The 56012-nt window shown below is 72.0% G+C and carries 52 protein-coding genes and 1 riboswitch (1 of these 53 cut by a window edge); of the genes, 17 read left to right on the top strand and 35 right to left on the bottom strand.

What is annotated here, in order from left to right; translation table 11 throughout:
- The 5 genes from ACFVGS_RS26955 to ACFVGS_RS26935 form a co-directional block, all read right to left on the bottom strand.
- Positions 1-974, bottom strand: partial view of a 2-hydroxyacid dehydrogenase gene (locus ACFVGS_RS26955; protein ID WP_385694053.1) — the 5' portion only. The gene continues 22 nt to the left of window position 1, outside the view; only the first 974 of its 996 coding nucleotides appear in the window; the start codon lies at positions 972-974; the stop codon falls past the left edge of the window.
- Between the two features lie 84 nt (positions 975-1058).
- Complete coding sequence (locus ACFVGS_RS26950; protein ID WP_384420784.1) at positions 1059-2048, bottom strand: ATP-dependent 6-phosphofructokinase; 990 nt, start codon at positions 2046-2048, stop codon at positions 1059-1061.
- 111 nt (positions 2049-2159) lie between these two features.
- Positions 2160-2807 (bottom strand): response regulator, encoded by a 648-nt coding sequence (locus ACFVGS_RS26945; protein ID WP_384420837.1) that lies wholly within the window; start codon positions 2805-2807, stop codon positions 2160-2162.
- 38 nt (positions 2808-2845) lie between these two features.
- On the bottom strand, positions 2846-4078 hold the full coding sequence (gene macS / locus ACFVGS_RS26940; protein WP_384420786.1) for a MacS family sensor histidine kinase: 1233 nt from the start codon (positions 4076-4078) through the stop codon (positions 2846-2848).
- Between the two features lie 32 nt (positions 4079-4110).
- Entirely contained in the window at positions 4111-4842 is a 732-nt protein-coding gene (locus ACFVGS_RS26935) for a lysophospholipid acyltransferase family protein (protein WP_384420839.1), read from the bottom strand.
- 236 nt (positions 4843-5078) lie between these two features.
- Between ACFVGS_RS26935 and ACFVGS_RS26930 the strand changes: the two genes are divergently transcribed.
- Both ACFVGS_RS26930 and ACFVGS_RS26925 read left to right on the top strand, forming a co-directional pair.
- Positions 5079-5870 (top strand): alpha/beta hydrolase, encoded by a 792-nt coding sequence (locus tag ACFVGS_RS26930; protein ID WP_384420787.1) that lies wholly within the window; start codon positions 5079-5081, stop codon positions 5868-5870.
- Positions 5863-6714 (top strand): hypothetical protein, encoded by an 852-nt coding sequence (locus ACFVGS_RS26925; RefSeq protein WP_384420789.1) that lies wholly within the window; start codon positions 5863-5865, stop codon positions 6712-6714. The genes ACFVGS_RS26930 and ACFVGS_RS26925 overlap by 8 nt, the downstream gene beginning before the upstream one ends.
- 12 nt (positions 6715-6726) lie before the next feature.
- On the opposite strand, the gene ACFVGS_RS26920 is transcribed toward ACFVGS_RS26925, so the two are convergent.
- The 6 genes from ACFVGS_RS26920 to ACFVGS_RS26895 all read right to left on the bottom strand — a co-directional run bounded on the left by ACFVGS_RS26920 (position 6727) and on the right by ACFVGS_RS26895 (position 11650).
- Positions 6727-7482 (bottom strand): endonuclease/exonuclease/phosphatase family protein, encoded by a 756-nt coding sequence (locus ACFVGS_RS26920; protein WP_384420790.1) that lies wholly within the window; start codon positions 7480-7482, stop codon positions 6727-6729.
- An 81-nt stretch (positions 7483-7563) separates the two neighbouring features.
- On the bottom strand, positions 7564-8505 hold the full coding sequence (locus ACFVGS_RS26915) for an ROK family glucokinase (RefSeq protein ID WP_384420792.1): 942 nt from the start codon (positions 8503-8505) through the stop codon (positions 7564-7566).
- 77 nt (positions 8506-8582) lie between these two features.
- Complete coding sequence (locus ACFVGS_RS26910) at positions 8583-9095, bottom strand: DUF5304 domain-containing protein (protein ID WP_385694047.1); 513 nt, start codon at positions 9093-9095, stop codon at positions 8583-8585.
- A 50-nt stretch (positions 9096-9145) separates the two neighbouring features.
- Complete coding sequence (locus ACFVGS_RS26905) at positions 9146-10279, bottom strand: ArsA family ATPase (protein WP_384420797.1); 1134 nt, start codon at positions 10277-10279, stop codon at positions 9146-9148.
- Positions 10280-10369: 90 nt separating this feature from the next.
- Positions 10370-10813, bottom strand: coding sequence for an SRPBCC family protein (locus ACFVGS_RS26900; RefSeq protein ID WP_385694044.1), 444 nt, complete (start codon positions 10811-10813; stop codon positions 10370-10372).
- An 81-nt stretch (positions 10814-10894) separates the two neighbouring features.
- Entirely contained in the window at positions 10895-11650 is a 756-nt protein-coding gene (locus tag ACFVGS_RS26895) for a metallophosphoesterase (RefSeq protein ID WP_385694073.1), read from the bottom strand.
- A 271-nt stretch (positions 11651-11921) separates the two neighbouring features.
- On the opposite strand from ACFVGS_RS26895, the gene ACFVGS_RS26890 reads away from it, so the two are divergent.
- Both ACFVGS_RS26890 and ACFVGS_RS26885 read left to right on the top strand, forming a co-directional pair.
- On the top strand, positions 11922-13718 hold the full coding sequence (locus ACFVGS_RS26890; RefSeq protein WP_384420801.1) for an AMP-dependent synthetase/ligase: 1797 nt from the start codon (positions 11922-11924) through the stop codon (positions 13716-13718).
- A gap of 110 nt (positions 13719-13828) precedes the next feature.
- On the top strand, positions 13829-14350 hold the full coding sequence (locus tag ACFVGS_RS26885; RefSeq protein ID WP_384420803.1) for a hypothetical protein: 522 nt from the start codon (positions 13829-13831) through the stop codon (positions 14348-14350).
- A gap of 93 nt (positions 14351-14443) precedes the next feature.
- Here ACFVGS_RS26885 and ACFVGS_RS26880 read toward each other — a convergent pair whose 3' ends face one another.
- Positions 14444-15586 (bottom strand): glycosyltransferase family 4 protein, encoded by a 1143-nt coding sequence (locus ACFVGS_RS26880; protein WP_384420805.1) that lies wholly within the window; start codon positions 15584-15586, stop codon positions 14444-14446.
- An 87-nt stretch (positions 15587-15673) separates the two neighbouring features.
- Here ACFVGS_RS26880 and ACFVGS_RS26875 point away from each other — a divergent pair, with 87 nt between their 5' ends.
- The gene (locus ACFVGS_RS26875) at positions 15674-16999 is read left to right on the top strand and encodes a glycosyltransferase 87 family protein (RefSeq protein WP_384420807.1); all 1326 of its coding nucleotides are present in this window, start codon (positions 15674-15676) and stop codon (positions 16997-16999) included.
- Here ACFVGS_RS26875 and ACFVGS_RS26870 read toward each other — a convergent pair.
- Positions 16951-18360 carry an MATE family efflux transporter gene (locus ACFVGS_RS26870; RefSeq protein WP_385694040.1) on the bottom strand — a complete coding sequence of 470 codons (1410 nt, stop codon included), beginning with the start codon at positions 18358-18360 and terminating at the stop codon, positions 16951-16953. The two genes, ACFVGS_RS26875 and ACFVGS_RS26870, sit on opposite strands and share 49 nt — an antisense overlap.
- Before the next feature lie 98 nt (positions 18361-18458).
- Here ACFVGS_RS26870 and ACFVGS_RS26865 point away from each other — a divergent pair, with 98 nt between their 5' ends.
- Positions 18459-19034: a PadR family transcriptional regulator gene (locus ACFVGS_RS26865; RefSeq protein ID WP_385694037.1), complete on the top strand. Its 576-nt coding sequence runs from the start codon at positions 18459-18461 to the stop codon at positions 19032-19034.
- Positions 19035-19075: 41 nt separating this feature from the next.
- On the opposite strand, the gene ACFVGS_RS26860 is transcribed toward ACFVGS_RS26865, so the two are convergent.
- The 5 genes from ACFVGS_RS26860 to ACFVGS_RS26840 all read right to left on the bottom strand — a co-directional run bounded on the left by ACFVGS_RS26860 (position 19076) and on the right by ACFVGS_RS26840 (position 24586).
- Positions 19076-20326 carry a hypothetical protein gene (locus tag ACFVGS_RS26860; RefSeq protein WP_384420813.1) on the bottom strand — a complete coding sequence of 417 codons (1251 nt, stop codon included), beginning with the start codon at positions 20324-20326 and terminating at the stop codon, positions 19076-19078.
- Between the two features lie 106 nt (positions 20327-20432).
- Positions 20433-21446: an NlpC/P60 family protein gene (locus tag ACFVGS_RS26855; protein ID WP_384420815.1), complete on the bottom strand. Its 1014-nt coding sequence runs from the start codon at positions 21444-21446 to the stop codon at positions 20433-20435.
- A gap of 206 nt (positions 21447-21652) precedes the next feature.
- On the bottom strand, positions 21653-22681 hold the full coding sequence (locus tag ACFVGS_RS26850; RefSeq protein ID WP_384420817.1) for an NlpC/P60 family protein: 1029 nt from the start codon (positions 22679-22681) through the stop codon (positions 21653-21655).
- Positions 22682-22936: 255 nt separating this feature from the next.
- Positions 22937-24301: an NYN domain-containing protein gene (locus tag ACFVGS_RS26845; RefSeq protein WP_385694033.1), complete on the bottom strand. Its 1365-nt coding sequence runs from the start codon at positions 24299-24301 to the stop codon at positions 22937-22939.
- Between the two features lie 42 nt (positions 24302-24343).
- Positions 24344-24586 carry a hypothetical protein gene (locus tag ACFVGS_RS26840; RefSeq protein WP_128976779.1) on the bottom strand — a complete coding sequence of 81 codons (243 nt, stop codon included), beginning with the start codon at positions 24584-24586 and terminating at the stop codon, positions 24344-24346.
- 151 nt (positions 24587-24737) lie between these two features.
- Between ACFVGS_RS26840 and ACFVGS_RS26835 the strand changes: the two genes are divergently transcribed.
- Complete coding sequence (locus ACFVGS_RS26835; protein ID WP_384420820.1) at positions 24738-25481, top strand: rhomboid family intramembrane serine protease; 744 nt, start codon at positions 24738-24740, stop codon at positions 25479-25481.
- Entirely contained in the window at positions 25478-25759 is a 282-nt protein-coding gene (locus tag ACFVGS_RS26830; protein WP_128976777.1) for an Lrp/AsnC family transcriptional regulator, read from the top strand. Before ACFVGS_RS26835 ends, ACFVGS_RS26830 begins: the two co-directional genes overlap by 4 nt.
- 94 nt (positions 25760-25853) lie before the next feature.
- Here ACFVGS_RS26830 and ACFVGS_RS26825 read toward each other — a convergent pair whose 3' ends face one another.
- From ACFVGS_RS26825 to ACFVGS_RS26800, 6 genes are all read right to left on the bottom strand, one after another.
- Complete coding sequence (locus ACFVGS_RS26825) at positions 25854-27254, bottom strand: aminotransferase class V-fold PLP-dependent enzyme (RefSeq protein ID WP_385694029.1); 1401 nt, start codon at positions 27252-27254, stop codon at positions 25854-25856.
- 181 nt (positions 27255-27435) lie between these two features.
- Positions 27436-27552, bottom strand: a riboswitch (SAM riboswitch).
- A gap of 87 nt (positions 27553-27639) precedes the next feature.
- Complete coding sequence (gene trpD / locus ACFVGS_RS26820) at positions 27640-28704, bottom strand: anthranilate phosphoribosyltransferase (protein ID WP_384420824.1); 1065 nt, start codon at positions 28702-28704, stop codon at positions 27640-27642.
- Between the two features lie 127 nt (positions 28705-28831).
- Complete coding sequence (locus tag ACFVGS_RS26815; RefSeq protein ID WP_384420826.1) at positions 28832-30457, bottom strand: cytochrome bc complex cytochrome b subunit; 1626 nt, start codon at positions 30455-30457, stop codon at positions 28832-28834.
- Entirely contained in the window at positions 30454-31506 is a 1053-nt protein-coding gene (locus ACFVGS_RS26810; RefSeq protein ID WP_385694026.1) for a Rieske 2Fe-2S domain-containing protein, read from the bottom strand. The genes ACFVGS_RS26815 and ACFVGS_RS26810 overlap by 4 nt, the downstream gene beginning before the upstream one ends.
- Positions 31503-32312 carry a c-type cytochrome gene (locus ACFVGS_RS26805; RefSeq protein ID WP_384420829.1) on the bottom strand — a complete coding sequence of 270 codons (810 nt, stop codon included), beginning with the start codon at positions 32310-32312 and terminating at the stop codon, positions 31503-31505. Before ACFVGS_RS26805 ends, ACFVGS_RS26810 begins: the two co-directional genes overlap by 4 nt.
- 74 nt (positions 32313-32386) lie before the next feature.
- The gene (locus ACFVGS_RS26800; protein ID WP_384420831.1) at positions 32387-33007 is read right to left on the bottom strand and encodes a heme-copper oxidase subunit III; all 621 of its coding nucleotides are present in this window, start codon (positions 33005-33007) and stop codon (positions 32387-32389) included.
- 187 nt (positions 33008-33194) lie between these two features.
- Here ACFVGS_RS26800 and ACFVGS_RS26795 point away from each other — a divergent pair, with 187 nt between their 5' ends.
- The gene (locus tag ACFVGS_RS26795; protein WP_384420833.1) at positions 33195-33596 is read left to right on the top strand and encodes a hypothetical protein; all 402 of its coding nucleotides are present in this window, start codon (positions 33195-33197) and stop codon (positions 33594-33596) included.
- Between the two features lie 15 nt (positions 33597-33611).
- On the opposite strand, the gene ACFVGS_RS26790 is transcribed toward ACFVGS_RS26795, so the two are convergent.
- The 4 genes from ACFVGS_RS26790 to coxB all read right to left on the bottom strand — a co-directional run bounded on the left by ACFVGS_RS26790 (position 33612) and on the right by coxB (position 38076).
- The gene (locus tag ACFVGS_RS26790; RefSeq protein ID WP_384420835.1) at positions 33612-34868 is read right to left on the bottom strand and encodes an Ig-like domain-containing protein; all 1257 of its coding nucleotides are present in this window, start codon (positions 34866-34868) and stop codon (positions 33612-33614) included.
- 114 nt (positions 34869-34982) lie between these two features.
- Positions 34983-35381 (bottom strand): cytochrome c oxidase subunit 4, encoded by a 399-nt coding sequence (locus ACFVGS_RS26785; RefSeq protein WP_384421554.1) that lies wholly within the window; start codon positions 35379-35381, stop codon positions 34983-34985.
- The gene (gene ctaD / locus ACFVGS_RS26780) at positions 35378-37114 is read right to left on the bottom strand and encodes a cytochrome c oxidase subunit I (RefSeq protein WP_384421552.1); all 1737 of its coding nucleotides are present in this window, start codon (positions 37112-37114) and stop codon (positions 35378-35380) included. The genes ACFVGS_RS26785 and ctaD overlap by 4 nt, the downstream gene beginning before the upstream one ends.
- A complete protein-coding gene (gene coxB / locus ACFVGS_RS26775) occupies positions 37111-38076 on the bottom strand; it encodes a cytochrome c oxidase subunit II (RefSeq protein ID WP_384421550.1) in 966 nt (321 codons plus the stop codon). The genes ctaD and coxB overlap by 4 nt, the downstream gene beginning before the upstream one ends.
- Before the next feature lie 325 nt (positions 38077-38401).
- On the opposite strand from coxB, the gene ACFVGS_RS26770 reads away from it, so the two are divergent.
- A complete protein-coding gene (locus tag ACFVGS_RS26770; protein ID WP_384421549.1) occupies positions 38402-39787 on the top strand; it encodes a cysteine desulfurase/sulfurtransferase TusA family protein in 1386 nt (461 codons plus the stop codon).
- Positions 39788-39839: 52 nt separating this feature from the next.
- Here ACFVGS_RS26770 and ACFVGS_RS26765 read toward each other — a convergent pair whose 3' ends face one another.
- Entirely contained in the window at positions 39840-40814 is a 975-nt protein-coding gene (locus ACFVGS_RS26765; protein ID WP_384421547.1) for a carbohydrate kinase family protein, read from the bottom strand.
- A 131-nt stretch (positions 40815-40945) separates the two neighbouring features.
- On the opposite strand from ACFVGS_RS26765, the gene ACFVGS_RS26760 reads away from it, so the two are divergent.
- Together ACFVGS_RS26760 and ACFVGS_RS26755 are read left to right on the top strand one after the other, a co-directional pair.
- Entirely contained in the window at positions 40946-41152 is a 207-nt protein-coding gene (locus tag ACFVGS_RS26760; protein WP_384421545.1) for a hypothetical protein, read from the top strand.
- A gap of 103 nt (positions 41153-41255) precedes the next feature.
- Entirely contained in the window at positions 41256-42776 is a 1521-nt protein-coding gene (locus tag ACFVGS_RS26755; protein WP_385694021.1) for a hypothetical protein, read from the top strand.
- A gap of 95 nt (positions 42777-42871) precedes the next feature.
- On the opposite strand, the gene ACFVGS_RS26750 is transcribed toward ACFVGS_RS26755, so the two are convergent.
- Positions 42872-43228, bottom strand: a complete 357-nt coding sequence (locus ACFVGS_RS26750; protein ID WP_019885637.1) for an iron-sulfur cluster assembly accessory protein — start codon at positions 43226-43228, stop codon at positions 42872-42874.
- 269 nt (positions 43229-43497) lie between these two features.
- Between ACFVGS_RS26750 and nadA the strand changes: the two genes are divergently transcribed.
- Positions 43498-44685, top strand: a complete 1188-nt coding sequence (gene nadA / locus ACFVGS_RS26745) for a quinolinate synthase NadA (RefSeq protein ID WP_384421541.1) — start codon at positions 43498-43500, stop codon at positions 44683-44685.
- A 75-nt stretch (positions 44686-44760) separates the two neighbouring features.
- On the opposite strand, the gene ACFVGS_RS26740 is transcribed toward nadA, so the two are convergent.
- From ACFVGS_RS26740 to ACFVGS_RS26720, 5 genes are all read right to left on the bottom strand, one after another.
- Positions 44761-47880: an efflux RND transporter permease subunit gene (locus ACFVGS_RS26740; RefSeq protein WP_385694017.1), complete on the bottom strand. Its 3120-nt coding sequence runs from the start codon at positions 47878-47880 to the stop codon at positions 44761-44763.
- Positions 47881-48040: 160 nt separating this feature from the next.
- Positions 48041-48745, bottom strand: coding sequence for a response regulator (locus ACFVGS_RS26735; protein WP_384421537.1), 705 nt, complete (start codon positions 48743-48745; stop codon positions 48041-48043).
- Positions 48742-49983, bottom strand: a complete 1242-nt coding sequence (locus tag ACFVGS_RS26730) for a sensor histidine kinase (RefSeq protein ID WP_384421536.1) — start codon at positions 49981-49983, stop codon at positions 48742-48744. The genes ACFVGS_RS26735 and ACFVGS_RS26730 overlap by 4 nt, the downstream gene beginning before the upstream one ends.
- A 79-nt stretch (positions 49984-50062) precedes the next feature.
- Positions 50063-50341: a hypothetical protein gene (locus ACFVGS_RS26725; protein WP_384421535.1), complete on the bottom strand. Its 279-nt coding sequence runs from the start codon at positions 50339-50341 to the stop codon at positions 50063-50065.
- 26 nt (positions 50342-50367) lie between these two features.
- Entirely contained in the window at positions 50368-51162 is a 795-nt protein-coding gene (locus tag ACFVGS_RS26720) for a PspA/IM30 family protein (protein ID WP_385694013.1), read from the bottom strand.
- Between the two features lie 259 nt (positions 51163-51421).
- Between ACFVGS_RS26720 and ACFVGS_RS26715 the strand changes: the two genes are divergently transcribed.
- The 4 genes from ACFVGS_RS26715 to ACFVGS_RS26700 all read left to right on the top strand — a co-directional run bounded on the left by ACFVGS_RS26715 (position 51422) and on the right by ACFVGS_RS26700 (position 55869).
- Positions 51422-52024, top strand: coding sequence for a DUF3043 domain-containing protein (locus ACFVGS_RS26715; RefSeq protein WP_384421531.1), 603 nt, complete (start codon positions 51422-51424; stop codon positions 52022-52024).
- 26 nt (positions 52025-52050) lie between these two features.
- Positions 52051-52827, top strand: coding sequence for a class I SAM-dependent methyltransferase (locus ACFVGS_RS26710; RefSeq protein ID WP_385694010.1), 777 nt, complete (start codon positions 52051-52053; stop codon positions 52825-52827).
- A gap of 73 nt (positions 52828-52900) precedes the next feature.
- Entirely contained in the window at positions 52901-54718 is a 1818-nt protein-coding gene (locus tag ACFVGS_RS26705) for an ABC transporter ATP-binding protein (protein ID WP_385694070.1), read from the top strand.
- A gap of 104 nt (positions 54719-54822) precedes the next feature.
- On the top strand, positions 54823-55869 hold the full coding sequence (locus tag ACFVGS_RS26700) for a S1C family serine protease (RefSeq protein WP_385694007.1): 1047 nt from the start codon (positions 54823-54825) through the stop codon (positions 55867-55869).
- The last annotated feature ends 143 nt before the right edge of the window (positions 55870-56012 follow it).

Raw genomic sequence — 56012 nt, 5'->3', positions numbered from 1 at the left:
TTCGCGTCGCGCCTGTCCGCGAGGTGGTTGCGGACGTTCTGGACCGTGGTGTCGATGATCTGGCCGACCGCGTCGGCCGTGTAGTACGCCTGGTGGGAGGTGACCACGACGTTCGGGAAGGTCACCAGGCGGGCGAGGGTGTCGTCCTCGATGCCGGCCAGGGACTTGTCGAGGAAGAAGAGACCGGCCTCGGCCTCGTACACGTCGAGGCCGACGCCGGTGAAGCGGCCGGCGCGCAGTTCGCGCACCAGGGCGTCGGTGTCGACGAGGCCGCCGCGGCTGGAGTTGACCAGGATCGCGTCGTCCTTCATGGCGGCCAGGGCGGCCGCGTCGATGAGGTGGTGGGTGGCCGGGAGCAGCGGCACGTGGAGGCTGATCAGGTCGGCCTCGGCGAGGAGCGTCTCCTTGTCGACGTACTTCATGCCGAGTTCGAGGCAGGCGGGGTTCTGGGCGACGTCCCAGCCGAGCAGGTTCATGCCGAAGCCGTGGGCGATCCGGGTGAAGGCCTCGCCGATCCTGCCGGTGCCGAGGACGCCGACGGTACGGCCGCGCAGGTCGCGGCCCATGAGCCCGTCGAGCCGGAAGTCGAAGTCGCGGGTCCGGTTGGAGGCACGGACGATCCGCCGGTTGACGGCCATGGCGAGGGTCCACGCGAACTCGGCGACGGAGTACGGCGAGTAGGACGAGACGCGGGCGACAGTGAGGCCGAGCCGCTCGGCCACGTCGAGGTCGATGTTGTTGAAGCCGGTGGAGCGCTGGGCGATCATCCGGGTCCCGCCGGCCGCCAGGCTCTGCAGCACCCGGTGGTCGAGGCTGCAGTTGACGCTCGTGGAGACGACCTCGTGGCCGGCGGCGATGGGCGCCGTGTCCTCGGTGAGGAAGACGTCCAGGCACCGGACGTCGTGGTGTTCCTCGAAGGCCTTCTCGATCAGCGGCTTCTCGTCCCTCTGTACGCCGAACGCCAGGATCTCCACGGGCCCCTCCGAAGACGTGCCGGAATTTTGCGGGTACGGGGCGAATATACGGTCTCGGGCCGGGCCCGGCCCGGGCAGGGCGGCTCAGCCGAAGAAGACGCCCGCCTCCGCGTACAGCGCCGGGTCGACCGTCTTCAGCCGGGCCATGGCGGCGGACAGCGGGACGCGGACCACCTCGGTGCCGCGCAGCGCGACCATCGTGCCGTGCTCTCCGTCCCGTACGGCGTCCACGGCGTGCAGTCCGAAGCGGGTGGCGAGCCAGCGGTCGAAGGCGCTGGGGCTGCCGCCGCGCTGGACGTGGCCGAGGACGGTGGTGCGGGCCTCCTTGCCGGTGCGCCGCTCGATCTCGGCGGCCAGCCACTCCCCCACCGGTCCGGTGACGGGTCCGCCCGCGCGGGGCCTGGCGCCCTCGGCGACGACGAGGATCGGGGCGTAGGTGGCCTGGAAGCGGGAGGCGACCCAGGCGAGGACCTGGTCGAGGTCGAAGCGCTGCTCGGGCACGAGGATGACGTTGGCGCCGCCCGCGAGTCCGGCGTGCAGGGCGATCCAGCCGGTGTGCCGGCCCATGACCTCGACGACGAGGACCCGGCGGTGCGAGTCGGCGGTGGTGTGCAGCCGGTCGATGGCCTCGGTGGCGATGCCGACGGCGGTGTCGAAGCCGAAGGTCCAGTCGGTGGCCGAGAGGTCGTTGTCGATGGTCTTGGGGACGCCCACGACGGGCAGCCCGTGCTCGGCGTGCAGCCGGGCGGCGATGCCGAGGGTGCCGCGGCCGCCGATGGCGACCAGCGCGTCGGTGCGGTGCTTGGCCAGGTTCTCCCGGACCCGCCGGACGCCGTCGGGGACGGCGAACGGGTCGGTGCGGGAGGAGCCGAGCACGGTGCCGCCGCGCGGCAGGATGCCGCGGACGGCCCGTACGTCGAGGGTCTCGGTGTCACCCTCGACGACCCCGCGCCAGCCGTCGCGGAAACCGGTGAAGCTCCAGTCGTACTCCTGGACGCCCTTGCGGACCACCGCGCGGATCACCGCGTTGAGTCCGGGACAGTCGCCTCCGCCGGTCAGCACACCGACGCGCATGGGCCGCACTCCTTCGCCGTACGTGGGGGATGCGGCCCACGCTAGTGGTGACGCGGGTCACACCGACACGGCGAAGAGGGTGAACCTTGCGGGCGGACCGGTCGCCCCGGATCAGGCGTCGTCGAGGCCGCGCTCGATGGCGTAGCGGACGAGCTCGACCCGGTTGTGCAGCTGGAGCTTGCCGAGGGTGTTCTGGACGTGGTTCTGCACCGTGCGGTGCGAGATGACCAGGCGTTCGGCGATCTGCTTGTAGCTCAGGCCCTTGGCGACCAGGCGCAGCACCTCGGTCTCGCGGTCGGTGAGCTGCGGGGCCTTCGGTTCGTCGGCGCCGGGCGCCGGGCCGGGCTCGGAGGCGAGCCGCCGGTACTCGCCGAGGACCAGGCCGGCCAGGCCTGGGGTGAAGACGGGGTCGCCGACGGCGGTGCGGCGCACCGCGTCGATGAGCTCCTCGGTGCTGGCCGACTTCAGCAGATAGCCGGTGGCGCCGGACTTGACGGCCTCCAGGACGTCGGCGTGCTCGCCGCTCGCGGAGAGCACCAGGACCCGCAGCCGCGGGTTGGCGCCGACCAGCTCCTTGCAGACCTGGACGCCGGGCTTGAGCGGCAGGTTCAGGTCGAGGACCAGGACGTCCGGGTCCGCCGCGGCGGCGCGGCGCACCGCCTGCTCGCCGTCGCCGGCGGTGGCGACGACGTCGAGGCCCGCCTCGCCGAGGTCGCGGGCGACCGCGTCCCGCCACATGGGGTGGTCGTCGACCACCATGACCCTGATCGGCCGCTGCGGCTGCTCGTTCTGCTCGCTCACTTCGCTCCTGCCTTCCCCCGCCGTTCCCGCGGCGCGCGCGGGACCTTCAGTTCCACTTCGGTGCCCTGTCCGGGGACCGAGATCAGCTCGGCGGTGCCGCCGAGGTCACGCAGTCTGCCCCGGATGGACAGGGCGACGCCCATCCGGCCCTCCCCCTCGGCCTGCGCGAGCCGGCCGTCGGGGATGCCGGGCCCGTCGTCCCGGACGGTCACTATCACCTCGTCGCCCCAGTCCTCGACGAGGATCCAGGCGCGCGCGCCGTCTCCCGCGTGCACCCGCACGTTGTCGAGGGCGGCGCCGACGGCGGCGGCCAGTTCGCGTGCGGCCGGGGCGGGCAGGACGACGGGCGCGCCCGGGTCGGCGAGGGTGACCCGGGCCCCGGCGCGCGGCGCGAGCAGGGTCCGCAGGTCGATCTCGGCGCCGGGTTCGTCCTCGGCGTCCGGGACCTCCACGATCCGGACGACGGCGCCCTCGGACTCGTCCTCGGAGACGTGCGAGGTACGGGTGAGACCGCCGGCGACCAGGGTGCGCAGGGCGACCTCCTGTTCGCCGGCCATCCTGCCGAGTTCGGCCGCCTCGCCGCCGAGGGCGGTGCCGCGCCGCTGCACCATGGCGAGGACCTGGAGCACGCTGTCGTGGATGTCGCGGGCGAGCCGCTCGCGTTCGCGGGTGGCGGCCTCGATCTCCAGGGCCCGGGCGAGGGTGCGTTCGGAGGCGCGGGCGACCTCGACGACGTAGCCGATGGCGATGGAGGCGACCCAGACGAGGAGCACGTTGTGGAAGGTGTCCCGGCCGGGGTGGCCGCGCTCGATGATGTTGGCCACGGCGATGAGGGTGGAGGCGAGGCCGGCCCAGCGCCAGCCACCCCTGAGGGCCCAGGTCAGGGCGGTGCCGGCGGTCCAGATCGTCGGCAGGGTGGGGTGGTCGGTCGACTGGGCGTGGGTGTCCGCGAGCGGGGTGAGGAGGATGCCGGTGAGCGCGACCGTCAGGTCGGCGACCAGGAAGCGCTTGGTGCAGCCGACGGCGTTCGCCACCTTGGGGAGGGTGGCGAGGGTCCACACGCACAGGACGGCGAGGAAGGCGACGGCGATCCAGGGCCGTTCGTACCGCTCGCGTCCGAAGACGAAGACCAGCACCGCGTAGACCATGGTGCCCACGCGGTAGCCGGTGACCGCACGCCACAGCGGCTGCTCGACCGACATGCGCACGACACGTTCACGTCTGGCCATGTTCCCCACCCCCACCGCGCCCCGCCCAGGGGTCAGGCGCCGGACTCTTCCCGTGCCGCGATCTCGGCCTTGACGGCCTCCTTGGCGGCCTTCTCGGCCTCCGCGATCTGCCGCTTGGCGGCCGTCGCGTAGATGTCCACGTACTCCTGACCGGACAGCTTCATGATCTCGTACATGACCTCGTCGGTCACCGAGCGCAGGATGAAGCGGTCGCCCTCCATGCCGCGGTAGCGGCTGAAGTCGAGCGGCTTGCCGATCCGGATGCCCGGGCGCATCAGCTTGGGCACGACCTTGCCGGGCGGCTGGATCTTCTCGGTGTCGATCATCGCGACGGGGATCACCGGCGCGCCGGTGGCGAGCGCCACGCGCGCCAGACCGCCGGGCTTGCCGCGGTAGAGCCGGCCGTCGGGCGAGCGGGTGCCCTCGGGGTAGATCCCGAACAGGCCGCCCTTCTCGATGACCTCGATGCCGGCCTTGATCGCCGCCTCGCCGGCGCCGCGCGCGCCGGAGCGGTCGACCGGGAGCTGGCCGACGCCCTTGAAGAAGGCGGCGGTCAGCCGGCCCTTCACGCCGGGCGTGGTGAAGTACTCGGCCTTGGCGATGAAGGTCACCTTGCGGTCGAGGACGGCCGGCAGGAAGAAGGAGTCCGAGAAGGAGAGGTGGTTGCTCGCGAGGATCGCCGGTCCCTCGGCGGGAACGTTCTCGAGGCCCTCCACCCAGGGCCTGAAGGCGAGCTTCAGGGACCCTCCGAGGGAGAACTTCATTGCGCCGTAGATCAACTCGCCATGCCTTCCGTGTGCCGTCACGACGACCTTATCCCGTACCGGCCCGGCCTGATCGCCGCAGGCACCGCGGCTCGGGCCGGTACGCCGCTTCCCGGGGTGCGAACGGCCCTGGTCGGTGTCGGTCCGGTCGCGTACGGTGAAAGCCTTCCCCTTACCGAAGCCGCTTCGGCCGCCCGCGAGAGCGGGGCCCGGAGTCGAACCCGACAGGAGACCCCGTGCCGGTCCTTCCTGGAGCCGAGCCGTACCGCCACGAGGGCGGAGAGGTCGGCGTCCTTCTCTGTCACGGATTCACCGGTTCCCCGCAGTCGATGCGCCCCTGGGCCGAGTACCTGGCCGGGCGCGGACTGACGGTGTCGCTGCCGCTGCTGCCCGGGCACGGCACCCGCTGGCAGGACATGCAGCTCACCACCTGGCACGACTGGTACGCGGAGGTGGACCGCGAGCTGCGGGAGCTGACCGCGCGCTGCGAGCGGGTCTTCGTCATGGGCCTGTCGATGGGCGGCGCCCTCACGCTGCGGCTCGCGGCGCGGCACGGCGACGCGATCAGCGGCATCGTGCTCGTCAACCCGGGCAACAAGGTGCACGGCCTGGCGGCGTACGCGCTGCCGGTCATCCGCCACTTCGTGCCGTCCACCAAGGGCATCGCCAGCGACATCGCGAAGGCCGGCGTGGACGAGGTCGGCTACGACCGGGTGCCGCTGCACGCGGCGCACTCGCTGCGGCGCTTCTTCCGGGTCGTGGACGGTGAGCTGCCGCAGGTCACGCAGCCGATGGTGCTGCTGCACAGCCCGCAGGACCACGTGGTGCCGCCGGCCGACTCGGCGCGGATCCTCGGCCGGGTCTCGTCGACGGACGTCAGGGAGGTCCTGCTGGAACAGAGCTACCACGTGGCGACGTTGGACCACGACATGGAGCGGATCTTCGAGGAGAGCTGGGCGTTCGTCACCCGGCTCGCCCCGGAGCTGGTCGGGGAGAACGCCGAGAAGGGAAGCGCGAGCGGTGGCTGAGCAGCAGGACGGGGAGCGCGAGCCGCAGCCCATCGACGAGGAGGCGGCCTGGGCCGCGATCGTCGCGGGGTACGGCGAGGAGCCCGCCGATCCTCCGGGCGCGCGCCCGTTCCGCCCGGTCGAGGACCTGGCGCTGCCGGAGCCTCCGGAGGAGGACGGCGGGGAGGGCGAGGAGACGGCTCCCGCGGCCGGCTCCGGACCTTCGGGCGCGGCCGGGACCCCCGGTGCGGCCGGGGCTTCCGGTGCCGACGGGACCCCCGGTGCGGCCGGGACCTCCGGTGCCGACAGGACCTCTGGTGCGGCCGGGGCTTCTGGTGCCGACGGGACCTCCGGTGCCACCGGCACGTCCGGCGGCTCCGCGGGCCTGGAGAAGCCGGACAAGTTCCGCAAGCCGGAGGCGCCCGGGGCGGCCGAGGGACACGACGGGGCCGCCGGGACTGACGGGGCCGGGAAGCCGGACGAGCCGGGGAAGCCCGCGCTGGGCTCTTCCGTGGTCTTCGCCCCGGGCGTGGGCCTGGGCGGCGGGCCGCGCGACTACTCGCTCGCCGAGCCGGACGATTCCGACGGGGCGGCCGGGGCCTCGGACGAGGGCCACTTCGTGCCGCCGGAGCCGCCACCGCTGCCGGAGGCAGACACCACGACCAAGTTCGCCTGGCTCGCGGTGGTCGGCGGCCCCGTCCTGATGCTCCTGGCCGTGCTGTTCCAGTGGGACATGACCTGGTGGCTCACCACCGTGTGCGTGGGCGGCTTCCTGGGCGGCTTCGTGACGCTGGTGGCCCGGATGAAGCACGACGACGAGGACGACGACGGCTTCGACGACCCGGGCCGCGGCGCCGTGGTGTAACCGCGGTACCCCCTAGGCAGCGGGGACGGCAGCAGGGACACGGACCACCGCCAGCACCGGCAGGTGGTCCGTCGCCGTTCGCAGGTCCCGGTGATCGAGGTCCGTCGGGACGCCGCAGGCCAGGAAGTCGATGCCCGGGGTGGCGAGGATCGCGTCGATGCGACGGTCGGGGGCCGTGACCGGCCAGGTGTGTTCCGCGCCCCAGGGAGCGATGTCCCAGCCGTCCTGGAGTTCCTTCGCCAGGCGGGTCCGGCTCCGGCCGCCGGGGCGCTCGTTGAGGTCGCCGGCGACGACGGTGTACGGCGTGCCGAGCCCGGCCACCCGGTCGAGGACCAGGCCCGCCTGCGCGTAGCGCTCGTCCTCGCGCAGGCTCAGGTGGCAGCTGATCAGGCCGAGCCGCGCACCGCCGACGCGGACCACGGCGGTGGCGAGACCACGCCGGTGCAGCCCGGGGGTGAGCGGCAGCAGGATGTCCTCGGTGCGTTCCACGGTGGCCCGCAGCGAGCACAGCAGCAGCGGTCCGGCGGCCGTGGCGCCGCCGCTCAGCATGACGAGTTCGCTCTTGGCGGCCAGCCGCGCCGCGTGCTTGCGCCAGCGGAAGAAGCGCGGGGCCTCCTGGACGAGGACGAGGTCGGGGGCGCAGGCCCGGATCACCCGGGCGAGCGCGTCCTCGTCGTCGCGCATCGAGCGCACGTTGTAGGAGAGGATCCGTACCACGGCGGAACCATCGGGCTCGGTACGGGAGTTGGGCAGCTCGCTCATCGCCATGGAGCCACCATAAGCACGGTGCCCGCCGCGCCCCAGAGGGCACGACGGGCACCGGAGGGTGAACGGCCCGAGGGACCGTTCTCAGCCCTGGCGGGCGAGGTCGGCCGCGCCGACCAGACCGGCCTTGTTGCCGAGCTGCGCGGCGAGCACCTGGGCGTGGGGACGCCACTGGCCGCCGATCAGCCAGCGCCGGAACGACTTCCGGATCGGGTCGAGGACCAGCTCGCCCTCGTCGGAGACGCCGCCGCCGACGATGAAGGCCGACGGGTCGAACAGCGACGCCAGGTCCGCGAGTCCGGCGCCCGCCCAGCGGGCGAGCTCGCGGAAGGAGTCGACGGCCACCTTGTCGCCCGCGCGGGCCGCCTGGCTGACGTGCTTGCCCTCGATGCCGGCGGGGGTGCCGTCGCCGAGGCCGAGGAGGATCTCCGCGTTCTCGGGCGTGGCGGCGGCGCGCTGCCTGGCGTACCGGACGAGGGCGCGCCCGGAGGCGTACTGCTCCCAGCAGCCCTGGCTGCCGCAGCCGCACAGCAGTCCGTCGGGGACGACGCGGATGTGGCCGAACTCCGCCGCCACGCCGAAGCGGCCGCGGCGCAGCTTGTTGCCGATGATGATGCCGCCGCCGAGACCGGTGCCCAGCGTGATGCAGATGACGTCCTCGTGGCCCTGGCCGGCGCCGAAGCGGTACTCGCCCCAGGCGGCGGCGTTGGCGTCGTTCTCCACGACGACGGGGAGGCCGACGCGCTGTTCGACCTTGTCCTTCAGCGGCTCGTGGCGCCAGTCGATGTTGGGTGCGAAGAGGACGGTGGCGCGCTTGTCGTCGACGTAGCCCGCGGCTCCGATGCCGACGGCCTCGATCTGGTACCCCTTGCCCGCCTCGGAGACCGCGGCGCAGATGGCGTCGACGATGCCCTCGGGGGTCGGCGGGGTGGGCACGGTGTGCGTGTCGAGGATGTTGCCGTCCTCGTCCACCACGCCGGCCGCGATCTTCGTGCCGCCGATGTCGACGCCGATGGTGAGTCCCATGTGTCCCTCAGTTTTCGGTCGAGCCCCGCTACGGCCCACCGTACCCGAGGAGGACGGTCCTCCTGATCAGTCCGGGATCAGTCGAGGTCGATGTGCTGCCCGGTGGCGGGCCCCTCGTCGGGACCGTCGGGGCCGTCGCCCCGACGCCCGTCCCCCGGTTCGTTCCGGGGTTCGTCCCGGCCGTCGTTCCGGCGTTCGTCCTGCTCGGCCGCGCCCGTGGCCTGGCGGGTGTCGCCGCGGGTCCAGCGGGCCTCCTGGCCCTGGACGGCGGAGCGGTAGGCGGCGAGGAGCTCGTTCCCGGCGGCGGCGAGATGGTCGAAGACCTGCGGGTTGCGCTCGATGACGGGCTCGACGAGGGCCTTCGCCTGGTTGACGACCTGCTGGACGGTGGCCGCGGCCTGGCCGCCGGCGAGGGAGCCGCCGAGCGGGCCGCCCAGGGTGCCGGAGAGCTTGTCGGCGACGGCCTCGAAGAGCTTGCGGAACTCCTCGGCCGGGGAGCCCGGCTGCTCACCGGCCCGCGCGCGGCGGCGGGCCTTCTCTGCCTCCAGGTCCTCGGCGCAGGCCTCGGCCCAGGCGTCCGAATCGCTCATGGCGTACTCCTCAGGTCTTCTACGGTCGACGGTACACGCCCCGCGCCGGGTCAGGGAGCGGTCCTCGGCCACAGGCCGGGGTCGGGCGTGAACCGGATCCGCAGGTCGCCCTCGACGAGCCCGGCGCCGGTGACGGTGCAGCGGCGCAGTACCGCGGGCAACGGGACGGCGCGGCGGAACGCCCCCGCGCCGAGCAGGAGTTCGTCACCGCGGCGGACGAGCGAGAGGCCGTCCTTGACGGCTCCGGGCAGCGGGATGTGCCAGACGAGGATGCCGTCCTCGTCGCGCCGGTCCTCGACGGTCCACGCGGGCGGGGCGGCGGGCACGGCCGGCCCGCTCACCGCGAGCAGGGCGAGGTCCTCGGGGCCGCGCACCGCGCGCCCGAGGTGCGGCAGCTCGTGCAGGCCGGGGTGGATCTCGCGGAGGGCGGCGAGGTGGCGGTGCTGTTCGGCGGCGAGGCCGGCGAACCAGGGGTCGGGCGAGTCGGCGGGCAGCACCCGGTTGGCGACGACGCCTTCCAGGGCCAGGCCCTGGAGGGCGAGGCCGAGCCGGGCGGTGGTCAGCGTGTCCTCGGCGCCGGGCCCCGGCTCGACGACGAGCCGTACGGCGGTGCCGGGCGCGTCGAGGACGTCCTGGACGGCCGCCAGCTCGGCCTCCCAGCGGGAGGTCGTCTCGTACAGCCACTGCGCGGGCAGCGGTACGCCGGCGAGCTGGGCGAGCATGGGGCGCAGCGCGCGGGCGGCCTGGCGCTCGGGCGGCAGGAGGCGGCGCAGGTAGCGCCGCAGCTGGGCGGGCAGGGCGAGCAGGGCGAGGGCCTCGGTCACCGGCGGCAGGTCGACGACGACCAGGTCCGAGTCCCCGGCGGCGGCGTCCCGCAGGGCCCTGAGCAGGGCGAAGTCGCGGCTTCCGGGAAGGGCGGTCAGCTCGGCGTCCTCGAAGGGCGCGGCGCCGAGCAGGTCGAGGGCGGCGCTCGAGCGGGCCTGGAAGGCCAGGAACTCGCGGCGGAAGTCCGCGGCCGGATCGGGCACGTGCAGGCGCAGGGCCTCGCCGGCCACGGCCGCGGGGTCGGCGTCGGCCGACACCAGCAGCACGCGGCGCCCGGCCCGGGCGTCGGCGAGCGCGGTACCGACGGCCACGGAGGTCCGCCCGGCGCCGCCGTTCCCGGTGACAAGAATGATCCGCATGCGCCGACCGTACCGGCGCCCGCGCCGGACGACGGCGGTGAGGGTCCGGGCCCGCCCGGGCCGTGGGTCCCGGACGGCCGCGCGTGGTGGTTACTTCGGGGACTCGACCCGGGCCTTCAGGCCCGCCAGGGCGCGGTCGATGATGACCTTCTCGGCCTTGCGCTTGATCATGCCGAGCATCGGGATCTTGACGTCGACGGTCAGCTGGTACGTCACCTCGGTGCGCTTGCCGTCCGCGGTCGGGGCGAGGCGGTAGGAGCCGTCGAGGGCGCGGAGCATCTGAGACCTGACCAGCGTCCAGCTGACCTCGTGGTCGCCGGTCCAGGTGTAGGCGAGGGTGTGGTCGTCCCGGATCGCGCCGGCGTCGAGGAGCAGCCGGACCTTCTCGGCGCGGCCGGCCGCGTCCGTCTCCAGGACCTCGGCCTCCTTCACCTCGCCCGTCCACTCGGGGTAGCGGGCGAAGTCGGCGATCACGTTCATGACCTCGGCCGGGGCCGCCTCGATGGTGATGCTCGAGCTGGTGTGTTCCGCCATCGCGGGGGCTCCTCGTATGGACGCGATTCGTCAGTCTGTGTGCAGGCTATCGCGGCCCCGTCACGCCTCCGTACGCGACCGTCACCACTCCAGGCTCCACGGCCGGCCGGTCGCCGCGAAGTGCCCGACGTTGACGCACTCGGTCGCACCGACCCGCATGCGGCGGGCCAGCGGCTGGTGGACGTGGCCGAAAAGGGCGTACCGCGGGCGGACCCGGTGGATGGCGTCGAGGAGGGCTCGGCTGCCGCGCTCGAAGCGGCGGGCGACGGTGTCGTAGGTGAGCTCGGGCACGTCCGGCGGGATGTGGGAGCAGAGCACGTCGACCTCGCCGAGCGCCTCGACCTTCGCCGCGTACTCCTCGTCGGAGATCTCGTACGGCGTGCGCATCGGGGTGCGCAGGCCGCCGCCGACGAAGCCGAAGACCAGGCCGTCGAGCTCGACGCGGTCGCCGTCGAGCACGGTGGTGCCGGGGCGCGCGTACTCGGGCCACAGGCCGGGGATGTCGACGTTGCCGTAGGTGGCGTACGTGGGTGTGGGGAAGGCGGCGAACATCTCGGCGTACTGGCGGCGGACGGCCGACTCGATGGCCGTCGCCCGGTCGATGCCGAGTTCGGCCCAGAGCCGGCGGCCGAGGTCGCGGGCCTCGTCGAAGCGGCGGGCGGTGCGCAGCTCGACGATGAGGTCGGCGTTCTCGGCGCCGAACAGATCGGGGAAGATGCCGCGGCTGTGGTCGGCGTAGTCGAGGAAGAGCACCAGGTCGCCGAGGCATATCAGGGCGTCGGCCCCCTCTCCCGCCTTGGCGAGGGCTCCGGTGTTGCCGTGCACGTCGCTCACCACGTTGATCCTCATGACGTCAGCCTAGGGGGTGCGACCTGCGGTTACTTGGGAGTCGGGAAAGCGGTGGACTACTGTGCGGCGAGGAACGCCATTCATGTGTGACGCACGGAACATCTGGCCTGAACCCTCTATCCGGAACCGTGTACTGATGGGTAACGTCCGGGCAGTCCACAGTCGTGCTCACCCCCACGAAGAGCACCTGCCCGATCATGGACCGCACCGGTGCATCACACAGAGCCGTGGCGCCGGCGCCCGATGAGGAGCAGCAGTCTTGCGCGAGTTCAGCCTTCCGGCCCTGTACGAGGTCCCCACGGACGGCAACCTGACGGATCTCATCCGCCGCAACGCCTCCCAGCACCCAGATGTCGCCGTGATGGGCCGCAAGGTCGCGGGGGTCTGGACCGACGTCACCGCGAAGCAGTTCCTCGCCGAGGTCAGGGGTGCGGCGAAGGGCCTGGTCGCGGCGGGTGTCGAGCCCGGCGACCGGGTGGCGCTGCTGTCCCGCACCCGTTACGAGTGGGTGCTCCTGGACTTCGCGATCTGGAGCGCGGGCGCGGTGACCGTCCCGGTGTACGAGACCAGCTCGCCGGAGCAGATCCAGTGGATCCTCGGCGACTCGGGCGCGTCCCTCGCGCTCGTCGAGACCGCGGCGCACGAGGCCTCGGTGGAGTCGGTGCGGGCGAACCTGCCGGCCCTGAAGAGCGTGCGGCAGATCGAGGCGGACGCGATCGCCCGTCTGACCGCCGAGGGCGCGGACGTCTCCGACGAGGAGCTCGACCGCCGGATGTCGACCGCGCACGCGGACGACCCGGCGACGATCGTCTACACCTCGGGCACCACCGGCCGCCCCAAGGGCTGCGTGCTGACCCACCGCGCCTTCTTCGCCGAGTGCGGCAACGTGGTCGAGCGGCTGAAGCCGCTGTTCCGTACGGGCGAGTGCTCGGTCCTGCTGTTCCTGCCGGCGGCGCACGTCTTCGGGCGCCTGGTCGAGGTCGCCTCCGTGATGGCGCCGATCAAGCTCGGCTGCGTGCCCGACATCAAGAACCTCACCGACGAGCTCGCGGCCTTCCGGCCGACGCTGATCCTCGGTGTGCCGCGGGTCTTCGAGAAGGTCTACAACTCGGCCCGGGCGAAGGCGCAGGCCGACGGCAAGGGCAGGATCTTCGACAAGGCCGCGCACACGGCGATCGCCTACAGCCGCGCGCTGAGCACCCCGCAGGGCCCGTCGTTCGGTCTGCGGCTGAAGCACAAGATCTTCGACAAGCTGGTGTTCAGCAAGCTGCGGGCGGTGCTCGGCGGGCGCGGCGAGTACGCGATCTCGGGCGGCGCGCCGCTGGGCGAGCGGCTCGGCCACTTCTTCCGCGGCATCGGCTTCACGGTCCTGGAGGGCTACGGCCTGACGGAGTCGTGCGCGGCGACCGCGTTCAACCCGTGGGACCGGCAGAAGATCGGCACGGTCGGCCAGCCGCTGCCCGGCTCGGTGGTGCGGATCGCCGACGACGGCGAGGTGCTGCTGCACGGCGAGCACGTCTTCTCCGGCTACTGGAACAACGAGGCCGCGACGGCGGAGGCGCTGGCGGACGGCTGGTTCCACACCGGGGACATCGGCACGCTCGACGAGGACGGCTATCTCGCGATCACCGGCCGCAAGAAGGAGATCCTGGTGACGGCGGGCGGCAAGAACGTCGCCCCGGCGGTCATCGAGGACCGGATCAGGGCGCACGCCCTGGTCGCCGAGTGCATGGTCGTGGGCGACGGGCGGCCGTTCGTGGGCGCGCTGGTGACCATCGACGAGGAGTTCCTCGGCCGTTGGGCGGCCGAGCACGGCAAGCCGGCCGGCGCGACGGCGGCCTCGCTGCGCGAGGACGCGGACCTGCTCGCGGAGGTCCAGCGCGCGGTGGACGACGGCAACGCGGCGGTCTCGAAGGCGGAGTCGGTACGGAAGTTCCGTATCCTGTCGACGCAGTTCACGGAGGAGGCGGGGCACATCACCCCGTCGCTGAAGCTGAAGCGCAACGTGGTGGCGAAGGACTTCGCCGACGAGATCGAGGCGATCTACCGAGCCTGACGGTTCCTCGGAACGCCCTCGGCGGGCCCGTGTCACGGGCCGGCCGGGGGCGTTCGCGCGCGTCAGGACCGGAATGGTCAATTCCGTACACACGAGAGGAAATCGCCGTCATGCGGCTCCAGCGAACCACCGCCGCCCTGGGCGCGGCCCTCACCGCCCTCGTCGCCCTCACCGGGTGCAGCAGCTCCTGGGGCGAGGACGCCGGTCTCCCGGCGGCCGGCGACATGGCGGCGATCGAGAAGCTCGTCGGGGCCCGCACGATGTGCAGCGACCTGCGCACGGGCACGGCCGGCGGCACCATGAGCGAGGAGTCGCGGGACCCGGCCTGGGCGGTCAGGGAGCGCGGGGTGTGCGGTGACGACGCCCGTGACACGCTCACCCTGCTGTCCGTCTCGGACATGGAGAAGTTCCAGGAGTCCGCGAAGAAGGCCGCCGCCGCGGGCCACGCCACCCGCTTCCTGCTCGGCCAGGACTTCGCGGTGGTGACGGCGGACCCGAAGGCGGCGAAGGCCCTGATGGGCTCCGACGTCCTGCTCTTCACCTGCGAGCAGGGCTTCAAGGTGCCGGACGGCTACCGCAGCGAGAAGCTGCTCGTCGACGGCTGCGCCCTGACGGACTACCTCCCGGCGTAGCACGGACAGGCCCTGGCCTCCGGCAGGCCCCGTGAAGGGGCCCCGGAAGGAAGCCCGGCACGGGCCCCGGCAAGGGCCCGCCCCGGCCGCTCGCTACAGCAGTTCCCTCAGGCGGTCCGCCAGGAGGTCCCAGCGCCAGCGGTCCTCGACCCACCGGCGGCCCCGCTCGCCCATGCGGGTGCGCAGCTCGGGGTCGAGGAGGAGCGTGGCGATGCGGTCGGCGGACTCCTCGGGGACGCCGCCGCGGACGACCCAGCCGGTCTCACCGTCGAGGACGGCGTCCGGTGCGCCGCCGGAGTCGCCGGCGACCACCGGGAGGCCGGTCGCGGAGGCCTCCAGGTAGACGATGCCGAGGCCCTCGACGTCCAGGCCGCCGCGGCGGGTGCGGCAGGGCATGGCGAAGACGTCGCCCGCGCCGTAGTGGGCGGGGAGCTCCGACCACGGGACGGCGCCGGTGAAGCGGACCGAGGCGGCGACGCCGGTCCGGACGGCGAGCTTCCGCAGATCCTGCTCGTACGGTCCGCCGCCGACGATCAGGAGCACCGCGTCCGGCACCCGCCGAAGGATCTCCGGCATGGCGAGGATCAGCGTGTCCTGGCCCTTGCGCGGCACGAGCCGCGACACGCACACGACCACGGGCCGGTCGCTCAGGCCGAGCCGCTCGCGCACCTCGGCGCCGCCCGAGTCGGGGTGGAAGGTCTTCTCGTCGACGCCCGGCGGCAGCTGGACCATGCGCCCGGCGGCGGCCGGGCCGAGCGCGGTCGCGATCCGGGAGCGGGTGTACTCACCGAGATACGTGAGGGTGTCCGTGCCCTCGCCGATCCGCCGCAGCAGCTGCCGCGCCGCGGGCAGCTGCGCCCACCCGGCCTCGTGCCCGTGCGTCGTGGCGACGAGGCGGCGCGCGCCGGCCCGGCGCAGCGCCGGGGCCATCAGGCCGAGCGGGGCCGCCGCACCGAACCACACCGACTCGCAGCCGTGCTCCCGCAGCAGCGCGGTCGCGCGCGCGGTGACCCGAGGAGTCGGCAGCAGCATGGTGGTGCGATCGCGGACGACCGTGAAAGGCTGTTCGGCGTCGAACGCGGCGGTCGCCTCGATCCCCTCGCGGCTGCGCTTCCACGTGGAGGCGTAGACCACGATCCGCTCGGGATCCAGACGCAGCGCCATGTTGTGCAGGAACGCCTGGATTCCGCCCGGACGTGGCGGAAAGTCGTTGGTTACGATCAGGGTCTTGTGCATCGTGGCCGACAGTACCGCGATCGCGCCCCGAGCCCGGCACCACCACCCTCCGCCCCGGCGGACCGACAGGACAGGAACAGGACAGGTATGACGGGCGCAGTGGGCACGGCGGTACGTGACGGACTGGCGCGCGCCCGCGACGCGGTCGACACGCGCGACGGGCGACTGGCGCGACCGCTGGGCCTGTGGGCCTTCAGCCGCGGACTGATCCTGCTGTGCGTCTTCAAGATCGTGGTGATCCCCGGCCCCGACGTGACCAGTGACGTCGAGGAGATCTACCAGGGCTGGTACGAGGTCCTGCGGACCGGCACGTACCCCATGGACGACGTCACCTGGCAGTACCCGCCGGCCGCCGCGCTCGCGATCCTCTCCCCCGCCCTGCTGCCGTTCCTCGGCTACTCCTCCGCCTTCTTCGTGCTGGCGCTGCTCTGCGACGCCTTCGTCTTCGGCCTCCTGACGTACGCGGGGCGGCGCCCGGGCCGGTCGATGCGCGGCGCCTGGCTGTGGCTGGCCGGGGTGCCGCTGCTCGGCCCGACCGCGTACTGCCGCTACGACCTGATGGTGACGGCGGTGGCCGTGGCGGGCCTGCTCGCGGCGCTGCGCAGCCCGGTCGTGCTGGGCGCGCTCGCCGGCTTCGGGGCCACCCTGAAGGTGTGGCCGGTGCTGCTGCTCGCGGGCGCGGCGCGCGGCCGGGCCGCGTTCCGCTCGACGGCAGCGGCGGCGGGCACGGCGGCCGGCGTGCTGCTGGCCTGCGGGCTCGCGGCGCCGGGCGCGCTGGCCTTCCTGGGCTTCCAGCGGGACCGGGGCACGGAGATCGAGTCGCTGGGCGCGATGGTCTTCCACGTGGCCCGGCATTTCGGCTGGCCGGGCGAGGCGCGGATGAACTACGGCTCGATCGAGTTCCTCGGCCCGGGCGTGAAGGCGGTGTCGACGGCGGCGATGCTGCTGTCGGTGGCCGCGTTCGGCTGGCTCCTGGTGTGGTGGTGGCGGTCCCGCCGCCGGACCTCGGGCACCACGGCGGACGCGGCCTTCGTGGCGGTGCTGCTGTTCACCACGACGAGCCGGGTGATCAGCCCGCAGTACATGATCTGGCTGGTGGGTCTGGCCGCGGTGTGCCTGGTCTACCGGGCGAGCCGGATGCGCCGGCCCGCGTATCTGGTGCTGTGGGCGACGGCGGTCACGCAGTTCGAGTTCCCGGTGTGGTTCTCGCACGTGGGCGACAGCGATCCGCTGGGCGTCGGACTGCTCCTGATCCGCAACGGGCTCCTCGTGGCCGCCACGTTCTCCGCGTGCCGGATCCTGTGGCGGCAGACGGTCACGGAGCCGCGCCTGGAGGCGGCGGCGGGCCCGGTGCGCCTGCCCGTTCAGACCGACCGCGAGCGGACGCCCGTCGCGGTCTCGTCGCCCTCCTGAGGTCCGGCCCCGCCCTCCACGGCAGAGACCCGACGGCGGTGCAGCACGCCGAGAGCCGCGCACTGGGCGGCCGTCGCGAGCGCCATGGCGAGGCAGACACCACCGAGGCCGAGTGCGCCGGCGAGCACGTACGCAGCCGGTAGCTGGAGCAGGACGCCGCAGACGGTGATCCTGGCGAGCAGCGAGGAGTCGCCGGCGCCCTCGAAGACCCCGGCGAGGGCGATGAAGACGGCCATGAGCACCAGGTACGGTCCGAGGCAGCGCAGGAACAGCGCGCCGGCGGCGGCGACGGCGGGCTCGGCACCGAAGCCGCGCATGACCGGCCCGGCGGCCACGGACAGCAGCACCGCGGCCCCCGCACCGAGCAGCCCGCCGAGGACGAGGGCCTGCCGGCCGACGGCCCGGCGCTCCTCGCTCCCCCGCGTTGCCCGTCCCGGCCGCCCCGGGAACACCGCCAGGGCGCCCAGCCGGTGCGCGGTGTGGATGGCCGCGGCCTGCTTGACGGCGTAGAAGGCCATGGTGGCGACGTACATGGCCTTGGTCGCGATGCCGTAGGCGGCGATCTCGGTGACGCCGATCCGGGCGACGACGGAGACCAGGGCGAGCGCCCCGGCCATGCGGACGGCGAAGTCGACGGACATCGGCAGGCCGAGGGCGGCGGTACGGCGCACGGCGGCGGCCAGGCCCTCGGCCGGCCGTGCGGCGCGGGCGGCCCGCAGAGGGGCGTTGCGGCGCAGCGCGAGGAGTCCCGCGGCGAGCGCCGTGGTGCGTCCGACGACGGTGGAGACGGCGGCTCCCTCGACTCCGTACGCGGGGACGAACAGGGGGTCGAGGACCAGGATCAGCCCGTTGGCGAGGAAGGCGAGCCGCATGGGGGTGCGGGTGTCGCCGGTGCCCTTGAGGACGCCGTCGAGGACGGTGGTGGCGAAGAAGACGGCCGTGCCGGGCAGCGAGATCGCGAAGTAGGCGACGGCGAGGCCCTGTGCGGGGTGGCCGGCCCCGCCGAGCAGAAGGGCGGCGAGCGGCTCCCGCAGCAGGTAGCCGCCGATCGCGACGGGCGGGACGAGCAGGGCGCCGAGGGCGGCTCCGCCGCGTGCGGCGGAGCGCAGGGCCCTCGGGTCGTCGGCGCCTCTGGCCCGGGCGACGAGCACGGTGGTGCCGGAGGCGGCCATGAGGACGACGCCGAGGAGCAGGTTCTCGACATTGGTGGCGACGGCGACGGCGGCGACGGCGTCCCCGCCGAGGCGGGCGACCCAGACCATGTTGATGATCCCGGCGGCGACTCCGGCGAGGAGCTCCAGATAGACGGGCCCGGCGAGCCGGACGAGCGTGCGGCGGTGTTCCTTCGCGGAGTCCCCCATGGACCGATACCCCCTCGATTCGAGATACCTCGAATCGAGGCATCTCGAAAAGAGATAGCATGACGCCGCGTACGCGACAAGCGCGAAGGAGTCCGCCGGTGCTGGAGCTGACGATCCTGGGCTTCCTGGACGACCGGCCGTTGCACGGCTACGAGCTGAAGGAACGCATCCAGGGCCTGAGCGGCCACGTCCGCCCGGTCAGCGACGGCGCGCTCTACCCGGCGATCACCCGCCTGGTGAAGAACGGCCTCGTCGACAGCCGCACGGAGCCGGGCGCGGGCGCCGCCCCGCGCCGGGTGCTCTCGCTGACGCCCGAGGGCCGGGCGGAGCTGTTCGACCGGCTGCGCTCCCCCAAGGACGTCGAGATCACCGACGGCCAGCGCTGGTTCACCCTGCTCGCCTTCCTCGGCCGGCTCCCCGACCCGGCCGGACAGGCCGCCGTCCTGCGCCGCCGCCAGGCCTTCCTCGACACCCCCGCCAGCTTCTTCTACGAGGCGGGCGCCCCGGTCCGCGCGGAACAGGAACCGGACCTCTTCCGCCGGGGCATGCTCCGCATCGCCCGGGCCACGGGCACGGCGGAGAAGGCCTGGCTGACCGAGGCCCTGGCCGAGCTGGACCGGAAGACGGCGGGGAACCAGGACCCGTCCGACCGGTCAGGGCGGGACGCGCCCTAGGCCGTTTCTTTCGGACCCGGCCAAGATCCGGAAGAGACGGCCTAGGGCCTGTCCGGCCCTGATCCGCCGGACAGGCCCTGCCCCAGCCGCTCGCGCAGCTCGCCCCGCCACTGCGCGGTGAACTCCTCCGGCGTCGTGTCCAGGACGTCCTTCAGCGCCTTCTCCAGCGCGCCCTCGCGCTGCGGGTGGGCTCCGACGGCGCGGTAGAAGGCGGTGAGGCGCTCCTCGCCCCACCGTTCGGCGATCAGCAGGCAGGCCAGCCAGCCGCTCTCGTACGCCCGGGCCATCGCCTCGCCCTCGCCGCCGAAGGCGAACTCCTTGTCGTCCGGCAGCGCGTCGGGCGTCCGGCCGGCCCGTACCGCTCGGGCGAGTTCGGGCGCGGCCTGGGCGGGGGTGCGGCCGGTACCGCGGTAGGCGACCCAGTCGGCGAAGCCCTCGGAGAGCCAGAGCGGGGTGGCGGCGGTGGTCTGGACGCGGGTGGCGACATGGGTGGTCTCGTGGGTGAGCACGAAGCGGCGCCCGAAGTCGCCGAGCACGCCGTACGCCTCCGGGTTGACGATCACCCGGTCCGCGGGCGCCGTCGGGCCGCCGCCGATCTGGCCGGTGGTGACCGCCGCGATGCCCCGGTACGAGGCGGCGGGCGCGCCGAGCAGCCTGCCCATCGCGTCCACGGAGGCCGGGACCAGGACCACGATCCGGCCAGCCCAGGGCGAGGGCCAGGCGTCGCCGACGGCGGGCACCGCCCGGTCCGCCGCGTCCGCGATCTCCCGCAGGCGCTCCCGGCTCTGCCCCACTCCGAGGACGAGGCTGCGGCGGCCGGTCACGGTCGTGACCTCGCCCTGCTGCCACAGCTGCTGCGGGGCGCCGTCGGCCACGCGGTCGCCGGTGACGTACCAGCGGCCGTCCCGCTCGGCGAGGTCGAGGATCCGCTCGCTGGTGGCGGGCCCGGAGTCGTAGCCCTTGATGCGGTAGCCGAGTTCGGCGCGCGCGGTGGCCCGCCCCTCGCCGGCCGGGTCGACGTCGGTCACCCGGTAGGCGACGCCGCCGAGCGGGATCGGCGCGAGCCGGTCGAACTCGGTGCGCGCGGCGGGCGCGAACGCGGGGTCGAGGCCGGCGAGATAGCCGGCCTCGTCGCGGGCGAGCAGTGCGGCGGCGTGCCGGTCGAGCAGGCTCTGGACCTCGGCGCGCGCCGGGCCGTCCGGCTCCGTGGCCGTGCAGCCGGTGAGGGCGAGCAGCCCGGCCAGCAGGCACACGCCCGCGCCGCGCGCCGCTCCGCTCCCCTGACCTGCCACGCTCCGATCGTACGGGGGAACGGCGGAAGCGACCCCGGACGGTTTCCCGGGCCCGCCCGGGCCCGACCCGGCGCCGCCCGGGTCCCGCCACCGCCTCCCGGCCGGCTCAGACCCGGGTCACCGTCACGTGGGACATCATGTTCACCGGGTCGTAGCGGACCCGGGCGCCGGGGTAGGGCGCGTGGATGACCTGGCCGTTGCCCGCGTAGATGGCCACGTGACTGGCGTCGCCGCGATAGGTGACGAGGTCGCCGGGCTGGGCCTGCGAGAGCGGGACGCGGCGGCCCGCGTTGCGCTGGGCCTGGGAGGTGCGGGGCAGGGCGATGCCCGCCTGGCGGTACGACCAGACCATCAGGCCCGAGCAGTCGAAGGCGGAAGGGCCGGTGGCGCCCCACACGTACGGCCGGCCGATGGCGCTGCGCGCGGCGATCACCGCGGCGGCGGCGCGCGAGGGCCCGAGGTCGGCGAGCGGCGGGAGTTCCTCGTCGAGGGCGGCGCGGCCGGAGCGGGAGGCCCGCTCGAAGCCGGCCCGTTCGTCGGCGGAGAGGGAGGCGAGCACCCGGCGGGCCTCGGCGAGCTTGCGCTCGACGGTGCGCTTGTGCCGGGCCACCTCGCTGCGGCTGCGCTCCAGTTCGGCGAGGGTCTTGCCGGCCTCGGCCCGCTGCTGCGCCAGTCTGCGCAGCTCGTGCTTGAGTTCGTCGAGGGCGGCGCCCTGGCGGGCGGTGACCCGGTCGAGGACGGAGGCCCGTTCGAGATAGCTGTCCGGGTCGGAGGAGAGCAGCAGGGCGAGGGCGGGGTCGATGCCGCCGGAGCGGTACTGGGCGCCGGCGACCGAACCGAGCGCGCCGCGCATGCGGTTGATGCGCTCCTGGGCGCGGGCGAGGCCGTCCTGGGCCTGGGAGACCGTCCTGCGCAGCCGGTCGGCCTTCTCGTCGGCGCGGTTGAAGCCCTCGGTGGCGCGCTCGGCCTCCTCGAAGAGCCGGTCGACGGTGGCGCGGGTGGTCTCGGCAGTGGCGCCGCCCGGGTCGGCGTGCGCGGGGACGGCGCCGAGTGCCGTGGCCGCGGTGGCCGCGGCTGCGGTGAGGACGGTGACCCTGGCGGGTCGTCGGTGAGACGCCACGGATCGCGCTCCGTTCGGTTCGACGGACTGGCGCGGCAGACAGTAGCCGGTGATCCACCCGTGTCCAACGAACCCTGCGGGCACACAAAATGACGCCCCGCCCGAGACCACAAGGTCACCGGCGGGGCGTCGCGTCAGTCCTGGATCCGGCGAACCACCCGTTCGGAGGGCGGGTCGCGCGGGTCGGGCGCCGTCGCGCGTCCGCGTCAGATGCGGACGCCGAACTGGAAGGTGCCCATGTAGTCCATCGACTCGTAGCGGACCACGGCGCCCGGCTTGGGGGCGTGCAGGATGGTGTTGTTGCCCGCGTAGAGGCCCACGTGCGAGAGGCTGTTGAAGAAGACGAGGTCGCCCGGCTTGAGCTGGCTGCGGCCGATCTTCACGCCGTCGTTCTGCTGGGTGTAGGTGGTGCGGCTGATGGTGACGCCGGCCTGGCGGTAGGCCCACTGCGTCAGACCCGAGCAGTCGTAGGAGTTGGGGCCCTCGGCGCCGGAGACGTACGGCTTGCCGAGCTGGGTGGCGGCGGCGTTGAGGGCGGCCTTGCCGCGCTCGGAGGCGGGCACCTCGTTGCCGAGGTCGACGCGGTCGCCGGCGGCGCGGCTGGCGCGCTGCTCCTCTTCCTGCATCTTGGCGCGCTCGGCGGCGGTCAGGGTGTTGAGCAGCTTCTGCGCCTCGGCGAGCTTGCCCTGGAACTTCTTCTTCTTCTCGCCGAGGGTCCTGCGGACGTCCTCGAGGTCGGCGAGCTTCGTCGTCGCCTCGGCGCGCTGCTGGGCGAGGGTGCGCTGCTTGGTCTGGATGGACTGCAGCACGTCGGCCTGCTTGGCGCCGAGCTGGTCGATCGCGGACGCCTTGTCGAGGTAGGTGTCCGGGTCGGAGGAGAGGAAGAGCTGGAGCGCCGGGTCGATGCCGCCGGAGCGGTACTGGGCGGTGGCGACCGAACCGATCTGCCCGCGCAGGGTGTTGAGCTCCTGCTGGCCGCGGGCGACCTTGTCCTGAAGGGCGCTGATCTCCTTCTGCAGCTTCTCGCGGCGCTCCTCGGCGAGGTTGTACTGCTCCGTGGCCTCCTCGGCCTCGTGGTGCAGCTTGTCGACCTTCGACTTGACCTCGTCGATCTTCGGCTTGGGGGCTGCCACGGCGCCCGACTGGGCGGAGAGCGCGACGGCCGCGGCGGCGGTCGCGGTGAGCACGGTCACACGGGCGCGGCTCGGCTGCTTGGGACGACGGTGGGACGCCACGAAGGCGATCTCCTTCTTCCTCGAGCCGCCAACCGGGCAGCGGCAGGCGGGACCAACGCTGTCATCCCCGATGGATGATCAACCGCGCGAAGGTTCGAGGCCCGACCCTAGTGACCATCTTGTGATCAGTTCAAATCCCAACGGGCAAAATCTGGCCCGCTCAACACATTATTTACGCGCACCCCACGGGCAGTAGTGGCCACTTGACCCTCTGCGGATCAGGAAACGGGCATTACGGGTGGACGTGACGAGAGGTCACGAGAGGCGCGAAAGGCGCTTCAGCAACAAGGCGGACGCGACCGGCCGCGCACCGGACTTGGCGACGCCGTCGGCCACCTCGCGGTCGGTGGACACCACCACGACCGGCCGGCCGGGCGGCTCCGCGCGCACCAGCTGACGGATCAACTCGTCCGCCGTCACACCGGGCTTGGAGAACAGCACCCGGACCCCGCGCGGCGGGGCGAGCAGCACGGGAGCCGCCAGCTCGGCCCCGTCGAAGACACAGGTGACCTCGGCGCCCGAGCGGGCCGCCAGCGCGGACAGGCCGCCGAGCAGCCGCAGCCGCTGCTTCTCCAGCGGCATCGTCGGATAGCCGGTCTTCGTCACGTTGTAGCCGTCCACCACCAGGTGCGCCTGGGGCAGTTCGAGCAGCTGGTCGAGGAGCGCGGGATCCGTCTCGGACAGAGCGCGGGCCGCGATGTCCTTCGGCGACATCCGACCCGGCTCCACCGCGTCCACGGTGTCCGCCGGGTGCATCGACACGGGCGGCAGGGCGAGTTCGCGACGCAGCCCCTGGGCGGCGTCGAGCACCGTGTCCAGGAGCAGCCGCAGCCGCATGTCCTCCACCGAGCGGCCCTCGCGGGCGGCCCGCCGGCTGGCCTCCAGGGCCGCCTCGACCTCGCCGAGCCGCGCCTTGAGGCGCCGGCTCTCGCTCTCTGCGGCCGACACCTGTGCGGCGGCCTCGGTGCGCGCCGTGTCGATCTCGGCCTGGACGCGGCGCAGCGCGGCCTCGCCGCGCTTGACGTCGCTCTGGGCGCTGCGCAGCTTGCGGTGAAGCGATTCCGCTTCCTTGCGGGCGGCCTCCAGGTCCCGCCGCAGCTGCTCGGTCTCGGCCCTGGCGCGGTCCCTCGCCGCCGCGACCTCCTCGCGCAGCCGCTCCAGCTCGCGCCGGCCGGCCTCGTCGGCGCGCTCGGCGTCGGCCCGTTCGGCCTCCTCGCCCGCGGCGGCCACGAGCTTGCCCCAGCCGGGCGGGCGCAGCACGTACGCCGCCGCGGCCACGTCGACCGGGTCGGCAGCGGCCGGCGGGGCGCCGGACTCGACGGCCCCGGCCAGTTCGGGCTGGGACTCCTTGAACCGCTCCCCGATCCGCTGCCGGAACAGCGGATCGCCCTCCAGGGCGGCGGCCATCGCGTTCCCGGCGAACTTGGCCCGCCGGGAGGCGGTGAAGCGGGCGTACTGGCGCAGCGGGGCCGGCAGCTCGGCGACGGTCAGCCCGCCGAAGGCGTCGGCGACGAGCGCGACGACCTTACGGCGTACGGCCTCGGGCAGCGGTCGGTCGAGCGCCTCCGCAGCGCCGTCTGCCGAGCCTTCCGGCCCGGCACCCTGCGCGGGCTGCTCCACGATCCGTCACCCACTCCCTGTCTCGCCTCGCCGGGCCGCTCCTCAGGAAGCGGCGCCCGGCCTGTCCACCAGTTCGATCTGGTCCACCGCGTTGCACCAGCGGCAGCGGACCGACTCGATGGTCTCACTGACCACCTCGCGCTCCTCGACCTTGGGCTCTCCGGCGAGGTCCAGATGGACGTACTCGACGACCTTGGACGAGCGGGTCACGTCGAAGCGGGTCAGGTTGCCGCAGAGAGTGCAGCGCCAGCGGGTCTCGGCGGTCGGCAGGGGAACCGTCGTCATCGTGCCGTCCTCTTTCCGTACGAGGCTTTACGGGCCCGCGGTGCACCGTCGAACTGCGGGAGTACTGCCCGTAACCCTACGGCCTCGCGGGTACCCCGTGTCACGGCGAGGCACTCTGTCCAGGTGGGCCCCGGTACGCCATGATCTGTCCATGATCGACTGGCGGAGCGCGGCCCTCGGCGCCTGGCGCGGCGCCCGTGGCGGGCCCACCGTGACCTACGGACTCATCGCGTGCTGCGTGCTGCTGTTCGCCGTCAGCCCGGTGTCGGGACTCGGTCCGGCGTACGGCACGGGCGACGAGCTGCTCGCGGCGCAGAGCACGTACTTCCAGCGCTGGGGCGTCATCCCCGCCGAGCTGACACAGGGCGAGCCGCGCGCCCTGCTCACCCCGCTGACCGCGCTCTTCGTCCACGGCAGCTGGCTGCACCTGCTCGGGAACATGCTGTTCCTGTACGTCTTCGGCGCCATGGCCGAGGAGCGCATGGGCGCGACCGGCTTCGGCCTGTTCTACCTGGGCGTCGGATATCTGGCGCTGGCCGGCTACGCGGCGGTGCACGGCGACCAGGCGGACGGCGGGCAGACGCTGGTCGGGGCCTCGGGGGCGATCTCGGGCGTGCTGGGCGCCTTCCTCTATCTCTTCCCGCGCTCCCGGGTCACCAGCCTCTTCCCCTTCCTCTTCTTCCTGCCGCTGCGCTTCCCGGCCTGGATCGTGCTGGCGTTCTGGTTCGCGCTCCAGTGGCTGGCGGCCCGCTCGGCCGGGGCGGGGCCGGGGGTCGCGTACCTGGCGCACGTGATCGGCTTCGCGCTGGGCTTCGTCTACGCGTGGGCGCGCTACGGGCGTGGGGATAAGGTGAAACCACCAGCCGCGGCCACCGAGGGAGAAAGCCAGCCGTGATCACCGCGATCGTGCTCATCAAGACCAGCGTGGACCGCATCCCCGAGATCGCCGAGGCGATCGCCGCGATCGACTCCGTCAGCGAGGTCTTCTCGGTCACCGGCACCTACGACCTGATCGCCATGGTCCGGGTCGGGCGCCACGACGACCTGGCCGACATCATCCCGGGCCAGATCTCCAAGATCCCCGGCGTCGAGGCCACCGACACGCACGTCGCCTTCCGCGCCTACTCGCAGCACGAGCTGGACGCGGCCTTCGCCATCGGCCTGGAGTCGTAGGGCGGCCGGACACAGCGGTGAAGCCGGCCTCTCCCCACGGGAGGCCGGCTTCACTCGTACGGGGGAACCCCGTCAGCCGCGGTACGGGCCGGGTTCAGCCGCGGTCCGGGACGCAGCGGCCGTCCTCGGTGCGGTACTTCCAGCGGGCGCCGTCGCGCACCAGCTCCTTCACCGCGCCGACGAACCGCTCCACGTGCTCGTCGGGCGTGCCCGCGCCGAAGCTCACCCGGATCGCGTTGAGGGACCGCTCGCCAGGGGCCGCCTCCGGGGCGCCGCACTCGCCGGGGTCCCGCGGGTCGCTGCCGAGCAGCGTGCGCACGAGCGGGTGGGCGCAGAACAGGCCGTCGCGGACGCCGATGCCGTACTCGGCGGACAGCGCGGCGGCGAAGTGCGAGCTGTTCCAGCCCTCCACGACGAAGGAGATGACGCCGACGCGCGGCGAGTCGTCGCCGAAGAGGGAGAGGACGCGGACCTCGGGCACCTCCGCCAGGCCCTCGCGGACCCTGGCGATCAGGTGCCGCTCGCGGGCGACGAGGGAGTCGAAGCCGGCCTCGGTGAGGGCCTTGCAGGCGGAGGCGATGGAGTAGACGCCGATGACGTTCGGCGAACCGGCCTCATGCCGGGCCGCGGTGGTGTGCCACTCCACGTCCACACCACCGTCGGCCCGGCGGGCCACCTTGCGGGAGGCGCCGCCGCCCGCGAGGTAGGGCTCGGATTCCTGCAGCCAGTCGGCGCGCCCGGCGAGGACGCCGGAGCCGAACGGGGCGTACAGCTTGTGCCCGGAGAAGGCGACCCAGTCGACGTCCAACTCCCGTACGGAGACGGGGTGGTGGGGCGCCAGCTGGGCGGCGTCCAGGACGATCCGCGCGCCGTGCGCGTGCGCGGCCGCGGCGAGTTCGCGCACCGGCCACAGCTCGCCGGTGACGTTGGAGGCACCGGTCACGCAGACCAGGGCGGGCCCGTAGGGGTCCCGGTCGGCGAGGGCCCGCTCAAGGGTGGCGACGGCCTGCTCCGGGGTGCGCGGCGCGTTGAGGTAGGTGACCCGGGCGTCCCTCCAGGGCAGCAGCGAGGCGTGGTGCTCGGTCTCGAAGACGAAGACCTGGCAGCCGGCGGGGATCACCTGGGCGAGCAGGTTGAGCGAGTCGGTGGTGGAGCGGGTGAAGACGACCTGGTCGCCGGGGCGGCAGTCGAGGAACTCGGCGACGGTGGCGCGGCTGCTCTCGAAGAGGTCGGTGGAGAGCTGGGAGAGGTAGCCGGCGCCGCGGTGGACGCTGCCGTAGTACGGGGCGTAGGCGGCCACGTCGTCCCACACGCGCTGGAGGGCCGGGGCGCTGGCGGCGTAGTCGAGCGCCGCGTAGGTGACCTCGCCGCCGGTGACGAGCGGGACGGTGACGTCACGGCCGAGGACCGGCAGCGGGGCGTCGCAGCAGGGGTCGGTGTCGGCCGGAGCAGCGGCGGCGGAAGCGGTGGCGGAGGCGTTCGGGCGTGCGGACATGACGGTGTCTCCCGGCATAAAAGGGGCGCGAAAGGGCGTGAGGGGCCCGCGGGGCGGCAGCGCGAAAGGGGGTGCCGCGTACGGGTGTTGAGGTGGAGAAAGGGGCCGGAGGCCCTAGCGCATTCGCTTGCTCACGAGACACCGCTCCCTAGAGGACCAAGGACCCCAGGGTGTGCGCAGGGGTCCGCGCTTGCCGCAGGCTTCTGCTCGTGCGGCCTGGTCTTCACCCGGGGCACCCCGCCACGGACGGAGGGTTGCCGGACAGCCAGCCGGGGCTTTGTCGCTGTCACTCATGACCTGTTCCAGAACCTATGCCAGACGATCACGACGACGCAACCCCGTCCCGGCATCCGGGACGGGGTCGCAATCCGCCGTTCACACGCGCTCAGGCGTTGCTGGCCGCGATCCACCGCTCCAGGGCGCGGCGGGCGGAGCCCGAGTCGACCGACTCGGCGGCCCGGTCCATGCCGGCCCGCAGCTGCTCCGCGAGGGTGCCCTCGCCCGGCTCCAGGGCGACCAGCGCGGCCGCCGAGTTGAGCAGCACCGCGTCCCGCACCGGGCCGGTCTCGCCGGCGAGCAGGCGCCGGGCGACGTCGGCGTTGTACGAGGGGTCGCCGCCGCGCAGGGCGTCCAGGGTCACCGGCTCGATGCCGACGTCCCGCGGGTCGAAGCGCTCCTCGCGGACGGCGCCGTCCCGGACCACCCACACCCGGGAGGTGCCGGTGGTGGTCAGCTCGTCCAGGCCGTCGTCGCCGCGGAAGACCAGGGCGGAGTTGCCGCGGTCGGCGAGCACGCCGGCCACGATCGGCGCCATGCGCGGGTCGGCGACGCCGACGGCCTGGGCCCGCACCTTGGCCGGGTTGGTGAGCGGGCCGAGCACGTTGAAGGTGGTGCGGATGCCGAGCTGGCCGCGGGCGGCGGCGACGTACCGCAGCGAGGGGTGGAACTTCACCGCGAAGCAGATGGTGATGCCCGCCTCCTCGGCGACCTCGGCGACCCGCTTCGGGGTGAGGTTCAGGTTGATGCCGAGCTTCTCCAGGACGTCGGAGGAGCCGGAGGCGGAGGAGGCGGCGCGGTTGCCGTGCTTGACGACCCTGACGCCGGTGCCGGCGACCACGATCGACGACATCGTGGAGATGTTCACCGTCCTGGCCCCGTCGCCGCCGGTGCCGACGATGTCGACGGCCGGCCCGGGCACCTCGATGACGTTGGCGTGCTCGTACATGGTCCGTACGAGACCGGAGATCTCCGCCACCGTCTCGCCCTTGGCCCGCAGGGCCACCATGAACCCGGCGATCTGCGCGTCGGTCGCCTCGCCGCGCATGATCAGGTCCATCGCCCAGGCGGTGTCGTCGGCGGACAGGTCACGGCCTTCGAGGAGTCCGTTCAGCAGGGCGGGCCAGGAGCGGCCCGCCGCGGTGTCGCCTCCAGCGGGGTGCACAGCGCTCATGGTCGCTCCTGTGTGTACGTACGGGACTGCGAGGTCGTCTCCCACCCTATCGATCTCCGGGCACGGCAAAGAGCCCCGTCCATCGAATGGACGGGGCTCTCGCCGTGGCGACTACCAGGTCAGGTGATCAGTGGTGGCCGTGGCCGCTCTCGATCTCCCTGAACTCCTCGACCGTCGGCTTGGCGATCTGGTTGTCCGCGCCGTAGTAACCCCGGTTGAGCTTGACCCGGAGCTTCTCCATGCGGCCGATCTTGCGCTCCACACCGTTCTCGTCGACGGCCGGCGGCAGCTCGGCCGGCTCGTACTGCTCGTGGGCGGTGAGCTTGTAGCGCTCGCCCTGGCTGAGCGGCTGGTGGACCTCGACGAACTCACCGTGCGGCAGGCGCTTGATGATGCCGGACTCGCGACCGTGCAGCACCTTGTCCTTGTCCCGGCGCTGGAGGCCGAGGCAGATCCGCTTGGTGACGATGAACGCGATGACCGGGCCGACGAAGAAGAAGATCCGGACGAACCAGGTGATGGCGTTCAGCGACAGGTGGAAGTGCGTGGCCCACAGGTCGTTTCCACCACCGACGAGCATGACCATGTACGCGGTGATCCAGGCGACACCGAAGGCGGTGCGCGTCGGAGCGTTGCGCGGGCGCTGCGCGATGTGGTGCTCGCGCTTGTCGCCCGTGATCCAGGACTCGATGAAGGGGTAGACCGCGATCGCGGCGAGGACCGCCGGGAAGATCGCCAGCGGGATCATCACGCCGAGGACCAGCGTGTGGCCCCACAGGTTGATCTCCCAGCCCGGCATGACACGGATCAGACCCTCGGCGAAGCCCATGTACCAGTCGGGCTGGGCGCCGGTGGACACCTGGTCCGGGCGGTACGGGCCGAGGGCCCAGATCGGGTTGATCGAGGCGATCGCCGAGATGACCGCGATGACGCCGAAGACCAGGAAGAAGAAGCCTCCGGCCTTGGCCATGTACACCGGCAGCAGCGGCATGCCGACGACGTTCTTGTTGGTGCGGCCGGGGCCCTCGAAGTGCGTGTGCTTGTGGACGAACACCAGGATGAGGTGCGCGACCACCAGGCCGAGCATGATGCCCGGGAGCAGCAGCACGTGCGCCGAGTAGAACCGGGCGACGAAGTCGCCGCCGGGGAACTCGCCGCCGAACAGGAACATCGACAGGTACGTGCCGACGATCGGCACGGACAGGATCGCGCCCTGCATGAAGCGGACACCGGTGCCGGACAGCAGGTCGTCCGGGAGCGAGTAACCGGTGAAGCCGGTGAACATGCCCAGGAAGAACAGCAGGAAGCCGAACAGCCAGTTGATCTCACGCGGCTTGCGGAACGCGCCGGTGAAGAAGACGCGCATCATGTGCACGAACATGCCGGCGAGGAAGATCAGCGCCGCCCAGTGGTGGATCTGCCGGATGAGCAGACCACCGCGCACCTCGAACGAGATGTGCATGGTCGAGTTGAACGCCTCGGACATCAGCTGTCCCTGGAGCGGGACGTACGGTCCGACGTACTCCACCTCGTTCATCGACGGGTGGAAGAACATCGTCAGGTAGACGCCCGTCAGGATGATGATGAGGAAGCTGTAGAGGCAGACCTCGCCCAGCATGAAGGACCAGTGGTCCGGGAAGATCTTCCGCATGTTGGCCTTGGCCAGCGTGTAGATCCCCAGGCGTCCGTCGGCCCAGTCGGCGATCCGCTCTCCGGCGGGCGCCTTCTTCTGCGTGTTGGTCACAGTGCTCATCCGCGCTCCCAGAAAGCAGGACCGACGGGCTCTTCGAAGTCGCCGTGCGCCTCGAGGAAGCCCTTGTCGTTCACGCCGATCCGCAGCTGCGGGAGGGCGTGGCCGGCCGGGCCGAAGATGACGCGGGCGCCGTCGGACAGGTCGAAGGTGGACTGGTGGCACGGGCAGAGCACGTGGTGCGTCTGCTGCTCGTACAGGGAGATCGGGCAACCGACGTGGGTGCAGATCTTCGAGAAGGCCACGATGCCCTCGTGGGACCACTCGAGCTCGCGCTTGTCCTTGATGTCCTCCGGCTGGATCCGGACGATCATCAGGGCGGCCTTGGCGATCTCGGTCTGGAAGTGGTGGTCGTGCTCCTCCAGGCCCTCGGGCTTGGCGAACGTCAGCGAACCGACGGCGACGTCCTCGGGACGCAGCGGCTCGTTGGTGTTCATGTTGATGAGGAGCTTGCCCTTCGCCCACATGGTGGAGCGGAGCTTCTTCTCGGGCAGCGGACCCATGTCACGCAGCAGCACGACGCCGGAGAGCGGCACCAGGGCCAGCGCGCCGAACAGCGTGTTGCGGACCAGCTTGCGGCGGCCGAAGCCGGACTCGGCGGCACCGGCCGCGAAGTCCGCCATGACCTTGGCCTTGACCTCGGGCGACGCCTCCATCGGGTGACGCTCGTCGGCCACCTCGACGTCGGACATCAGGGTGCGGGCCCAGTGGACCGCGCCCGCGCCGATGAAGAACAGGGCCAGGCCGAGCGTCCAGCCCAGGGCGAAGTTGAGCGCGGACACCCGGCCGAACGGCCAGATGTACACGATCTTGTCGACCGGGAAGATCACGTACGAGGCGATGAAGCCGATCGTGGCCAGCATCGACAGCGTGAACATGAAGGCGATCGCGCGCTCGGACCGCTTGGCGGCCCGCTCGTCGATGTCCTGGATGCGCGGCTTGTGGGGCGGGAGGCCCGGGTCGGCGAACGGGTCTTCGGCGACCTTCACCGCGCCGTGCGCGGTGTCCTGCACGGTCGGCAGGTTCTCTTCTGAATTCTCTTGGGTACTCATGACTTCTTGGCCTTAGCGGTGTGGGCCGCGACCCAGATGGCAACTGCGATCAGCGCGCCCAGACCGAAGATCCACGCGAACAGACCCTCGCTGACGGGGCCGAGGCCACCCAGCTTGAGACCACCCGGGTTGTCGGCCTTGTCGCTGTTCACGGCCTGGACGTAGGCGATGATGTCCTTCTTCTGCTTCTCCGGCATCGTGGTGTCGGGGAAGGAGGGCATGTTCTGCGGGCCGGTCTGCATGGCCTCGTAGAGGTGCTTCGGGTCCACGCCCTCGAGGCTCGGGGCGTACTTGCCGTAGGTCAGGGCACCGCCCTCACCGGTGAAGTTGTGGCACTGGGCGCAGTTGGAGCGGAACAGCTCGCCACCCTTGGCGACGTCGGCGCCCTCAGGGCTGTACTGGTTGGCCTTCGGCACGGTCGGGCCGGCGCCGAGGGAGGCGACGTACGCCGCGAGCTGATCGATCTCAGCCTGCGTGTAGATGACCTTCTTCCTCGGGACCTGCGCGCCCGGCTGCTGCGCGGGCATGCGGCCGGTGCCGACCTGGAAGTCCACGGCCGCCGAGCCCACGCCGACCAGGGACGGGCCGTCAGAGGTGCCCTGACCGCCGGTTCCGTGGCAGCTGGCACAGCCGACGGAGTAGAGCTTCTTGCCCTCCTCGATGGCCAGGGACTGGGCGGTTTCATCGGCCTTCGCCGTGCCCGCGGGCGCGAACGCGGCGTAGAGCCCCCCAGTTGCCGCCAGCGCGAGAAGTAGGACGACGACCGCCGCCAGCGGATGGCGTCGTCGTGCGGAGAGCTTTTTCACGGATTACCCCGGTGTCAGGATCTTCTGCGTCGATGCTTGCTGGATGTGTCGGTCCGCCCGGAGGCGGAGCCCGATTACTTGATCAAGTAGATCGTGGCGAAGAGGCCGATCCAGACGACATCGACGAAGTGCCAGTAGTAGGACACGACGATGGCGGCGGTTGCCTGCTCGTGAGTGAACCTCTTGGCGGCGTACGTCCGGCCGAGGACCAGCAGGAAGGCGATGAGACCGCCCGTCACGTGCAGGCCGTGGAAGCCGGTGGTCAGGTAGAACACCGTGCCGTACGGGTCGGAGGACAGCGAGAGGCCGTCCTTCTTCACCAGCTCGGTGTACTCGAAGACCTGGCCGCCGATGAAGACCGCGCCCATCACGAACGTGATGACGAACCACGTCCGGAGCTTCTTCACGTCACCGCGCTCGGCGGCGAAGACGCCGAGCTGGCAGGTGAGGGAGGAGAGCACCAGGATCGTGGTGTTCGTCGCGGAGAACGGAAGGTTCAAGGCGTGCGCCTTTTCCGTCCAGAACTCCGCGCCCATCACGGATCGCAGGGTGAAGTACATCGCGAAGAGGGCCGCGAAGAACATCAGCTCGGAGCTCAGCCAGATGATGGTTCCGACGCTGGTGAGGTTCGGTCGATTGACCGACGGGTGCGCGTGCCCGGTATCTACTGTCGTTACTGTCGCCACGACCGACATTATGTCGGTCGCTTATCCCGCCCTCACTCCGGGGGGTGCCGTTCGGAGTGTCCGGGGCGCGTGTCCTGCCCGAACGGCCCATCCGGGCGGGCTTCCGGCACCCTTCGAACAGGTGTTGAACGGGTGTTGACGGGGTGTGGAGCGGAGTAGCATCCGCGCAACGGCCGACCACCTTCACGGAGGAACGATGCAGTCGAGCGCCACGGTCCTGGTCTACAGCGACGACGCGAACACCCGCGCGCAGGTCCGCCTCGCGGCCGGGCGCCGGCCCGCCGCCGATGTTCCCCCGGTCGAGTTCGTGGAGTGCGCGACGCTGCCGGCGGTGCTCGCGGCCCTGGACGAGGGCGGCATCGACGTGTGCGTGCTCGACGGCGAGGCCGTGCCGGCGGGCGGCATGGGCGTGTGCCGGCAGATCAAGGACGAGGTCTTCCGCTGCCCGCCGGTGCTGCTCCTCATCGGCCGCCCGCAGGACGCCTGGCTGGCCACGTGGAGCCGCGCGGACGCCGCGGTCACCCTTCCGGTGGAACCGGTCGAGTTCGCGGCGTCCCTGGCGGCCCTGCTGCGCTCGCGTCTCTCCATCGACGCGTAGCACCGCCCGTACGGGTTACAGGCTCGGCCTGAGCCGGGCCTTCGCGTCCTCGGTGGCCGTGGGGTCGCCCTTCTCGGCCACCAGGGCGCTGCCCCGGCGCCACTTGTCCCAGCTCAGGTTCCAGTCGCCGAAGCCGTTGCCGAAGGTGTCCATCATCTGGCCTGAGCTGTTGACGACCTTGACGATGTCGCCCGGGCGGACGTTCTCGTAGAACCAGGCCGCGTTCCCGGTCGACATGCCGGTGCAGCCGTGGCTGACGTTGGCGACGCCCTGGGAGCCGACGGACCAGGGTGCGGCGTGGACGTACTCACCGCTCCAGGTGACCCGGGTGGCGTAGTAGACCGGCAGGTCGTACGACTCCGAGCTGCCCTCCGCGATGCCGATGCTGGTGCCGCGCATCCGGACGTAGTACTCCTTACCGAGCACCACTTTGATCCCGTTACGGGTGGAGAAGCCCGGTTTTCCGGTGGTCACCGGAATGGTGTTGATCACTTTTCCGTTCCGGCTCACCGTCATGTGGTGGGAGCCGGCGTCCGTGACGGCCTCGACGCGGTCGCCGATGGTCAGCGTGAGCGGCTTGGAGTCGCCGCCGTAGAGCTTGTCGCCCACCTTGACGCCGGCGAGGTTGCCGGTGGCGGTGACGGTCGCGCCGGTGGGCCAGTACTCCTTCGGGCGGTAGTGCAGCTTCTTGTCGTCCACCCAGTACCAGGAGCCCTCCACGGCCGGTACGGAGCGGACCTTGAGGGCGCGTTCGACCACCGCGCGGGCCTTCCTGTCCTTCACCGGGAGGCTGAGCTCCGCGGTGACGGGCTGTCCGACGCCGTACTTGCCCGCCTCCGGGCCGAACGTGACGGTGAGCGCCCGTTTGGCCGGGGCGGTCTCGAACGTGAACGTACGGGCTCCTGGGGCGCCGTCCTCGTCCTCGGTGGCCACCCGGACGGTGTAGCGGGCGCCGGCCGCCAGCGCGGCCGTGGAGCGCCACTTCTGCCCGTCGGCGGTGAGTTCGCCCGCCAGGTGGTGCCCGGACTCGTCGGTCGCGGTGACGTCGGTGATCCGCCCGTCCTCGCCCTTGGCGGTGATCTCCAGGGGCTTGTCGGGGTCGGCCTTCCGCCCGCCCGCGGGTGCGTTGAAGGCGATCTGGTCCGCCGCGTCGAAGGGCCTCGCCGACAGCGGATGGCCCCCGCCGCCCGCGCACGCCGTGACGCCCGCCGTGACGGTGAGGGCCAGAAGAGTGCAGCTCAGAACAGTCCGAATGCGCGGCGTGTCGTTCATGACTTCACGCTAAGAACAATCCTCGCGCCCGGCGCGCCGAGCGCGGCAAAAGAGGGGCCCGGCCGCTTCGTCGGAACCACGCGACCGGGCCCCTCGGGGTGTTACGGGGTGCTGCTACTGGTTCTGGTTCTCACCGCGGTAGAACTCGAACACCCAGCCGAAGATGCCGACCAGGATCAGCGGGGTCGAGAAGTACAGCAGCCACCAGCCCATCGCGATGGCGAGGAAGGCGAGCGCACCGCCGACGGCCAGCGAGAGCGGCTGCCAGCTGTGGGGGGCGAAGAAGCCCACCTCGCCGGCCTCGTCCGCGACGTCGGCCTCCTTGTCGTCCTGCGCCATGGCGTCGACCCGCTTGGCCGTGAAGGCCAGGTAGTAGCCGATCATGATGCAGAGACCGAACGCCAGGAACAGCGCCGTCGTACCGACCGGCTCCTTCGACCACACGCCATAGACGATCGCCATGGCGAGGACGAAGACGCTCAGCCAGATGAACATCTTGCCCTGGATCTTCACTTGCCGGCCTCCTTGCCGCCGCTGAGGGCCGCCACCTCGTGAGGCTTGTTCTCGAGCTGGTCGAGAGCCGCGATCTCAGGGTGGTGCAGGTCGAACGCCGGGGATTCGGAACGGATCCGCGGCAGGGTGAGGAAGTTGTGCCGCGGCGGCGGGCAGGACGTCGCCCACTCGAGCGAACGGCCGTAGCCCCACGGGTCGTCGACCTCGATCTTCTTGCCGTACTTGGCGGTCTTCCAGATGTTGTAGAAGAACGGCAGGATCGACAGGCCGAGCAGGAACGAGGAGATCGTCGAGATCGTGTTCAGCGCGGTGAAGCCGTCGGCGTCGAGGTAGTCCGCGTAACGACGCGGCATGCCCTCGGCACCGAGCCAGTGCTGCACCAGGAACGTGCCGTGGAAGCCGATGAACAGCGTCCAGAAGGTGATCTTGCCGAGGCGCTCGTCCAGCATCTTGCCCGTGAACTTCGGCCACCAGAAGTGGAAGCCGGAGAACATCGCGAAGACCACCGTGCCGAAGACGACGTAGTGGAAGTGCGCGACCACGAAGTACGAGTCGGAGATGTGGAAGTCCATCGGGGGCGAGGCCAGGATGACGCCGGTCAGACCACCGAAGGTGAAGGTGATCAGGAAGCCGACGGCCCAGAGCATCGGGGTCTCGAAGGACAGCGAGCCCTTCCACATCGTTCCGATCCAGTTGAAGAACTTCACGCCGGTCGGAACGGCGATGAGGAACGTCATGAAGGAGAAGAACGGGAGGAGCACGCCACCGGTGACGTACATGTGGTGGGCCCACACGGTCACGGACAGACCGGCGATCGCGATGGTCGCGGCCACCAGACCGATGTAGCCGAACATCGGCTTGCGGCTGAAGACCGGGATGACCTCGGAGATGATGCCGAAGAACGGCAGGGCGATGATGTACACCTCAGGGTGTCCGAAGAACCAGAAGAGGTGCTGCCACAGCAGTGCGCCGCCGTTGGCCGCGTCGAAGACGTGGGCACCGAACTTCCGGTCGGCCTCCAGGGCGAACAGCGCGGCCGCCAGGACCGGGAAGGCCAGCAGGACCAGGACACCGGTCAGCAGCACGTTCCAGGTGAAGATCGGCATGCGGAACATCGTCATGCCCGGGGCGCGCATGCAGATGATCGTGGTGATGAAGTTGACCGAGCCGAGGATCGTGCCGAAGCCGGAGAAGGCCAGACCCATGATCCACATGTCGGCGCCGACGCCCGGCGAGCGGACCGCGTCCGACAGCGGGGAGTAGGCGAACCAGCCGAAGTCGGCGGCACCCTGCGGGGTGAGGAAGCCGGCCACCGCGATGATCGAGCCGAAGAGGTACAGCCAGTAGGCGAACATGTTCAGCCGCGGGAACGCCACGTCGGGCGCGCCGATCTGCAGCGGCATGATCCAGTTCGCGAAACCGGCGAACAGCGGCGTCGCGAACATCAGCAGCATGATCGTGCCGTGCATCGTGAACGCCTGGTTGAACTGCTCGTTCGACATGATCTGCGTGCCCGGACGGGCCAGCTCGGCGCGCATGAAGAGCGCCATCAGGCCGCCGATGCAGAAGAAGGCGAACGACGTGACCAGGTACATCGTGCCGATGGTCTTGTGGTCGGTGGTCGTCAGCCACTTCACCACGACGTTGCCGGGCTGCTTGCGGCGAACCGGGAGCTCGTTCTCGTACGAGTCCTCAGCCGCGGCCGCACCCTGGGGTTCGTTGAGGATGCTCACAGTTGCTTCTTCTCCGCATTCCTGGCCGGGTCCGTCTGCGCAATGCCCGACGGGATGTAGCCGGTCTGCCCCTTCTCCGCCAGCTCCTTCAGGTGCTGCTGGTAGCGCTCCGGGGAGACCACCTTGACGTTGAAGAGCATCCGGGAGTGGTCGACACCGCACAGCTCGGCGCACTTGCCGAGGAAGGTGCCCTCCTGGGTCGGGGTGACCTCGAAGGCGTTCGGGTGACCCGGGATGACGTCCTGCTTCATCAGGAAGGGGACCACCCAGAAGGAGTGGATGACGTCACGGGAGGTCAGGACGAACCGGACCTTCTCGCCCTTGGGCAGCCACAGGGTCGGGCCCGGGTTGCCGGTCTGCGGGTTGCGGGTGCCGGGGATGCCGTAGTCGTAGACGCCGCCGGCGTTCTCCGGCAGCGCGTTCTTGTACCGGTCCGGAAGCGTCTCGAGGTTCTTGTCCGTCTTCGCGTCGCCGGTCACGCCGGGCACGTTCTCGATGTAGTTGAAGCCCCAGCTCCACTGGTAGCCGACCACGTTGATGGTGTGGGCGGGCTTGGCGGAGAGCTCGAGGAGCTTCGACTCGTCACGCGCGGTGAAGTAGAAGAGCACCGAGACGATGATGAGCGGGGTGACCGTGTACAGCGCCTCGATCGGCATGTTGTAACGGGTCTGCGGGGGTACCTCGACCTTGGTGCGGCTGCGCCGGTGGAAGATGGTGGCCCACAGGATGAGGCCCCACACCAGCACGCCGGTGGCGAGCGCGGCCGCCCACGAGCCCTGCCAGAGGGAGAGGATCCGCGGAGCCTCTTCCGTCACGGGGGTGGGCATGCCAAGGCGAGGGAAGTCTTCCCAGTTGTACGAGCAGCCGGTGGCTGTCGCCAGGATCAGGCCCGCAGTCAGCACCTGCGGCAGCTTCCGCCGCATCGGGCGCCGCGACGAGCGGTCGGAGCCGTTGGGACTCACGTAGCGCCTTCCCGAGAGTCTCGGCCCGCGTAGGTCGGCTGCCACGGCCGTCCGTCTCGCTGGTCGGTCGCCGCCCCGGCCGCGGGCAGGGGTTTGGATGTTTATGCGGACCAAACCCTACTGGACGCTATTTGGGGTCGCGCGGGGAGGGTGCCCAACGCGCCGTCCGAGTCCCCGAAGGAGTGGACCCGGGCCTTCCGCAGAGGGTTTCCCGGGGGCCGTACGGCGGTCGACCGGCGGCCGGGGCGCCGGTTCTGACGAGGGATCACGCGGGCGGGGCCGGGGCCTGCTCGGGGTTCGCGGCGGCAGGCCCTACCGTGGGCGGATGCCGTACTTCGACGCCGCGTCCGCCGCTCCGCTGCACCCCGTCGCCCGCCAGGCGCTCCTGGCCGCCCTGGACGAGGGCTGGGCCGATCCGGCCCGGCTGTACCGGGAGGGGCGGCGGGCCCGGCTGCTGCTGGACGCGGCACGGGAGGCCGCGGCGGAGGCGGTGGGCTGCCGCCCGGACGAACTGGTCTTCACTCCTTCGGGGACGCGCGCGGTTCACACGGGAATCTCCGGGGCGCTCGCCGGGCGCCGGCGCGTCGGGGACCGGCTCGTGGTGTCGGCCGTCGAACACTCCTCCGTGCTGCACGCCGGCGAGGCGCACGCGGCGGCGGGCGGGACGGTGGCCGAGGTGCCGGTGGGCAGGTCGGGCGCGGTGGACCCGGAGCGCTTCGCGGCGGCGCTCGACGCCCGTACCGCGCTGGCCTGTCTGCAGTCGGCCAACCACGAGGTGGGGACCGAGCAGCCGGTCGCCGAGGTGGCGGAGGTCTGCCGGGCGGCGGGGGTGCCGCTGCTCGTGGACGCGGCGCAGTCGCTCGGCTGGGGGCCGGTGGCGGAGGGCTGGTCGCTGCTCGCGGCGAGCGCGCACAAGTGGGGCGGCCCGTCGGGCGTGGGGCTGCTCGCGGTGCGCAAGGGTGTCCGGTTCGCCCCGCAAGGTCCGGGTGACGAGCGGGAGTCGGGGCGGGCGCCGGGCTTCGAGAACCTGCCGGCGATCGTGGCGGCGGCGGCCTCGCTGCGGGCGGTACGGGCGGAGGCGGCGGCCGAGTCGGCGCGGCTGCGGGCCCTGGTGGACCGGATCCGGACGCGGGTGCCGGAGCTGGTGCCGGACGTGGAGGTGGTCGGCGATCCGGTGCGGCGACTGCCGCACCTGGTCACCTTCTCCTGTCTCTATGTCGACGGAGAGGCGCTGCTGCACGAGCTGGACCGGGAGGGTTTCTCCGTTTCGTCCGGTTCGTCGTGCACGAGCTCCACGCTGACGCCCAGCCATGTGCTGCGCGCCATGGGCGTCCTGAGTGAGGGAAACGTCCGGGTCTCGCTGCCGGCGGGCACGGCGGAGGAGGACGTGGACCGCTTCCTCGCCGTCCTGCCGGGCCTCGTCGCCGGCGTGCGCGAGCGGCTCGGCGCCCCGCACCCGGCGGCCGTGTCGGACGGGGCACCGGACACGCTCCTGGTCGACGCCCTCGGCAAGCGCTGCCCGATCCCGGTGATCGAGCTGGCCAGGGTGATCGGTGACGTGCCCGTGGGCGGCACGGTGACCGTGCTCTCCGACGACGAGGCGGCCCGGCTGGACATCCCGGCCTGGTGCGAGATGCGCGGCCAGGAGTACGTGGGCGAGGAGCCGTCGCCGAAGGGCGGCACCGCGTACGTGGTGCGCCGGGTGGCGTGACACGGCGGGACCCCGGGTGCCGTCGGGCGCCCGGGGTCCGGTGGTCGGACGGTCAGGCCAGGTGGGCCTGGACCTCGGCGGCGGCCTCGTCGCCGTACGCCTTGGTGAAGCGCTCCATGAAGTTGGTGCGGCGCAGGGTGTACTCCTGGGTGCCCAGGGTCTCGATCACCAGGGTGGCGAGCATGCAGCCGACCTGGGCGGCGCGCTCCAGGCTGACGCCCCAGCCGAGGCCGGTCAGGAAGCCGGCCCGGAAGGCGTCGCCGACGCCGGTCGGGTCGACCTTGGCCTCCTCCTCCGGGCAGCCGACCTCGATCGGGTCCTCGCCGGCCCGCTCGATGCGCACGCCGCGCGAGCCGAGGGTGGTGACCCGGTGGCCGACGCGGCCGAGGATCTCCTCGTCGGTCCAGCCGGTCTTCGACTCGATGAGGCCCTTCTCGTACTCGTTGGAGAAGAGGTAGGCCGCGCCGTCCATGAGGGTGCGGATCTCGTCGCCGCCCATGCGGGCGATCTGCTGCGAGAAGTCGGCGGCGAAGGGGATCCGGCGGGTGCGGCACTCCTCGGTGTGGCGCAGCATCGCCTCGGGGTCGTCGGCGCCGATGAGCACCAGGTCCAGGCCGCCCACGCGGTCGGCGACGGCCTTGAGCTCGATCAGCCGGGCCTCGCTCATGGCGCCGGTGTAGAAGGAGCCGATCTGGTTGTGGTCCGTGTCGGTGGTGCACACGAAGCGGGCGGTGTGCAGCACCTCGGAGATGCGGACGGAGCCGGTGTCGACGCCGTGCCGGTCGAGCCAGGCGCGGTACTCGTCGAAGTCGTAGCCGGCCGCGCCCACCAGGATCGGGTTGCCGCCGAGCTGCCCCATGCCGAAGCAGATGTTCGGGGCGACGCCGCCCCGGCGGACGTCGAGGTTGTCGACCAGGAACGACAGCGAGACCGTGTGAAGCTGGTCCGCGACGAGCTGGTCGGCGAACCTGCCGGGGAAGGTCATGAGGTGGTCGGTGGCGATGGAGCCGGTGACTGCGATACGCACGGCTGGGCGCTCCTGGTGGAGGGACGGCAATGACAGTTCACGCTACCGGCTGCGGGTGCGGAAGCCGAACAGCGGAAACTACCCCAGAGTAGGGCTTTTCCCCGAAGCCGGAGCGTGCGTACGGTGCGGCCATGACCGAGTACCCCGCTCCTCGTGAGCCCCAGGAGTCCGATTTCAGCCTCGCCGAGCTGTGCGGGGACGGCGCGCGGATGGCCCCGCACTGGGTGACTCCGTCAAGTCCGGCGGCCGCACCGGTGTCCCCCGCGCTGATCCACGGCGTCGAGGTGCCGGCCGCGTCGGCCAGACTGATCGCCGCCACCTCCGAGTACGGGGTCTGAGACACCCCTGGAGCCGCCGGTCCGCCACCGGCCGTCACCGGTCCGGAGCAACCGGGGAACCGGAACCGCGTCGCCCTCGTCCCATGGGTGTCCTTCCGCAGGGATGCCACGTCTGGAGGAGCACGCGGTGAGCAGCAGTACGGAGAACCGGCCCGGGAAGCGCGGACCGCTTCTGGTCGCCTCGGTGGCGGCGGGAGTGCTCCTCGTGGGCGGCGGAGGCGTGTACTACGCCACCACGGCCCAGGGCGACGGCGGAGGCGCGAAGGCCGCCGAGGAGACGGCCGCCGCTCCCCCGCCGCTGAACCTGGGCGGCACGACGGACGGCGGTCCGGGGATCGCGCCGGGTGAGCCCGACCCGGGCGGCGGCCCCAGCGGGACCGTCTACACAGCCAAGGGCCCGCTCCCCCATGGGCCCTCCTCGGCCGCGGTCCACCGGCCCGAGGGCCGGGTCACCTCGGCGGAGGTGACCCGGCTCGCCGAGGCCCTGGGGATCCCGGGCACCCCGCAGCTGGTCGGCGAGGTGTGGCGGCTCGCCCCGGAGAAGGACGCCTCGGGGCTGCGCCTCGACGTGTCGGCGAAGGCGCCGGGCAGCTGGACGCTCAGCCGGTACGACGGCGGCCCGGTCGGCGACACCTGCCTCAAGGGCAAGGCCTGCCCTCCGCCCGGGGAGGCGAAGCCGCCGGCCGGCGGCTCACCGGTGAGCGAGGCCGCGGCGAAGGCGGCGGCCGCGCCGGTGCTCAAGGCGATCGGCCAGGACGACGCCAAGGTGGACGCGAGCCAGGTGATGAACGGGTCCGAGCGGGTGGTCAACGCCGACCCGGTGGTGGGCGGGCTGCCCACGTACGGCTGGTCCACGGGGATCCACATCGGCCCCGACGGCTCGGTGACGGCCGGCAGCGGGCGCCTGAAGGAGCCCGTGAAGGGCCACACCTATCCGGTGGTCGGTGCGGAGAAGGCGCTCGCCGAGCTGAACGAGGCCTCCAAGGGCACCGGACCGATCGGCATCGGGGGCTGCGCGACGGACCCGCCGGCCGGCACGGCCGACCAGCCCCGGGACATGCCGCTGACCGAGGGCGACGGCAAGACCGAGGGCGGGACGGGGCAGGCGCCCTGCCAGTCGATCGTCGACATGGCGCCGCCGGAGCAGGTGACGGTGACGGGCGCGGTGTTCGGTCTGGCCGCGCAGTACGTGGACGGCGAGCAGGTGCTCGTGCCGGCGTGGCTGTTCACGGCGCAGGCCAAGCCCGGGACCGAGCCGTACACGGTGGTGCGCACGGCGGTGGACGCGCGCTATCTGACCCCGCCGGCCAAGCCCTCGCCCACCCCCACGCCGGCGCCCGACCAGGGGACGGCGCCGGAGCGGCAGGTCACCTCGTTCACGACGGACGCCGGTGGCCGGAAGCTGTCGGTGACCTTCTGGGGCGGGGCGTGCTCCGACTACGCGGTGACGGCGGAGGAGAGCCCGCGGCAGGTCGTGGTGCGGATCAAGGAGACGCCGCGCGAGCCGGGCAGGGCCTGCATCATGGTCGCCCTGCAGATCACGAAGACGGTGACCCTCCAGGCGCCGCTGGGTGACCGGCCGGTCGTGGACGGGGCCAGCAGCCAGGCGGTGCCCCGGCAGTAGACGTCCGGCACCGCGTGAGAACGCGCGTGAGGGCGGCACCCGGACCTCCGGGTGCCGCCCTCACGCGTGCTACGGCTCAGCCGAAACCTGCGGGCTTAGCTGAAGCTGTCGCCGCAGGCGCAGGAGCCCGTGGCGTTCGGGTTGTCGATCGTGAAGCCCTGCTTCTCGATGGTGTCGACGAAGTCGATCGAGGCGCCGCCCAGGTACGGGGCGCTCATGCGGTCGGTGACGACCTTGACGCCGCCGAAGTCCTTGACGACGTCGCCGTCGAGCGAGCGCTCGTCGAAGAACAGCTGGTAACGCAGGCCGGAGCAGCCACCGGGCTGAACGGCGACGCGCAGCGCCAGGTCGTCACGGCCCTCCTGGTCGAGCAGGGCCTTGACCTTGGCCGCGGCGGCGTCGGACAGGAGGATGCCGTCGCTGACAGTGGTCTTCTCGTCCGATACGGACATCTGCTTCTCTCCCGGGTTGGTACGGAGACTGCTTGCCGACGGTTGCAACCGGCGGGGCCGCGGATTCATTCCGGGCCGAGGCGTGTCTTTCCCCTTCATGCTCGCACACCGCGCCCGGAGACGGGGAAGGCGAAGTCGCGGTACGTCCGGAGAGGCGGGAGGCGAATTCGTCACATCGACACTATGGACATCGTCAAAGTGACGTGAACCGGTTATGATAGATAGCGTCATTTAGACGAAAAGGCTTTACGAGGCTCACTGTAGAAAGGGTGCGTGACGTGACCACCGCCCAGCCCCTGGACGTCCAGCCGACGCCGCTCGCCCTTCTCCTGCTCGGCCGCGAGGCCGACCCCAAGAGCGAGCGTGGCGTGGAGTGCCCCGGCGACCTGCCGTCGCCGTCCGACCCCGACCTGGTGGAACGCGCCCGCGTCGCCAAGGAGAAGCTCGGGGACAAGGTCTTCGTCCTCGGGCACCACTACCAGCGCGACGAGGTCATCCAGTTCGCCGACGTCACCGGCGACTCCTTCAAGCTCGCCCGTGACGCCGCCGCCAAGCCGGAGGCCGAGTACATCGTCTTCTGCGGCGTGCACTTCATGGCCGAGTCGGCGGACATCCTGACCGGTGACGACCAGAAGGTCGTGCTGCCCGACCTGGCCGCCGGCTGCTCGATGGCCGACATGGCCACCGCCGAGCAGGTGGCCGAGTGCTGGGACGTGCTCACCGAGGCCGGCATAGCCGAGCAGGTCGTGCCCGTCTCGTACATGAACTCCTCCGCCGACATCAAGGCCTTCACCGGCAAGCACGGCGGCACCATCTGCACCTCGTCGAACGCGAAGCGCGCCCTGGACTGGGCCTTCGAGCAGGGCGAGAAGGTGCTCTTCCTGCCGGACCAGCACCTGGGCCGCAACACGGCCGTCCGCGACATGGGCATGTCGCTGGACGACTGCGTGGTCTACAACCCGCACAAGCCGAACGGCGGCCTGACCGCCGAGGAGCTGCGCGGCGCGAAGATGATCCTTTGGCGCGGGCACTGCTCGGTGCACGGCCGGTTCAGCCTGGACTCGGTCAACGACGTGCGCGAGCGCATCCCGGGCGTCAACGTGCTCGTCCACCCCGAGTGCAAGCACGAGGTCGTGGCCGCCGCCGACTACGTGGGCTCCACGGAGTACATCATCAAGACGCTGGAGGCGGCCCCGGCCGGCTCGAAGTGGGCCATCGGCACCGAGCTGAACCTGGTCCGCCGCCTGGCGAACCGCTTCGCCGACGAGGGCAAGGAGATCGTCTTCCTCGACAAGACGGTCTGCTTCTGCTCGACCATGAACCGGATCGACCTGCCGCACCTGGTGTGGACCCTGGAGTCCCTCGCCGAGGGCAACCTGGTCAACCGGATCCAGGTCGACAAGGAGACGGAGTCCTTCGCCAAGCTCGCCCTGGAGCGGATGCTGGCGCTGCCGTAACGATTCCTCGTACGGACAGACGGAAGGGGCGCCCCGCGTGTGCGGGGCGCCCCTTCGTCGTGCCTGCCGTGCGGATCAGACCGCGGCCGGCTCCTTCGCCTGCGGCGGGACCGGCGCGTCGCCTGCCTTCGCCCCTCGCTTCGCCGCCTTCTTCTTCGCGCGGCGCTCCTTGCGGAGCTCCACCATCGCGTAGAGCGTCGGGACCAGCAGCAGGGTCAGCAGCGTCGAGGTGATCAGACCGCCGATCACCACCACGGCCAGCGGCTTCGCGATGAAGCCGCCCTCGCCGGTGATGCCGAGCGCCATCGGGAGCAGCGCGAAGATCGTCGCCAGGGCCGTCATCAGGATCGGGCGCAGCCGGTGCCGTCCGCCCTCGATCACCGCTTCGACCACGCCCAGGCCCTGGGCCCGGTACTGGTTGATCAGGTCGATCAGGACGATCGCGTTGGTGACCACGATGCCGATCAGCATCAGCATGCCGATCATCGCCGGCACGCCCATGGGCGTGCCCGTCGCGACGAGCAGGCCGATGGCGCCGGTCGCCGCGAACGGGATGGAGACCAGCAGGATCAGCGGCTGGACCAGCGAGCGGAAGGTCGCGACCAGGAGCATGAAGACGATCGCGACGGCCGCCAGCATCGCCAGGGCCATGCTGCTCGCCGCCTCGGCCTGGTCCTCGGAGACACCGCCGATGGTGGCGGTGGCGCCGTCCGGGAGGTCGAGACCGTCGATCTTCTTCTGGAGGGCCGCGCTGACCTCACCGGTGTTGTCGGTGGTCGGCTTGGCGGTGATCGTCGCCGCGCGGGCGCCGTCGATCCGGGTCATGGAGACCGGGCCCGCCACCAGCTCGACGGTGGCGACGTCGCCCAGCTTCACCGGGCCGAGCGGCAGCGCCTTCAGGTCGGCCAGGGTGGTGGCCGGCTTCGCCGAGGTGATCAGGACGTCCCGCTCGGTGTCGTCGAGGGTCGCCTTGGCGGCCGGGATGCCACGCACGGCCTGGGAGACGACCATGCCGAGGGTGGTGTCGTCGAAGCCCGCGTCGGCGGCCTTCTCGTTGGCCTTCACCGAGATCCGGGGCACCGACTGCGACAGGTCGCTCTGGACGTCCCTGACGTCCTTCAGCTCCGCCACCGCGTTCCTGACCTGCTCGGAGGCCTTCTTCAGGACCGCCGGGTCGCCGGCCTTGACGACCACGCTCAGGTCCTGGTTGCCGAAGCCGTCACCGGCCGCGATGGAGGTGTCGCCGATGCCGTCGAGCCTGCCGAGCGCCGCGTCGATCGCGTCACGGGTCTTCTCGTACGAGGCGGAGTCCTCCAGGGTGACCTGGAAGGAGGCCTGGTTGGAGCCGGTGCCGCCGCCGAAGGCCGCCATGAAGCCGGAGGAGCCGACGGTGACCTGGTAGTCCTTGACGCCCTCGGTGTCGGCGAGGACCTTCTCGATCTTCTTCGCGGCCTCGTCGGAGGCGCCGAGGGCGGTGCCGGGCGCCAGCTTCTGCTTGACCGTCAGGACCTGCTGCTCACCCTGGTCGAAGAAGTTGGTCTTGAGCAGGCCGCCCATCCCGAAGGTGCCGAAGAGCACCACGAGGGCGATGGCCACGCTGGTGAGACGGCGCCGGGTCGCGAACCGCAGCACCGGCACGTACGCGCGCTGCAGCCTGCTCCTGTTCTCCTTCTCCTCGGCCAGCCTGCGGGCCTCCTCCGGGTCCTCCGGGGTGCCCTTGGGCGCGCGCAGGAACCAGTACGAGAGGACCGGCACGACCGTGAGCGAGACGAGCAGCGACGCGAGGAGCGCGGCGGTGACGGTCAGGCTGAACGAGCCGAAGAGCTCGCCGATCATGCCGCCGACCAGACCGATCGGCAGGAAGACGGCGACGGTGGTGAGCGTCGAGGAGGTGACCGCGCCGGCGACCTCCCTGACCGCCGTGATGATCGCGGCCTGGCGCTCCTCGCCGTAGCCGAGGTGCCGCTTGATGTTCTCCAGGACCACGATCGAGTCGTCGACGACCCGGCCGATGGCGATGGTGAGCGCGCCGAGCGTCAGCACGTTCAGCGACAGGTCGCGGGTCCACAGCACGATCAGGGCGAGGACGACCGACAGCGGGATGGAGACCGCGGTGACCAGGGTGGAGCGCAGCGAGGCGAGGAAGACCAGGATGACGAGGACGGCCATGACGAGGCCGAGCGCGCCCTCGGTGGTGAGGCCGGAGATCGACTTGGCGACGGCCGGGCCCTGGTCGGAGACCACGGTCAGCTCGGCGCCCGCGCCCAGGTCCTTGCGCAGCTGCGGCAGCTTGTCCTCGACCGCGTCGGAGATGGCGACGGCGCTGCCGTCCTTGTCCATGGTGGCCATCACGGCGAGGCTGGGCCGGCCGTTGGTGCGGGTGACGGAGACGCGGCGCGACTCCTCCTGCTCGACCGTGGCGACGTCGCCGAGGCGGACCGCCCTGCCCTTCTCGGGCTTGATCCGCAGGTCCTCGATCTGCTTCAGCGAGGTGTAGCCGCCGCCGACCTGGACGGTGCGGCTCTTGCCGGCCTCCGAGAAGGCGCCGGCGGGCATGGTGCCGCCGCCGTTCCTGATCGCCTCGGCGAGCTTCGCCGGGCTCAGGCCGGCCGCCGCGAGCCTGCGGTCGTCGGGCGTGACGGAGACCTGGAGGTCCTGCACCCCGTCGACGGTGACCTGGGCGACGCCGTCGATGTCCTCGAGGACCGGGACGACGGTCCGCTCCAGCTGGTCGGCGAGTGCCTGCTGGTCCTTGTCGGAGGTGACGGCGAGGACGACGGTCGGGATGTCGTCGGTGGAGCCGGCCACCACCTGCGGGTCGACCGAGTCGGGCAGCGTGGCCCGGGCCCGGTTCACGGCCTGCTGGACGTCGGCGACGAGCTGCTTGGTCCCCTCGTCCCCGTAGTCGAAGCTGGCCATGATGACGGCGCTGCCCTCGGAGGCGGTGGACGTGATGCCCTTGATGCCGTCGACGGCCTTGAGGTTGTTCTCGATCGGCTGGACCACCTGCTTCTCGACCACGTCGGGCGAGGCGCCCTGGTACGGGGCGAGGATCGAGACCATCGGGAGCTCGATCGAGGGGAACAGCTGCTGCTTCAGCTGCGGGATCGCGATCACTCCGAAGAGGAGCGCGACGAGGGACATCAGCCCGATCAGGGCCCGTTGCGCGAGGCTGAATCTGGACAGCCAGGACATGGGGACTCTCTTCTGTGGCGTACTCGGCGACGGGACACCCTCAGGGGCCCCCAGGGGTGTCCGCTTATACGATCAGCCACGCGAAGGGCCCGATCCTCGGCCCCCGGGCCCAATTCCTTATGCCGCGCATACCGCGTCTGGAGTACGCCCGCCCCCGGGGTCACTCCACCCTTGGACGTACGAGCCCCGACTCGTAGGCCGTGACGACCAGCTGGGCCCGGTCGCGGGCGCCCAGCTTGGCCATGGTCCGGTTCACATGGGTCTTCACGGTGAGCGGGCTGACGTCGAGCCGCTCGGCGATCTCGTCGTTGGAGTGGCCGCCCGCCACCAGGACGAGCACCTCGCGCTCGCGGGCGGTGAGCGCCGACAGGCGCTCGGAGTAGGCCGGGGCCTCCTGGCCCGCGTCCGCGCCGCCGCCCTGCGCGAGGAACGTGGCGATCAGGCCCTTCGTCGCGGCCGGCGAGAGCAGCGCCTCGCCCGCGTGCGCGATGCGGATGGCGCCGAGCAGCTCCTCCGGCTCCGCGCCCTTGCCCAGGAAGCCGGAGGCCCCGGCGCGCAGCGACTGCACCACGTACTCGTCCACCTCGAAGGTGGTCAGCATGACGATCCGTACGTCCGACAGCTCGGGGTCCGCGGTGATCAGGCGGGTGGCGGCCAGGCCGTCGGTGCCGGGCATCCGGATGTCCATGAGGACGACGTCCGCCTTGGTGGCCCGGGCCAGGGCCACCGCCTCGGCGCCGTCGGCGGCCTCGGCGACCACCTCCATGTCGGGCTCGGAGTTGACCAGGACCTTGAAGGCGCTGCGCAGCAGGGCCTGGTCGTCGGCGAGCAGCACCCTGATGGGCGTGCCCTCGTGGGTCGTCATGTGTCGTCGTCCTCCCCCGTGCGGCCGGTCACGGGCAGTATCGCCTGCACCCGGAAGCCGCCTCCGTAGCGGGGTGCGGCGGTCAGCGTGCCGCCCAGGGCGGTCACCCGCTCGCGCATGCCGACCAGGCCGTGCCCGCCGCCGGGCACGGGTTCGGCGATCAGCGGGCCGTCGTCGAGGACGGTGATCTCGACGGTGCGGCCGACCCGGACCACGCTGACCTCCGCCCTCGCCTCGGGCCCCGCGTGCTTGCGCACGTTGGTGAGCGACTCCTGGATGATCCGGTACGCGGCGAGGTCGACGGCCGCCGGCAGGGCGGCGCCGCCGTCGGTGCGGGCCAGCTCGACCGGGAGCCCGGCGTTGCGGAAGGTGGTCAGCAGGTCGTCGAGGACGGCGAGGCCCGACACCGGCTCCGTGGGAGCCTCCGGGTCGCCCGACTGGCGCAGCAGCCCGACGGTGGCACGCAGCTCGTCCAGCGCCGAACGGGAGGCGGTGCGCACGTGCGCCAGGGCCTCCTTGGCCTGGTCGGGGCGCTTGTCCATCACGTGCGCGGCGACCCCGGCCTGCACGTTCACCAGCGCGATGTGGTGGGCCACCACGTCGTGGAGGTCGCGGGCGATCCGCAGCCGTTCCTCCGCGACCCGCCGCCGGGCCTCCTCCTCGCGGCTGCGCTCGGCGCGCTCGGCCCGCTCCCGTATGGCGTCCACGAAGGCCCTGCGGCTGCGCACCGCGTCCCCGGCCGCCGCGGCCATCCCGGTCCAGGCGAAGACGCCCAGGTTCTCCTGCGCGTACCAGGGCGTCGGCCCGAAGACCATGGCGGCGAAGGTCACCGCGGTCATGGTGGCCAGGCCGAGCCGCCAGGTGGTGGGCCGGTCGGTGCGGGAGGCGACGGTGAAGAGGGCCACGACGGCGCTCATGGTGACCGGGGCCGGGCGTTCGTCGCCGATCAGCGCGACCAGGGAGAAGAGGGTGGTGGCCGCGAGCACCGCGATGGGCTGCCGGCGCCGGAACACCAGCGCGGCGGCCCCGAGCAGCATCAGGACCACGCCGAAGGCGGTGGGCACCCGGTCGCCGAAGGTGGGCCCGTCCGGGCTGCCGTGCGGGTCGGTGAAGGAGCCGGTGACCATGCACGCGAGCACGACGAGGGCCAGGCCCGCGTCGAAGGCCAGAGGATGCGCCCGCAGCCGGTGCCGGGTCCGCGCGAGCGGGGTCGCGAGCGGGGTGCCGTTGGTCGTCACAGCAGAAGACGGTACGGGGTCGCGGGACCCGGACGCACCGATGCCCCGTCCCTGGGGAACGGGGCATCGGAAGGAGCGCTCAGCCGGGGATGAGGCCGTCGTCGGAGAGCATCGCCCGGACCTCGTCGAGCGTCGCGTCAGGAGCGGGCAGGATCAGCTCGGAGGGTTCCAGCGCGTCGTCGGGCAGCGGCTCGCCGAGCTCCCGGACCTTGTCGAGCAGGGCGTGGAGCGTGCGGCGGAAGCCCGCCTCGTCGCCCGAGTCCATCTCCTCCAGGAGCTCGTCGTCGAGCTTGTTCAGCTCGGCGAAGTGACTGTCCGCCAGCGTGAGCTGGCCCTCCCCCATGATCCGTACGATCATGACGTGCCGTCCTCGTGCCGAAGGGGTTACTTCTCGAAACGGGGCTGGGACTGCTGCTGGTTCTGGTTCTGCGCGGTGCCGTTGCCGCCCTCGATGGCCTGCTGCTGCGCCGAGGTGCCCCCGGCCAGCTCGGCCTTCATCCGCTGCAGCTCGAGCTCCACGTCCGTACCGCCGGAGAGCCGGTCGAGCTCCGCCTGGATGTCGTCCTTGGCCAGACCGGACTGGTCGTCGAGGGCGCCCGAGGCGAGCAGCTCGTCGATCGCGCCGGCCCGCGCCTGGAGCTGGGCGGTCTTGTCCTCGGCCCGCTGGATCGCCAGGCCGACGTCGCTCATCTCCTCCGAGATGCCGGAGAACGACTCGGCGATCCGGGTCTGCGCCTGGGCGGCCGTGTACGTCGCCTTGATCGTCTCCTTCTTCGTGCGGAAGGCGTCGACCTTGGCCTGGAGCCGCTGCGCGGCGAGGGTGAGCTTCTCCTCCTCGCCCTGCAGGGTCTGGTGCTGCACCTCCAGGTCACTGACCTGCTGCTGCAGCGCGGCCCGGCGGGACAGCGCCTCGCGCGCCAGGTCCTCGCGGCCGAGCGCCAGCGCCTTGCGGCCCTGGTCCTCCAGCTTGGCGGACTGGCCCTGGAGCTGGTTCAGCTGCAGTTCGAGCCGCTTGCGGGAGGTCGCCACGTCGGCGACGCCGCGGCGCACCTTCTGCAGCAGCTCCAGCTGCTTCTGGTAGGAGTAATCGAGGGTCTCGCGCGGATCCTCGGCCCGGTCGAGGGCCTTGTTTGCCTTCGCGCGGAAGATCATCCCCATACGCTTCATCACACCGCTCATGGGCTTCGCGCGCCCCCTTCTGACGGACTCGGCTCCAGCACTCCAACAAGAACCACAGTACGGTTCCTCTCTCCATTACCGCACTGTTCGGGGCCCGATGTGCTCCTCCCCAAGGACGAGTGGAGATCACCGCACCTCCGGCCCAGGGAGTAGGGAGACCCCTGGCCGCCCCGTTCCCCGCAGGCGGAGACGCAGGGTGTTAGCGGATCGTTCCCGGCCGTGCTGGGGTCCATGCCTGGCAGCACGTACCCTTGGCCTTGTGTTCCGTAGCCGTTCGAAGGATGAGAAGGCCCCCACCGACCAGGTGACGGCGGACCTCTCCAAGCAGCCCCGCGACCCGCAGGCCCCCAAGGGCCGCCCGACCCCGAAGCGGAGCGAGGCCCAGACCCAGCGCCGCCGGGCGCAGTCAGCACCGCTGGACCGCAAGGAGGCCACCAAGCGTCAGCGCGAGGCCCGCCGTGCGGACCTGGCCCGTCAGCGCGAGGCGCTGAACAGCGGTGACGAGCGTTTCCTGCCGGCCCGTGACAAGGGCCCGGTGCGGCGGTTCGTCCGCGACTTCGTCGACTCGCGTTTCGCGGTCGCGGAGTTCTTCCTGCCGATGGCCGTGGTGATCCTGGTCCTGTCGCTGTTCGGCAACACCAACCGCCAGCTGCAGAACATCTCGCTGCTGCTGTGGGCCGGTGTCATCGTCATGATCGTCATCGACTCGATCGGCATCTGGCTCCGGCTGCGCAAGCAGCTGGCCGAGCGCTTCCCGAACGAGTCGAAGCGCGGCGCGATCGCGTACGGCCTGATGCGCACGCTCCAGATGCGCCGGCTGCGGCTGCCGAAGCCGCAGGTCAAGCGCGGAGAGCGGCCCTGAGCGCGGAGGAATCGGCCACGGGTGAGGTGCTGCCCGTCGTCGGCCCCTGGTCCGCCGTGCCCGGCGGACTGCGCGACACCGTCCGACAGGAGCTGATCGCGCGCCAGCTCGACGAGCAGATAGCCGCCCGCTACCCGGTGGGGCAGCGGCTTCGGATCCTCGACGCGGGCATGGGCCAGGGCACCCAGGCCCTGCGCCTGGCCCGCGCCGGTCACACCGTGACCGGCCTGGAGGCCGATCCCGAGCTGCTCAAGACCGCGCGCGAGTCGCTGGCGACCGAACCCGCCGGCATCCGCGAGCGGGTCCGGCTGATCGAGGGCGACGGGCGCGAGACCGGGGTGCACTTCCTGCCCGGCAGCTTCGACGTCGTCCTGTGCCACGGCGTGCTCCTGCACGCCGACGAACCGGACGCGCTGCTCGCGGGCCTGGCCCGGATGCTGGCGCCCGGCGGTCTGCTGTCCCTGGTGGTACGGAACGCGGAGGCGCTGGCCATGCGGCCGGGCCTCGCCGGGGACTGGGCGGGCGCGCTCGCCGGCTTCGACGCGGACGTCTACGCCGACGGGAGCGGCGCGAAGGTACGGGCCGACCGCCTGGACGCGCTCACGTCGACCCTCGCCGGCATCGCGGCGCCGCTGCACGCCTGGTACGGCGTGCACGTCTTCACCGACGGCCTTCGCGGCGACGTCGGTCTCCCGGCCGCCGACGAACTGGAACGCCTTCTGGCCGCCGAGGACCGCGCCGGCCGCACGGACCCGTACCGCCGGATCGCCGGACTGCTGCATCTCTGCGGGGTCCGCGGCTGAGCCGGCGGCCGAAGGCCGGCCGACAGCGGTCAGGTGATCGGGACGCGGACGCGTCCTGATCGGTGTGACCGCCATCGAACCGGCCTCCGGGCCCGCCACCGCCGTACCCGCCCGTCTGGTCCGGCGCGCCCTCTACGCGCACTTCCGCCCGCACCGGGCCGCCGTCGCGCTGGGCGCGCTGCTCGCGCTGATCGGCGCGGCGAGCGGCCTCGCCCAGCCGCTCGCCGCGAAGGCGCTGGTGGACCGGCTGGGACAGGACGAACCGATCGCCGCCGTCCTGCTCGCGCTCACCGCCCTCGTGGTGTTCGGCACGGCGGTCGAGGCGCTCGGCTCGTACGTCCTGGAGCGCACCGCCGAGTCCGTGGTGCTCGCCGCCCGGCGCTCGCTGATCGGGCGGCTGCTGCGGCTGCGGCTGCCGGAGGTCGAGAAGACCCAGCCCGGCGACCTGATGTCCCGGATCACCTCCGACACCACCCTGCTGCGCGCCGTCACCACCCAGTCCGTGGTGTCGGCGGCCACCGGCGGGCTCTCCTTCGTCGCCACGCTCGTCCTCATGGGCTTCATGGACCCGGTCCTGCTGGGCGTCACGCTCGGCGTGATCGTGGTGATCGGCGGCGCGGTCGCGCTGCTCATGCCGCGGATCGCGGCAGCGACCCGGCGCTCGCAGGAGGCGGTCGGAGAGATCTCCACGGTTTTGGAGCGGGCCTTCGGCGCCTTCCGCACGATCAAGGCGTCGGGCGCGGAGGCCCGCGAGACGGCCGTCGTGGAAGCGGCGGCCGAACGGGCCTGGCGGCACGGCGTGAAGTCGGCGAAGTGGCAGTCGCTCGCCGGGTCGTCGATCGGCCTCGCCGTACAGGTGTCGTTCCTCGCCGTGCTGGGCATCGGCGGCGCGCGGGTGGCGTCGGGAGCGACGACGGTCTCGTCGCTGATCGCCTTCCTGCTGTTCCTCTTCTACCTGATCGAGCCGGTGTCGAAGCTGGTGGAGGCGGCGACCCAGTTCCAGGTGGGCTCGGCGGCGGTGTCGCGGATCCTGGAGGCGGAGGCGCTGGAGGTCGAGGAGACCGGGGAGGCCCCGAAGGCTGCGGGCGCCGGGCGGGAGGGCCGGGCCGCGGGCGGCGGGGCCGCCTCGGTCGTCTTCGACGACGTCGCCTTCCGGTACCGGGACGACCTGCCGGCGGTCCACCACGGCGTCTCCTTCGAGGTCCCCGGCCGGGGCATGACCGCGTTCGTGGGACCGTCCGGGGCGGGCAAGACGACGGTGTTCGGGCTGATCGAGCGCTTCTACGAGGCGACCGGCGGCCGGGTCCTGGTCGACGGACGCGACGTACGGGACTGGCCGCTCGCCGAACTGCGGGCCTCCATCGGGTACGTGGAGCAGGACGCGCCCGTCCTGTCCGGAACCCTCCGCGAGAACCTGACCTTCGCCGCGCCGGACGCCACCGAGGAGGAGATCCGGCAGGTGCTCGTACGGGCCAGGCTCGACGGTCTGGTGGAACGGCTGCCGGAGGGGCTCGACACCGTCGTGGGCCACCGCGGCTCCAAGCTGTCGGGCGGCGAGCGGCAGCGGGTCGCCGTCGCGAGGGCGCTCCTGCGCAAGCCGCGGCTGCTGCTGCTCGACGAGGCCACCTCCCAGCTGGACGCGGTGAACGAGCTGGCGCTGCGGGACGTGGTGGCCGAGGTGGCCAGGGACGTGACGGTCCTGGTCGTGGCGCACCGGCTGTCGACGGTGACGATGGCGGACCGGATCGTCGTGATGGAGGCCGGCCGGGTACGGGCGGTGGGGACGCACGCGGAGCTGGTGGCGGGCGACGAGCTGTACGGGGAGCTGGCGGCGACCCAGTTCCTGGCGGCGGAGGCGGCGGCGGAGGGGACGCGGGTGGGGACGGCCTGACCGGGCATCCCGGCAGCGGCGACGTCCGGGGCGGCGGGATCCCCTCCCCCTGATCGGGCGACTTCACCGAGGCGCCGGGTTCCGGGGGCGCCGAGACTTCGGTCATGAGACGTCTCCTGCTTCCCCTCGCCGCCGGGACCTGCGCCGTCGCCCTGCTCGGCGGCTGTTCGGCGGGGCCGGCGCCCCGGGCCGAGCGGTCCACCCAGGCGGCCGCCGTCCCGCTCGCCGCCAACGAGCTCCAGGACGACTACCGGTCGGTGATCAGGAACGTGCTGCCGTCGGTCGTCCAGATCGACGCGTCGGAAAGCCTGGGTTCGGGTGTCGTCTACGACGGGAAGGGCCACGTCGTCACCAACGCGCACGTGGTCGGCGGGGAGCGGGTCTTCAGGGTCACGGCGGCCACGGGCGGGCAGCCGGTGACGGCGCGGCTGGTGTCGGCCTATCCCGAGCAGGACCTCGCGGTGATCCGGCTGGACAGCGTGCCGCAGGGCCTGAAGGCGGCGAGGTTCGGCGACTCGGCGAAGGTCGACATGGGCCAGATCGTGCTGGCGATGGGCTCGCCCCTGGGCCTGTCCGGGAGCGTCACCCAGGGCATCGTCTCGGCGACCGGACGCACCGTCAGCGAGGGCCGCACGGGCGGCGGGACCGGCGCGACGATCGGCAACATGGTGCAGACCTCGGCCGCGATCAATCCGGGCAACAGCGGCGGCGCGCTGGTGAACCTGGACAGCGAGGTCATCGGCATCCCGACGCTGGCGGCCACCAACCCGGAGCTGGGCGGCGGTTCGGCACCGGGCATCGGCTTCGCGATCCCGGCGTCGATGGTGCGGACGGTGGCCGACCAGATCATCGCGACGGGCAAGGTGACGGACTCGGGCCGGGCGGCGCTCAACATCACGGGCCGCACGGTCCTGGACGACGCCTACGAGCCGGCGGGCGTCGCGATCGTCGAGGCGCAGCCGGGCGGGGCGGCGGCCAGGGCCGGGCTGAGGGCCGGTGACGTCATCACCAGGCTGGGCGACGACCCGATCACGACGATCACGTCGCTGTCGGAGTCGCTGGCGGCGCGTGAGCCGGGCGAGAAGGTGACGATGGTGTTCACCCGGGGCACCCGGGAGGACAAGGCCGAGGTCACCCTCGGCGAGATCTAGGCCGTCCCTTCCGGATCCTGACCGGGCGGCGGGGGGGGCGGGGGGGGGCGGCCCCCCCCGCCGGGGGGGGGGACGGGGTGGTGTTTAAAAAAAAGCCCCCCCCGCACCACCAAGAACAAGAGGGGGGGGGCGGTGTGGGTGTG

Origin of the sequence: Streptomyces sp. NPDC127114, from assembly GCF_042677525.1 — a bacterium.
GTDB lineage: Bacteria > Actinomycetota > Actinomycetes > Streptomycetales > Streptomycetaceae > Streptomyces.
This window is presented reverse-complemented; position numbering and strand designations above follow the sequence as displayed.

What these genes read in the sequence shown, in the direction of transcription:
- ACFVGS_RS26950 (WP_384420784.1), bottom strand. Translation starts at nt 2,048, where the DNA reads ATGCGCGTCGGTGTGCTGACCGGCGGAGGCGACTGTCCCGGACTCAAC.
- ACFVGS_RS26945 (WP_384420837.1), bottom strand. Translation starts at nt 2,807, where the DNA reads ATGGTGGTCGACGACCACCCCATGTGGCGGGACGCGGTCGCCCGCGAC.
- macS (WP_384420786.1), bottom strand. Translation starts at nt 4,078, where the DNA reads ATGGCCAGACGTGAACGTGTCGTGCGCATGTCGGTCGAGCAGCCGCTG.
- ACFVGS_RS26935 (WP_384420839.1), bottom strand. Translation starts at nt 4,842, where the DNA reads ATGAAGTTCTCCCTCGGAGGGTCCCTGAAGCTCGCCTTCAGGCCCTGG.
- ACFVGS_RS26920 (WP_384420790.1), bottom strand. Translation starts at nt 7,482, where the DNA reads ATGGCGATGAGCGAGCTGCCCAACTCCCGTACCGAGCCCGATGGTTCC.
- ACFVGS_RS26915 (WP_384420792.1), bottom strand. Translation starts at nt 8,505, where the DNA reads ATGGGACTCACCATCGGCGTCGACATCGGCGGCACGAAGATCGCGGCC.
- ACFVGS_RS26910 (WP_385694047.1), bottom strand. Translation starts at nt 9,095, where the DNA reads ATGAGCGATTCGGACGCCTGGGCCGAGGCCTGCGCCGAGGACCTGGAG.
- ACFVGS_RS26905 (WP_384420797.1), bottom strand. Translation starts at nt 10,279, where the DNA reads ATGCGGATCATTCTTGTCACCGGGAACGGCGGCGCCGGGCGGACCTCC.
- ACFVGS_RS26900 (WP_385694044.1), bottom strand. Translation starts at nt 10,813, where the DNA reads ATGGCGGAACACACCAGCTCGAGCATCACCATCGAGGCGGCCCCGGCC.
- ACFVGS_RS26885 (WP_384420803.1), top strand. Translation starts at nt 13,829, where the DNA reads ATGCGGCTCCAGCGAACCACCGCCGCCCTGGGCGCGGCCCTCACCGCC.
- ACFVGS_RS26880 (WP_384420805.1), bottom strand. Translation starts at nt 15,586, where the DNA reads ATGCACAAGACCCTGATCGTAACCAACGACTTTCCGCCACGTCCGGGC.
- ACFVGS_RS26875 (WP_384420807.1), top strand. Translation starts at nt 15,674, where the DNA reads ATGACGGGCGCAGTGGGCACGGCGGTACGTGACGGACTGGCGCGCGCC.
- ACFVGS_RS26870 (WP_385694040.1), bottom strand. Translation starts at nt 18,360, where the DNA reads ATGGGGGACTCCGCGAAGGAACACCGCCGCACGCTCGTCCGGCTCGCC.
- ACFVGS_RS26840 (WP_128976779.1), bottom strand. Translation starts at nt 24,586, where the DNA reads ATGACGACGGTTCCCCTGCCGACCGCCGAGACCCGCTGGCGCTGCACT.
- ACFVGS_RS26835 (WP_384420820.1), top strand. Translation starts at nt 24,738, where the DNA reads ATGATCGACTGGCGGAGCGCGGCCCTCGGCGCCTGGCGCGGCGCCCGT.
- ACFVGS_RS26825 (WP_385694029.1), bottom strand. Translation starts at nt 27,254, where the DNA reads ATGTCCGCACGCCCGAACGCCTCCGCCACCGCTTCCGCCGCCGCTGCT.
- trpD (WP_384420824.1), bottom strand. Translation starts at nt 28,704, where the DNA reads ATGAGCGCTGTGCACCCCGCTGGAGGCGACACCGCGGCGGGCCGCTCC.
- ACFVGS_RS26815 (WP_384420826.1), bottom strand. Translation starts at nt 30,457, where the DNA reads ATGAGCACTGTGACCAACACGCAGAAGAAGGCGCCCGCCGGAGAGCGG.
- ACFVGS_RS26810 (WP_385694026.1), bottom strand. Translation starts at nt 31,506, where the DNA reads ATGAGTACCCAAGAGAATTCAGAAGAGAACCTGCCGACCGTGCAGGAC.
- ACFVGS_RS26800 (WP_384420831.1), bottom strand. Translation starts at nt 33,007, where the DNA reads ATGTCGGTCGTGGCGACAGTAACGACAGTAGATACCGGGCACGCGCAC.
- ACFVGS_RS26795 (WP_384420833.1), top strand. Translation starts at nt 33,195, where the DNA reads ATGCAGTCGAGCGCCACGGTCCTGGTCTACAGCGACGACGCGAACACC.
- ACFVGS_RS26790 (WP_384420835.1), bottom strand. Translation starts at nt 34,868, where the DNA reads ATGAACGACACGCCGCGCATTCGGACTGTTCTGAGCTGCACTCTTCTG.
- ACFVGS_RS26770 (WP_384421549.1), top strand. Translation starts at nt 38,402, where the DNA reads ATGCCGTACTTCGACGCCGCGTCCGCCGCTCCGCTGCACCCCGTCGCC.
- ACFVGS_RS26760 (WP_384421545.1), top strand. Translation starts at nt 40,946, where the DNA reads ATGACCGAGTACCCCGCTCCTCGTGAGCCCCAGGAGTCCGATTTCAGC.
- ACFVGS_RS26755 (WP_385694021.1), top strand. Translation starts at nt 41,256, where the DNA reads ATGCCACGTCTGGAGGAGCACGCGGTGAGCAGCAGTACGGAGAACCGG.
- ACFVGS_RS26750 (WP_019885637.1), bottom strand. Translation starts at nt 43,228, where the DNA reads ATGTCCGTATCGGACGAGAAGACCACTGTCAGCGACGGCATCCTCCTG.
- ACFVGS_RS26740 (WP_385694017.1), bottom strand. Translation starts at nt 47,880, where the DNA reads ATGTCCTGGCTGTCCAGATTCAGCCTCGCGCAACGGGCCCTGATCGGG.
- ACFVGS_RS26735 (WP_384421537.1), bottom strand. Translation starts at nt 48,745, where the DNA reads ATGACGACCCACGAGGGCACGCCCATCAGGGTGCTGCTCGCCGACGAC.
- ACFVGS_RS26725 (WP_384421535.1), bottom strand. Translation starts at nt 50,341, where the DNA reads ATGATCGTACGGATCATGGGGGAGGGCCAGCTCACGCTGGCGGACAGT.
- ACFVGS_RS26720 (WP_385694013.1), bottom strand. Translation starts at nt 51,162, where the DNA reads ATGAGCGGTGTGATGAAGCGTATGGGGATGATCTTCCGCGCGAAGGCA.
- ACFVGS_RS26700 (WP_385694007.1), top strand. Translation starts at nt 54,823, where the DNA reads ATGAGACGTCTCCTGCTTCCCCTCGCCGCCGGGACCTGCGCCGTCGCC.